The organism is Pseudomonas sp. TWI923 (genome assembly GCF_039673365.1).
GTDB classification, from domain to species: domain Bacteria; phylum Pseudomonadota; class Gammaproteobacteria; order Pseudomonadales; family Pseudomonadaceae; genus Aquipseudomonas; species Aquipseudomonas sichuanensis.
This window is the reverse complement of record NZ_JBDJLM010000036.1, coordinates 1-51,301: the sequence shown is the minus strand read 5'-3', so window position 1 is coordinate 51,301 and position 51,301 is coordinate 1. Positions and strand designations below refer to the sequence as shown.

The window sequence follows — 51,301 nt, the reverse complement described above, 5'->3', positions numbered from 1 at the left end:
GCTCCGCGGGGCAAGCCGGCTCCCACGCCAGATGGAGATCGGCGTGGGAGGGGGCTGGCCCCGCGATTGGGCTGTTAACGCGCCAGGTAAACGGTCAGCGTTTGCCCTGGCTTGAGCGCATGGCCGCTGCGCGGGTTCCAGCGCTTGAGGTGCTGCATCTCGACATTGAAACGCTTGGCCACCAGGTAGTACGAGTCGCCCTTGCGCACCTTGTACTGGGTGGAACGCTGCTTCGAGTCGGCGACCCGGTTGGCGGCGGCGCTCGGTGCGCTGCCACCACGCAGGGCCAGTACCTGGCCGACCTTGAGGCTGTTGCCGCGCAGCTTGTTCCAGCCCTGCAGCTGCTTGACCGACACCCGGTTGGCCTTGGCGATGCTGGCCAGGTTATCGCCGCGCTTGACCCGGTAGCTGCGCGCCGCCGGCGCCTTGGCCTCGGCCAGGGCAGCATTGAACACGGCCTTGTTCGGCTGCAGGCTGACCAGCTCCTCGGGCTTGAGGTTGGACATGCGATCGGTCAGCAACTGCGCTTTGGCGGTGGGCACCAGCAGTTGCTTGGGGCCGTCCACGGTCATGCGCTTCTTGAACGCCGGGTTGAGCTGGATCAGCTCGTCCTCGTCGATGTCGGCGAAGGCGGCGACCCGCGACAGGTCGAGGCGTTCGTTGATGGCGACGGCTTCGAAGTAGGGCTCGTTGGCGATCGGGTTGAGGTTGACGCCATAGGCTTGCGGGGTGTTGACCACCTGCGACAGGGCCAGCAGCTTGGGCACGTAGTCGCGGGTTTCCTGCGGCAGCGGCAGGTTCCAGTAGTCGGTGGGCAGGCCAAGGCGTTCGTTGCGCTCGATGGCGCGGCTGACGGTGCCTTCGCCGGCGTTGTAGGCAGCCAGGGCCAGCAGCCAGTCGCCGTTGAACATGTCGTGCAGGCGGTTCAGGTAATCCAGCGCGGCGTTGGTCGATGCGGTGATGTCGCGGCGGCCATCGTAGAAGTTGGTCTGGCGCAGGTTGAAGTGGCGCCCGGTGGACGGGATGAACTGCCACATGCCGGCGGCGTGCGCGCGGGAGTAGGCCATTGGGTTGTAGGCGCTCTCGATGGCCGGCAGCAGGGCCAGCTCCAGCGGCATGTCACGCTCTTCCAGGCGCTCGACGATGTAGTGCAGGTAGAGGCTGCCACGCTCGCCGGCGTTCTCGAGGAACGACGGGTTGCTGGCGAACCACAGGCGCTGCTGCTCGATGCGCGGGTTGACGTCGACGTTGTCCTGCAGGGCGAAGCCCTGGCGCATGCGCTCCCACACGTCCTGCGGGGCCTGCTCCTTTGGTTTGACCAGCAGCGGGGCGGGCTTGTGCTTGATCCGCGCCTGGTAATTGTGCGCGCGAACGCTGTCGGATTCGTCGAGCTGACGGGTGCTCTGGCAGCCGACCAGGGTGGCGGCCAGCGCCAGTGCACTGATCTGGGCCAGTCGCGTCAAGGCGACCGAATGAGAGGTTCTGCGGCTAGTGGAAGGCATCGGCTGGGACAGTTATCCGGGCAAAAAATTTCGGCGATTCTAGAAACCGGTCCCGGCCGGGTCAACCTTTGTCCCTGTGTCGCGATATATCTTAGGGTTATCAGAACACGTCCTTCCAAGACCTCAAGGCAGCAAAAACAGTGGCTTGGGTGGGGTTTGAAAGACCCTTCCATTCGTCTGCTTTTTCTTTAACGTATGTTTCAGCAGTGCGCAAAAAAGGGTTGGTCTGACGTTCCAGGCCGATGGTCGAGGGCAAGCTGATGCGATTTTCGGCGCGCAGCCGGGTAACGTCTTCGAACCGCTGCAGAACGTGCGGGTTGTGCGGCTCTACGGCGCGGGCGAAGCGCAGGTTGCTCAGGGTGTATTCGTGGGTGCAGTACACCTGGGTTGCAGCGGGCAGGGCGGCCAGGCGCTGCAATGAATGGTGCATCTGCTCGGGTGTACCTTCGAACAGGCGGCCACAACCGGCGGCGAACAGGGTGTCGCCACAGAACAGTAGCGGCGTGGCCGGTTGCGCAGTGTAATAGGCGATGTGCCCAAGGGTGTGGCCGGGCATGGCCAGCACCTCGAAGTCGAGCCCCAGCACCTGCACGCGGGCGTTGTCTTCCAAGGCCAGGTCGCGGGCCGGGATGCGTTCGTGGGCAGGGCCGCAGACGCGGGCGCCGGTGGCCTTCTTCAGCGCTTCGACGCCGCCGACGTGGTCGTGATGGTGGTGGGTGACGAGGATATCCGTCAGTGCCCAGCCTGGGTGGGCGTCGAGCCAGGCCTGCACCGGCCCGGCATCACCGGGGTCGACCACCGCGCAGCGGCGATTGGCAGTATCCTGTAACAACCAGATGTAGTTGTCGGAGAAAGCGGGTAGGGCATCGATCTGTATCATGGTGCGGATCCGTATCGCCAAGCCGGGACATTGAAGGCATCTTAGCCGCGATGGCGCGGCCGGAGAACCTTCGAGGGAGAACGCAATGACCGACCAAGCCTTCGCCCAGGCCGACCCCGAGTGGGTTGAACTGATCAGCCTGGCCCGCGAGTGGTTCAACGGGCCGCTCGGGCAATTGATGCTCGAGGAAGAACAGAAACTGCTCGAACAAGAGCTCGGCCGCTTCTTCGGCGGCTATCTGGTGCATTACGGCCCCGGTGCCGACGCCCCGCCCAATGCCCCGCAGGTGCAGCGCAACGTGCGCCTGGGCGCGCCGCTGCCGGGGGTCGAGATCGTCTGCGAGGAGCAGGCCTGGCCGCTGTCAGAGCACGCCGCCGACGTGGTGGTGTTGCAACATGGCCTGGACTTCAGCCTGTCGCCCCATGGCCTGCTGCGCGAAGCGGCCAGTGCGGTGCGCCCAGGTGGCCATCTGCTTATCGTCGGTATCAACCCCTGGAGCAGCTGGGGCATGCGCCATTTCTTCAGCCACGGCGCCTTGCGCAAGGCGCGCTGCATCCCGCCGTCGCGGGTTGGCGACTGGCTCAACCTGCTGGGCTTCGCGCTGGAGAAACGCCGTTTCGGGTGCTATCGTCCGCCGCTTGCCTCGGCGGCCTGGCAGCAACGCCTGGCCGGCTGGGAGCGCATTGCCGGTGGCTGGCAGACGGCCGGTGGCGGTGTCTACCTGCTGGTGGCACGCAAGATCATGGTCGGCCTGCGGCCACTTCGTCAGGAGCGCCGCGAGCCCATGGGCAAGCTTTTGCCGCTGCCGCTGGCCAAGGTCAACCGCAACGCCAGCAACCCCGATATCGAAAAGCATTGAAGATGAGTGGTACATGAGCGAAAGCGAAATCGTCGAGATCTACACCGATGGTGCCTGCAAAGGCAACCCTGGCCCGGGCGGCTGGGGCGTGCTGATGGTGTTCAAGGGCGTCGAGAAGGAGTTGTGGGGCGGCGAGCGCGAAACCACCAACAACCGCATGGAGCTGATGGCCGCGATCGAAGGGTTGAAGGCGCTCAAGCGTGAATGCGCGGTGGTGCTGACCACCGACTCGCAATACGTGATGAAGGGCATCAACGAGTGGATGGTCAACTGGAAGAAGCGTGGTTGGAAGACTGCCGCGAAGGAACCGGTGAAGAACGCCGACCTGTGGATGGCCCTCGATGAGCAGGTCAACCGCCACAAGGTGACCTGGAAGTGGGTGCGCGGGCACATTGGCCACCCGGGCAACGAACGGGCTGATCAGTTGGCCAACCGCGGTGTCGAAGAGCTTCGCGCCAAGCGTTGATATCCATATGGGGCTGCTGCGCAGCCCTTCGCGGCTGAAGCCGCTCCCACAGGTTCCATGCGCTCCAGTGTGGGAGCGGCTTTAGCCGCGAAGGGCCGCAAAGCGGCCCCGAGTCCGGTATACTCCCGCCCTGAATTCAAGCACCGCATGTTGGAGTCCCCGCGTGGAGCAGCAGCAAGACAAACGGTTCATCATCCTCGACACCGAAACCACGGGTATGCCAGTGGCCGACGGCCACCGCATCATCGAGATCGGTTGTGTCGAGGTTGTGGGCCGACGCCTGACCGGGCGGCACTTCCACGTCTACCTGCAGCCCGACCGCGAGAGTGACGAGGGCGCGATCAACGTCCACGGCATCACCGATGCCTTCCTGGTCGGCAAGCCGCGTTTCGGCGATGTGGCCGAGGAGTTCTTCGAATTCATCCAGGGCGCCACCCTGGTCATCCACAACGCGGCGTTCGACGTTGGCTTCATCAACAACGAATTCGCCCTGCTGGGCCAGCACGACCGCGCCGATATCTCCCAGCACTGCCCGATCCTCGACACCCTGATGATGGCGCGCTCGCGCCACCCGGGGCAGCGCAACAGCCTCGATGCCCTGTGCAAACGCTACGGCATCGACAACTCCGGCCGTGATCTGCACGGCGCACTGCTCGACTCGGAACTGCTGGCTGACGTCTATCTGGCGATGACCGGTGGGCAGACCAGCCTGTCGCTGGCCGGTGACGCTGCGGGCGATGATGAGGGGCAAGGCAGTACTGGCAGCGAGATCCGCCGTATCGCCGGCCGTGCGCCGGGGCGGGTGATCATGGCCAGCGAGGAAGAGCTGCAAGCCCATGCCGAGCGCCTGGCGGCCATCGCCAAATCCGCAGGTGGGCCGGCCATGTGGCAGGCGCTGACCGAGCCGGCTGCCAACTGATTCGAAGGCCGGCTGGCCCCCATCGCTGGCAAGCCAGCTCCCACATAGACCGCATGCTGCGCCGCACCCTGTGGGAGCCGGCTTGCCGGCGATCAGGCCGGTACTGATAACACCACACTCGACTACCCTGAGGGAAAAAAGCCCCCGCAGAGGTAGCCGCCTGATGTACAAGGACCTCAAGTTCCCCATCCTCATCGTCCACCGGGCAATCAAGGCCGACAGCGTTGCCGGCGAACGGGTGCGTGGCATCGCCGCCGAGCTGGCCCAGGACGGTTTCAGCATCCTCGCCGCCGCCGACTACACCGAAGCGCGTCTGGTCGCTACCACCCACCACGGGCTGGCCTGCATGCTGATCGGCGCCGAAGGGGCCGGTGACAACAACCACCTGCTGCAACACATGGCCGAGCTGATCCGCCTGGCCCGCCTGCGTGCGCCGCACCTGCCGATCTTCGCCCTGGGCGAGCAGGTCACCCTGGAAAACGCCCCCGCCGAGGCCATGAGCGAGCTCAACCAGCTGCGCGGCATCCTCTACCTGTTCGAAGACACCGTGCCCTTTCTCGCTCGCCAGGTGGCACGGGCTGCGCACAACTACCTCGATGGCCTGCTGCCGCCGTTCTTCAAGGCACTGGTGCAGCACACCGCGCAATCGAACTATTCCTGGCATACACCGGGCCACGGCGGTGGCGTGGCGTACCGCAAGAGTCCGGTGGGGCAGGCATTCCACCAGTTCTTCGGCGAGAACACCCTGCGTTCGGACCTGTCGGTCTCGGTGCCCGAACTCGGCTCGCTGCTCGACCACACCGGCCCCCTGGCCGAAGCCGAGGCCCGCGCGGCGCGCAACTTCGGCGCCGACCACACTTTTTTCGTGATCAACGGCACCTCCACCGCCAACAAGATCGTCTGGCATGCCATGGTCGGGCGCGATGACCTGGTGCTGGTGGACCGCAACTGCCACAAGTCGGTGGTGCACGCGATCATCATGACCGGCGCCATCCCCATCTACCTGTGCCCGGAGCGCAACGAGCAGGGCATCATCGGGCCGATCCCGCTCAGTGAGTTCAGCACCGAATCGATCCAGGCGAAGATCCAGGCCCATCCGCTGGCCCAGGGCCGGGCGGCAAAGATCAAGCTGGCGGTGGTGACCAACTCTACCTACGACGGGCTGTGCTACCACGCGGGGTTGATCAAGCAGGCCCTCGGCGCCAGTGTCGAAGTGCTGCATTTCGACGAGGCCTGGTTCGCCTACGCCGCCTTCCACGATTTCTTCACCGGCCGCTACGCCATGGGCACGCCCAAGGCCGACGATGGCCCGCTGCTCTTCAGCACCCATTCAACCCACAAGCTGCTGGCCGCCTTCAGCCAGGCGTCGATGATCCATGTGCAGGATGGCGCCACACGTGCGCTTGACCGCGACCGCTTCAACGAAGCGTTCATGATGCATATCTCCACCTCACCGCAGTACAGCATCCTGGCCTCGCTGGACGTGGCCTCGGCGATGATGGAAGGCCCGGCCGGGCGTTCGCTTTTGCAGGAGATGTTCGACGAGGCGCTGAGCTTTCGCCGGGCCCTGGCCAACCTGCGCGAGCACATCGCCGCCGACGACTGGTGGTTCGGCATCTGGCAGCCGCCGGCGGCCGAGGGTACCCAGCGCCTGGCGGCAGCGGACTGGCTGTTGCAGCCGGGGGCCGAGTGGCATGGCTTTGGCGAGGTGGCGGACGACTACGTGCTGCTCGACCCGCTCAAGGTCACCCTGGTCATGCCCGGGCTCAATGCCGGTGGTGTGCTGGCCGAGCACGGCATACCGGCGGCAGTGGTCAGCAAGTTTCTCTGGGAGCGCGGGCTGGTGGTGGAGAAGACCGGGTTGTACAGCTTCCTGGTGCTGTTCTCGATGGGGATCACCAAGGGCAAGTGGAGCACCCTGCTTACCGAGCTGCTGGAGTTCAAGCGCCATTACGATGGCAATACGCCGTTGCTGCAATGCCTGCCGAGTGTGGTTGGCGAACAGCCTGCGCGCTACCAGGGGCTGGGCCTGCGTGAGTTGTGCCAACAGTTGCACGACTGCTACCGCGCCAACGCCACCGCCAAGCAGCTGAAACGGCTGTTCACCAAACTGCCGGAGGTGGCCATGAGCCCGGCCCAGGCCTATGACCGGATGGTGAAGGAAGAGGTGGAGGCGGTGCCGATCGAACAGCTGCTGGGGCGGGTTGCGGCGGTGATGCTGGTGCCGTACCCGCCGGGTATCCCGCTGATCATGCCGGGCGAGCGGTTCACCGAGGCGACCCGCTCGATCCTCGATTACCTGGCGTTCGCCCGGGCCTTTGACCAGGGCTTCCCCGGCTTCGTCGCCGATGTGCATGGCCTGCAGCACGAGCACGGCGCGTACACGGTCGACTGCATCAAGGAATGCGAATGATCTCGACGCCGGTCTGGGCCAGTTCGAAACGGTCCTCGCCCAGGTAGTTGACCCGGTCGCCAATGGCCAGGCGATAGGTGGTGATCGGTGCACCGAGGGTGCTGCCGTCGGCCTGGAGCGTCGACTCCTGGAATTCGTGCACGGGATAGATACGGCCTTCGGCGTCGCGGGCGTGGAACTGGCCGACCATTACTGCTGCCATTTTGGGTGAAACCCTCTGAAACGTTGGGGAAATGTCTGCAGCCATAGACCAGCGAAACGCCTGGGAGTTTTTGCCCGGGCGGAAAAAAATCCAGGGTCCGAGGAACGGTCATCTATAACTAGTACGTCCCATTTCCCACGCAGAGGATGCAAACGCCATGAGCCAGGTTTATTCGGTAGCGGTCGTTGTCGGCAGCTTGCGCAAGGACTCCTACAACCGCAAGGTCGCCCGCGCGCTGTCTGAGCTGGCGCCGTCCAGCCTTGCCCTGAGGATCGTCGAAATCGGCGATTTGCCGTTGTACAACGAGGATGTCGAGGCTGAGGCGCCGCCTGAGGCGTGGAAGCGTTTTCGTGACGAGATCCGGCGTAGCGACGCGGTGCTGTTCGTTACCCCCGAGTACAACCGTTCCGTGCCCGGAGGCTTGAAGAACGCCATCGACGTGGGTTCGCGCCCCTATGGGCAGAGCGCCTGGAGCGGCAAGCCGGCGGCGGTGGTCAGTGTGTCGCCAGGGGCCATCGGTGGCTTTGGCGCCAACCACGCTGTGCGCCAGTCGCTGGTGTTTCTCGACATGCCCTGCATGCAGATGCCCGAGGCTTACCTCGGCGGTGCGGCGACGCTGTTCGAGGACAGCGGCAAATTGAGCGACAAGACCCGGCCGTTCCTGCAGGGCTTCATCGACAAGTTCGCCTCGTGGGTGAAGCTCAACCGTGCAGTTTGATGGTTTTTGGTTGCCTGCGCTGACGCCTACGCGTTTGAACCCGCTCCCCCAGAGATATCACTGCCTTTGAAGTCTGTGATGTTCCTGTGGGAGCGGGTTCACCCGCGAAGAATGCGACACCGATCTGTCAGAACGCCTGCGGCATCTCGCCCTTGGCCAGCCGCCGGTTGATATCGGCAATTACCTCTGGCAACTCATTGATGGTGTCGATCAGGTAGTGCGGGCGCGAGCTGGCAAACAGCTGGTGAATTCGCTTGCGCTCGCTCTCCAGCTTATCCGCGCTCAGCGCCTGGTAGCCTTCCCAGGTCAAGCCCAGGGCATTGCCGGAGCACACCAGCGCCACGGTCCACATCCCGGCGCGGCGGCCTTCGAGGATGCCCGGCACGGTGTCGTCGACCTTCACGCACGCCGCCACATCGTCGATGCCCAAGGCAATCACGTTGGCCAGGGCCTGGGCCGGCCATGGGCGGCCGTTCGGGGTTTCGTCGGTGGCCACCACGTGGTCGGCGACATAGCCGTTCTGCGCGGCCAGCTCGACCACCTTGTCCATCACCACCTTCGGGTAGCCCGAGCACGAACCGATCTTCAGCCCGCCCTTGCGCAGGCCGGTCAAGGTGTCCAGCGCACCGGGGATCAGCGCCGAGTGCACGGCGATCTTTTCGATCTGCAGGGGCATGAAGCGTTCATAGATGGCGGTGACGTCATCGTCGGTGGGCGTGCGGCCAAACACCTTGCGGTAGCGCTCGGCGATTTCCGGCACGTCGCACAGGGTGCGGATATGGTCCCACTTGCCCATGCCCATCGGGCCGCGAGCCTCTTCGATGGACACTTGCACGTCGAACTCGGCGAAGGCCTCGACGAAGATCTGGGTGGGGGCGAAGGAGCCGAAGTCGACCACGGTGCCGGCCCAGTCGAGGATGGCGGCTTGCAGCTGGGTAGGGTTGCTGTAGTTCATGTGCGCGGTTTCCTGAAGTTGGGTAGGCAGAGGGTCAGATGTCCAGTACTTCCATTTCCCGCAGCACCTCGGCCACGGCGTTGACGGCGGCCTGCATGCCGTCAGGGCCGACCACGCCGATGCAGCCGACGCGGAAGGTTTCAACCTGGGTCAGCTTGCCCGGGTAGAGGATGAAACCCTTGGCCTTGACCCGCTCGTAGAAGTCCTTGAACTGGTATCGAGCATCGCTGGGGGCGTGGAAAGTGACGATGATCGGCGCCTGGATCTCGGCGGGGAGGAAGCTTTGCAAGCCGATCTTCGCCATGCCGTCGAGCAGGGTCTTGCAGTTGTCGGCATAGCGCTGGTGCCGTGCCGGCAGGCCGCCTTCCTCGGCGTACTGCTGCAGTGCTTCGTGCAGCGCGGCGACCACGTGGGTCGGCGGGGTGAAGCGCCATTGGCCGGTCTTGGCCATGTAGGCGTGTTGGTCGTGCAGGTCCATGGCCAGCGAGTGGGCATTGCCTTCGGCGGCGGCCAGGGCGGTTTTCTCGGCGAACACGAAGCCCATCCCCGGTACGCCCTCAAGGCATTTGCCAGACGCTGCGATCAGCGCCTCGAACGGAATTTCGCGGGCGTCGATGGGCAGTGCGCCGAACGAGCTCATGGCGTCGATGATCAGGCGTTTGCCGTGGCGCTTGATCACTTGGGCGATCTCGGCCAGCGGGTTGAGGATGCCGGTGCTGGTCTCGCAGTGGATCAGGGCCACATGGGTAACGCTTGGGTCGGCGGCGAGCAGGCGGTCGACGTCTGCGGCGGTGGTCGGCTGGTCTTCGGCGGTTTCGAAGGTGCTGTATTGGCGGCCCAGTACCTTGCAGATCTTCGCCAGGCGCTGGCCATAAGCGCCGTTGATCAGCACCAGCACCTTGCCGTCACGCGGCACCAGGGTGCCGATGGCCGCTTCCACGGCGAAGGTGCCGCTGCCTTGCAGGGGCACGCAGTGGTGGCTGGCGGCACCGTCGATGATCGCCAGCAGCTGCTCGCATACGCTGGCGGTCAGCTGGTTGAAGTCACGGTCCCAGGAGCCCCAGTCCACCAGCATGGCTTGGCGGGTGCGGATCGAGGTGGTCAGGGGGCCGGGGGTCAGCAGGATCGGGGCGTTGCTCATTCCGTGGTTCCTCACATGCGGTGGGCTGGAAACTTATGGGGGCTAGGTTGCAATTCGCTGGTCCATCATTCAAATTGTTTGTCGTTATGCCAGCCATAAGTCAGGCCGATAGATATGAACCTGTTCCAGCTCCGCGCCTTCGATGCCGTGGCCCGTGAGGGCAGCTTCACCCGCGCCGCCGAGCGCCTGTTCATCAGCCAGCCGGCAGTCACCGGGCACGTCAAGGCGCTGGAGGAGCACTACCAGATCACCTTGCTGCGGCGCACCGCGCGGCGGGTCGAACTGACCGAGGAGGGCACTCGGCTGGCGGCCATCACCCGGGCCATGTTCGGCCTTGCCGAGGAAGCCCAGGCGATGCTCGAGGCAAACCGCCAGTTGCTGACCGGGCGCCTTGAGGTGGCGGCCGACGGGCCGCATCGGGTAATGCCGATGCTGGCGCTGCTGCGCGAGCGCTACCCCGGCATCACCGTCAACCTGCGCCTGGGCAATGCCCAGGAGACGCTGGCCGCATTGTTGTCCGAACATGCCGATGTCGCGGTGCTGACCGAGATCGAACCGCGCAAGGGCCTGCACCTGCAGAGCCTGTGCGAGTCGCGCCTGTGCGCGCTGTTGCCGGCGGGGCATGCCTGGGCCAAGGCTGACGGCGACCTGCCGCTGTCCGAGCTGGACAAGCAGATCATGGTATTGCGCGAGCCAAGCTCAACCACCCGGCGCACGTTCGACAAGGCCTGTGCCGAGGGCCGTGTACTGCCACGGGTGCTGCTGGAGCTGGACAGCCGTGAGGCGGTCACCGAGGCAGTGGCGGCCGAGTTGGGGATCGGCGTGGTGTCGTCCACCGAGGTCGCCCATGACCCAAGGGTGGTGGCGCGCCCCTTGAGCGGCGCGGGGCTGGTCAACCAACACATGATCGGCTGCCTGGAGCGACGCCGCGAACTGCGCCTGATCCAGGCGTTCCTTGGTCTGGCTGCGAGCGTCTGACAAGCCTTAAGATGGCGGCCACAGAGCACAATGGATCGTCGATGAGCGAGAAAGACACCATCTCCATGCAACTGGTGCGCGAAGCGCTGTTGCAGAGCTGTCCGGCGGGCGAGCCGGACGCGGCGTTGCTGGCCGGCGCCGGGATCGATGCGCAGCACCTCGACCTGCCCCAGGCACGGGTGAGCGCCGACGCTTATGCCCGGCTCTGGCGTCTGCTGGCGCGGCGCTGCAACGACGAGTTCTTCGCCATGGACCCGCGCGGCCTGCGCAGCGGCAGCCTGGCGTTCCTGTGCCGCGCGGCAATGATGCAACCGACCCTGGCCGACGGCCTGCGCACTGCCCTGGACTTCCTCGGGCTGATGCTCGAAGACCTGCAGCCGGGCCTGGTGCGTCAGCAAAGCCTGGCCGAGATCGTCATCAACGAACCGCGCGATGAGCCGCGCCGGGCCTTCACCTATTTCACCTTCTGGATGATCGTGCACGGCGTGGCCTGCTGGCTGGCGGGCCGGCGCATCCCGATCCTGGCCATCGATCTGCGCTGCGCCGAACCGCCGTTCTGTGACGACTACCGGGTGATGTTCTCCGAAAATCTGCAATTCGAGCGCCCGCGCACGCGCATGATCATCGCCGCCGACTGCCTCGATCTGCCGCTCAAGCGCACGCCGGAGGAGCTGCAGCGTTTCCTCGCCGAGGCGCCGGGCAACATCCTGGTCAAATACCGCGACCCGGCCAGCCTGGCCCGGCGCATTCGCCACGACTTGCTGCAACTGGCGCCAGCACAATGGCCCGATGCCGAAAGCCTGGCCCGGCGTTTATGCCTGTCGCCGTCGACCTTCAGACGTCGCCTGGCGGACGAAGGGCAAAGTTACCAAGGCCTGAAGGACAGCGTGCGACGTGAATTGGCCGTGACCTGGCTGGGCGAGGTCGAGCCCGCCATGGGCGATATCGCCGAACGCCTGGGCTTTGCCGACAGCAGCTCGTTCTACAAGGCGTTTCGCAAGTGGTTCGGCTGCAATCCGGGGCACTACCGGCAATTGGTCATGCAGGGGTAGCGCTCGAACAGGTGACGGCGTTTCCCGCTGTGATCGAGCGTTGAGGCTGTAGAGGGTGGACGTCCCTTAATCATGCAGGTCGTCCAACCCATGGCAGTTACAACTCCAACCCCCACTCCCTTGACTCCCGAGCAGTTGACCGATGGCTTCATCGCGGCGAAGTTGCCGGCCTGGCTGCGCACAGGCTCGGCCGAGCAGGTCCGCACGCTGTCCTCGCGACTCAAGGCGCATGCCGACAGTGGCAAGGCACTGGCGGCACTCGAGCGGTCGCTGATGTCGCCGCAACGCTTCGCCGAGCAGGCATTCGAACCCTTGATCAGCGAACTGCTGCCCGCTGGCCCCGCGCTCGCCAAGCTTGACTGGCTGGAGGTAAGGCGCCGGTTTCGAGTGCCCTTGGGTGGCGGTCTGCCTGAGGACCAGATCCACTACTTGCGCTATCCGGCATTGCTGCGGCTGATGCAAGGGTTCGCCGCCGGTGCTTCGTTCTACAAGGGCAGCGGGCTGACCGCCAGTGCAGGTGAAACGCTGCTGTTCGAGGACCTGGACACGCTGGTCACGCGGGTCAGGGCGCTCGAGGTGGGGAAACGCTACCAGCAGCTTTTGCATCAGGCTTTTACCCGCGAAGCCCGCGCGTTGCTTGCGGCGCACCACCGCACGGGCTTCGCCCTGAGTTGCGAGCTGGGGCTCATGCAGGGCTGGATCAGCGCCGAGGAGCGGGCTGCCCTGGGCAGCCTGCTGTCTTCGGCAGCGCATGACTCTTCGGCGTCGCTGGTTGCCTACGCCGGTGAGTTGCAGTTGCTCGGCTGCAAGATCGCCAACGGCCTGAAGATCCAGCTGCGCAACGAGGTGGGAGAGGACAGTGGCGTGGTCCTGTACCTGCCCACTGACCGGCAATGTCCCCTGCGACGCTTCGATTCGCAGTTGCAGCTGCAAGCATTCCTGGCCATTGAACTGAGTCGGGCCGATGTGCGCCAACAGTTCTACCCGCTGGTCGGCCTCGACCGACGCGCGGAATTCTTCACTACCCTCACCACGCGCCTGCAGGACGATGTTCCTGATCTCGAGGTACAAGGGGCAGTGACGGTTGGCGATATCTTCGTGGCACTGGCGCAGTCCCAGGTCGAACGTTACGAGGCGGATGCGCGGGTACTGCTGGTTTCGAACGAGGCCGTCGACCACAAGGCCGCCGAGCAACGGCTGGAGCGTTGGAAGTCAGTCGGCTGGACGGCACTCGGCCTGGTCGGCCTGGCGGTGCCGGTTGTCGGTCTGGTGCTGTTCGGCAAGCTGGTCGTCGACCTGCTCGGTGAGGTTTATACCGGTATCGAGGACTGGTCCGAAGGCCATCAGCATGAGGCCAGGGAGCACATGCTGCATGTGGCGCAAACCGTGCTCGTCACCGGGGCGATGGTGGCCGGCGCCAGCGCAGTGGCGCGCAGTTTCCAGGGCAGCGCGTTTGTCGACGCGCTGGAGCCGGTACCGCTCTCGGCGGGGGGCGAACGCTTGTGGAACGACGACTTGAGTGTCTACGAGTCAGACCCGGGCCCGGCGACGCTTGGGCAGGACGGTCTGTACGCGGACGGGCAGAAGCGCTGGCTGCGCATCGGAACACGCTACTACGAAGTGTATCGGCCTGGGCCGACCCAGGCCTGGCGATTGCGCCATCCCGATGCAGAGGGCGCCTACGAGCCGCCTCTGGAACACAATGGCGAGCGGGGCTGGCGCTTGCGCCAGGAGCGACCGCTGGAGTGGGATGACAGCACCGACATGCTCAACCGGCTCTGGCCCCATGAACCTCCGTTCGATGCCGTGCAGGCCGATCGCATCCTGAGGACAGCGGGCATGGACAAGGATGAGCTGCGGGGGGTGTGGGTGGAAAACCGTCCCACGCCGGTCAACCTGCGTGACACCCTTCGGCGTTTCGAGGCCGACGCCAGGCTGGCGAAACTCTTCGTTGCCCTGCGCTTGCCTGACTCGAGCCTGGAAGATGAGCAGGTTCTGGCATGGTGCAAGAGCCGTGACGACATGCAAGGCCTGGACGATGCCGCCATTGCCAGGGAGCTTGCCGGACGGCAGGCCGAGTTGCAGGGGGCACTGCTTGAGCATCTGTCCACCCAGGCTGCGCCTTCGCAGGGCTTGGCGGCCCTTGTGCGGCGCGATTTCCCCGGGTTGCCGCAGGCGTATGTCGAGGAGGTCGCACGTGAGGTCGATCCTGAAGTGGAGGCACAGGCACTGGCCGAAGCGCGCCTGCCCTTCGCGTTGGGCAAGCGGGCCCGGGCCTTGCTCGAGCTGTCGCGCGCCAACCGCGCCGTGGAGGGCCTGTACCTGCGCAGTGCTTGTTCCAGTGCGACGGCCGAACTGGTCATCGCATTGCTCGGACGCCTGCCCGGCTGGCCCGAACGCCTCAACCTGGAGTTGCATGAAGGTTCCGAGAACGGTGCCACGCTGGCGATTCTCGATCCGCAAGGGCCGAGTGCCGAACGCATTGTGCTGTTCACCCGTAACGGCCGTTTCTGGCTCTACGACAGTGCAGGCCGTCCACGGGAGGAGGATGTGGCAGAGCCCGGCGGCCTGTTCGAGGCGCTTGCGGCCTTGCTCAAAGAGTCGGACCGCAGGGCCCTGAAATTCGACGCCAGCGACCTTGCCGAGCAGTTGCGCAATGCGCTGATCGAGCAGTTGCCGGCGACACGCAGCAATGTGCTGGCGCGCCTGGGTTGGCGCGTGTCCACGCCATGGTTCAACCCGGGCCGGCGCCTGGCCGATGGGCGTGTCGGTTACGAGCTCGGCGGGCGCTCCTCACGTCCGTCCACCGAGCGGTTGCGACAGCGAGTGCGCATGCTGTACCCCGCTTTTGATGCCGACGAAGTGGAAGGTTATGTTCAGGGATTGCAGCGTGACAATGAGCGGCCGTTCGAAGCGATCGCCCGGCAGGAGCGCAACTACAACGACCTTGACGAAGCACTACGGCGCTGGACCCACACCGATACGGAACCGCAGCTTCGTCGAGTGCGTGCGCAGTTCGCCAATCGCTTGCGCGCCATCTGGCGTTTCGAGGGAGAAGTTGCGCGTGGCGCGCAAAGGCGGGCTGACGGCATGCGTCTGGACATCAGCGGCTGGCGTATCGGCAGTCTGCCGGAGTTGCCGGCGGATATCGATCTGGGCCATGTCACCGAGTTGACGATGGTGCGCATGGGGCTGACGGCGGTGAATGGCAACTTCCTGCATGTCTTCGACTCCCTGAGCGTGCTGAACCTCAACAGCAATCGGATCGGCGCAATACCGCCTTCGCTTGCCCGGTTCACAGGCCTGCGCAGCCTGCTGCTGCTGTCGAACCAGATACGCATGACCGACAGTGACCAGCAGGTGCTGGCCGAGCTGGACAACTTGCAGGTTCTGGATCTGAGCTTCAATCCGATTCGCCGGTTGCCGTTGCGTTTCGACCGTCTGCCTGAGTTGACGACACTTCGGGCCAGAGGGTGCGAGTTGCTCGAAGTGCCTGACGGTATCGAGCACTGCGCGCTGCTGCGCACAGCTGACCTGAGCAACAACCGCATCCGCAGTGTGTCGGACGCACTGGCCGCTCAGCCATGGTCGTTCCGGCGACGCCTGAACCTTCTGGGCAATCCGCTGGACTACCAAGCGATGGAGCGTCTGTATCAGGTGGATCTGCAGCACGGATTTCTGCTGGACCAGGTGGATAACGAGGAAAAGACCCCCGAGCCAGGGGCGGTCATGCAGCGCTGGCTGGCGCTGGACAAGGACAGGCGCAATGACCAGGCCCGTATGCAGTTGTGGACACGGCTGGAAGCACTGCCCGGCAGTGCTGGCCTGTTCGAGTTGCTGCGCAACCTGACGGCGACCCCGGATTTCGTGCGAGCGCCGGGTTACATGTCCGAGCAACTCTGGCCGTTGCTTGAGAGCATGGATCAGGATGCGCAACTGCGTGAGGAGATCTTCCTGCACGCCGATGAGGTGCGCGGCTGTCATGACAGCCATGTGGAGCGCTTCAGCCGCTTGATGATCCACGAACTGGTGTACAAGGCCAACGTCCTGGGTGCCCAGGGCGTTGGTGGTGACGGGCTGCTAGTGCTGGGGAGGCAATTGTTCCGATTGGAAAAGCTGGACGAGATCGCCGCTGAGGACGTTCGTCAGCAGGACGCGGCGCTACGCGCTGACGATCCGCAGTCGGCAGGCGTCGATGCTCTGCAGGTTATCCTCGGCTATCGCACCTCGCTGGCCAGCGAGTTGAACTTGCCGAACCAGCCGCGCAACTTGCGCTTCGAGAGTCTTTCGCATATCGATGCGACGAGGAAGGCCAAGGCGTTGGCTGAAGTGAAGGCGGCAGAGGCGTCCCCGGCGCTGGCGCAAAGCATCAGTGGGCGTGATTTCTGGCGCTCCTACCTGGAAAAGCGCCATGGCGCTGCTTTTTCGGCATTGGCAGAGACGTTCTCGCGGTATGGCAGCGAGCTTGACGATGAAGCTTCGGCATTGGACAGCCAGGAATACAGAGAACGCTGGGATGCGCTGGTCGGTGGGCGTACTTCGGCAGAACAGACCTTGGCGCTGCGGCTGACCGAGGAGGCACTCGAGCGTGAGGCCAATGGCTCGCTCACCTAGCGTGCAATGCCCGACCGGGCGTATTTCCCGCTGATCCGCCGCACGTACAGCGGGCAGGGTTGTCGCTTTCATCCCTCAGGAAGCGACAACCATGTCCGGCACGCCCCTACCTTCCGCTACAGACGCGTTCATTGCGCAGCAACTGCCTGCATGGCTCAGATCCGCCAGTGTCGATCAGTTGCAAGCCCTGCGGGCGCGCTTCCAGGCACACCGAGCGACCCAGGACCGGCTTGCCGAGGCCTGGCGCCAGATCGAGTCGCCGATCGATTTCGCCCGGCCACTGTTCGAACGGATGCTGTCGCGCGGGCTGGGTATCGCGCAGCCCTTGGAGATACTGCGTTGGGAGGAGGCCTTCCAGGGCTTCAAGCGTGGTACTTCACCCTTCCTTCCCGAGTTATCCATGCCAGGCGGCACCATAAGCCGGGTTACGCTGCGAGAGCCGGCGTTGCAGCGATTGCTGCAGAACGTCGAGCAAGGCCAGGCGTTTTTCCCAGGCACCGGGCTTGCGCAAGGTGCCGCGCTGCAGGGGGAGGGCCCGGACCTGCCGTTGCCGGTGGCGCTGGACAAACTGGTGGAGCAGTGCCGTTCGCTGGATGTCGGCCAGCGCTACCAGGAACATCTGCAGGCCCGGCTCGATGCCGAACTACGGCGGCAGATAGCCGACGACGGGCGTCTGGGGCTGGGTGTCGCGGCTCAGATTGCAGCGATGAAGCAGGAAATAGACGAAGACGTATTGAGCCTGTTGCTCAAGGCCTGTGACGGGCAATTGATCACCCATCCGGACAGCGCGTTCATCAGCGTGCAGACACTGGACCTGCTGGATTGCCCGGTCGATGGGGCATTGCTGTTCGTCCTCAGCGATGACCTGGCGGGCACTGAGGTCAAGGGGGTGGTGTGTTATCTGCCTGGCGCCCCGCAGGCTGTGCTGAAAAGGTACGACTCCTGGGCGCACATGAATGCCGGCCTGGGTACTCTGGTCAAGGACCCGGCATTCCAGGGGTATCTGTTGCAGCGCGTGGCGCTTGGCCAGCGAGCGCGATTCATCACGACGCTACGCACCCGAGTGCAGGACAGTTCCCCAGACATGCAACCTCGCGGCAAGGTGAGCCGCCTCGACGTCTTCGCTGCCCTGGCCCAGCGACAGGTCGAGCGGATCCTGCAGGATGCGTGCTTGCTGGTGGTGCCCACTCGGCAGGTCGATGCCGCGGCGTCCAGGCGCCGACGCGAAGAGCTGGAAGAGGTGGGCCTGACGCTGCTCAATCTGGCAGCATTCTTCGTGCCGGGAGTGGGGGAGCTGTTACTGGCGAAGATGCTTCAGGAAACGCTGACGCAGGTATACGAAGGGGTTGCCGACTGGAGCAAGGGGCGGGATCACGAAGCCTTGGAGCACCTTCTCAATGTGGCGCAGACGGTGGTCGGCAACACCCTGGTGGCAGGCGGCGCCGTTGCGGCGCGACGCTTCGTCGGCAGCGCCTTCGTCGACGGCCTGAAGCCGGTCACGGTGATGCCGGGCAAGGAACGGTTATGGTCGGACGATCTGCAGCCCTATCGCACTGCGGGCCTGCCAGGCAGCGCCACACTCACCGAGCGTGGCCTGTACGGCGATGGGCAACGCCACTGGTGGCGAGATGCGGATGACTACTACGAAGTTCACCAGGCCCGCCCCGGTGCCAACTGGTCCCTGCGTCACCCCGGCAATGATGCCGCCTATGGCCCCGAGCTGGTCAGCAACGGTGAACGCGCCTGGCGTCTTGCTCATGATGAGCCTCAGGCGTGGAGCGGCAGCAGGCGCATGCTGGGGGTGCTGTGGCCAGGGGCGCAGGCCCGTTCGCCAGAGCGGGTCGCGCAGATCCTCAAAGTCGCCGGTATCGACGAGGACGGTCTGCGTGGATTGCTGGTGGAAAACCGCCCGTTGCCCGTCACCTTGCGCGACACCCTTGAACGGTTCGAGGTGAGTGAGGCCATCGACGCCTTTTTCACCGCACTGGGCAGGGGCAAGGAGTCGTCCGGACCCCGCGAGTACTTCGCGTGGTGCTTGCACCAGCCCGAGATCGTGGGGCTGCAGGAGGTCGAGCAGCGTGATGCGATACTGCTGCACGCCCGAGCCTTGCGTGGCAGGCTACTGGAGCACTTTGCGGTCCACTACGTACACCCAGACGCGTTGCTGGGCCTGGTCCAGCGTGACTTTCCAGGTTTGCCCGACGCCTATGCCGCCGCCGTGCTGCGCGAAGCCACTACGGCTCAGCGCCAGCGCATGACCGAGGCGCGGCGAGTGCCGCTGGCACTGGCGGAAAAGGCCCGTGAGCTGCTGCGTGAAGCGAAGCTGACCCGTGCGCTGGAAGGGTTCTATCTGCAGGACAGCCACTGCGACGAAACCTGCGCCCTGGTGCTTTCGCTGCTTTCGCGCCAGGCTGCATGGCCGCAAAGCATCAATCTGGAAGTACGCCAGGGCAGCGACAGCGGGCGCCGTCTGGGGCTCATCTTCCCTGAAGGACGGCCAGGGCTGCTGACCACCCTGGTGCGCAATGAAGGGCGCTACCGGTTGTACAACGACGGCCGTGCCTCGGAAGTCGAGGTCGACGAGCCCAGCGGCTGGGAGCAGGTGCTGCTGGCCATGCTGGCGCCGAGCGATCGGCAACGCCTGGGCTGGACCGGGGATGACGCCCCGGCCAAGGTTCGCCAGACGTTGCAACAATCGTTGCCTTCCTCGCGTCGAGACATTGCGCTATCCGCCGGCATTTCACCCGCCCGACCCTGGTTCAATCCTGGCAGGCGCATGCCTGATGGGCGCGTGGGCTATCCGCTCAGTGGGCGGGGTGACCCCAGGCAGGCAATGGAAAGCACTTTCCGCGCACGGGTACGCGCGCTGTACCCGGGCATCGAAGAGGCCGAACTTGAAGTATGGATGGCGGATTACCGGCAATCGCATCCGGCGGCATTCAGTCGTCTGCTGCGCCAGGAGCAGCAGTATCGCGATCTGGATGAGCACCTGCAGGCGTGGATGAGCGAACAGGCCGAACATCGAACGGCGCGCCAGCGAGTCGCCCAGCAGATCAGCCGCGCGTGGCAGATGTGCGCAGAGCGATTGGTCGACGTCCGGGGCACCGGTTTCGGCATGCGCCTGAGCCTGGTCGGGGTGCCCGCCCATAGCTTGCCCGACATACCTGCGGGCGTGAGTTTCCCCCATGTTACCGAACTGGTTCTGGTCCACCTGGAGCTTCAGTCGCTGCCGACACGCTTCTTGCAGTGCTTTCCCAATACCCGCTCGTGCAACCTCAGCAACAACCGCCTGAGCCGATTGCCAAACGGACTGGGCTTGATGACCCGCCTGCATGAGCTTCGGCTGAACAACAATCGTATTCGTCTGGACGAGCAGTCTTCGGCGGTGATCCAGTCCCTTGGGCAGTTGCGGCTGCTGGATGTGAGCGACAATCCGCTGGGGCCTGTCGACCTGCCGCTGGATGAACTGCGCCGCCTGCGAGAGTTGCATGCGCGAAACTGCCGGCTGCAGCGCTTGCCTGCGGACTTGTTGTGGGCCGGCTATCTGGAACTGGCGGATCTGCGAGACAACCAGATCGCCACGTTGCAACCGATCGTTTTCCAGACACCGTACAGCTTCCGGCGGGCCTTGCTGCTGGCTGGCAACCCCTTGCCCGCCAGCGCCCATGCTCGGCTGATGCATCCAGGCAGCGCCATGCTTGAACCGGTCAACGAGGGGGCCGCTGGCACCACGCAGGAGGTCACCGTGGAACAGGCCCGGCAGATCTGGGTGGGTAGTGAGGATGGGGTGCTGCGTGAGCGGCGCGAGCAGCAATGGGATTTGCTGGCCGCCGAGCCCGAGAGTGAAGCGCTGTTGCAGTTGTTCGCCGAGCTCACCGGCACCAGTGACTATCGTGAAGCCCGCGAAGACCTGGGCAACCGCTTGTGGGACATGATCGAGGCCGCGTCGGAGCAGAGCGCGTTGCGCGAGGAACTGTTCAACTGGGCCGGTTCGGGACGTACCTGCGCTGACAGTGTGATCGGCTGCTTCAGCGCCCTGGAGGTGCGTGTCCAGGTGGCGCAGATGTTGCGTCGCGCAGACGCCGGGCAGGCCGAGGGCCGGCGCCTGGAAATGGCGCGGCGGCTGTTCCGCCTGGAACAGGTCCAGGCCTACGCCCGCGCTGACCTGCCACGGGTGGAGCGTGCCTTGCGCAGGCAGTACCCGGACGAAAGTGTCGATGAGGTCGAAGTGGACCTGGCCTATCGGATCGGTCTTGCCGAGCGCCTGTCATTGCCGCGCCAACCCAGGACCATGCAGTTCAGATCCATGGCTCATGTCGGCGACGAGCAACTCGCGGATGCCGAGCGCAGCGTACGTGCCGCCGAGGCGAATGGTGAAGTACTGGCACGCTTCATCAGTCAGCGCGATTTCTGGCAGGCGTACCTGAAACAGCAGCATGCGACCAGCCTGGATGAGGTCCAGGAGCCTTTCTTCGCCGACCTGGAGCGGCTGGATGAGCGGCGCATAGCGGGTGAAATCAATGAAGGTGGATACCTTGCGCAGGCTGACGCCTTGCGTCAGGCGCTGCTGGAGGCCGAGCAGGCCTGGTACGTGCGCTTGACCCGGGAGGCCTTGGCCAGGGTGGCGCCCGGCGAGCGCTGAGGACGGTTTGATCGCCTCTGGCTGTTCAGCCTTGCGCAGCGGCCAAACCGGTCATCCAGATTGACGTCTTTGGCCATTGCTGCCGCCTGACAGCGGCGCGAACATCGTCGGACCGATGAAGCACTCCAACAATAACAATCCAGGAGTCCGACGATGCGCGATTACGCCGAGGCCGCCCGTTCCTTCGATCATGTCCAGGCCGTGGAAGCGGCCTTGCACGGCACCCTTGACGCTCTGAATGCCTGCGTCGAGTGCTGTGACCGGCATGTCGGGGACGACCGTGCCGCCCTGATCTGGGAGGATCGTGACGGCAACAGCGGGCGCTACACATTCGAGCAGTTGCAGGGTTTGGCGGCACGCTTCGCCAATGTGCTCAAGGCCCAAGGTGTCGGGGCCGGTGATCGGGTGGCCGGGCTCATGCCGCGCACGCCTGAATTGCTGGTGACCATCCTTGCCACCTGGCGAGTGGGCGCGGTCTATCAGCCGCTGTTCACCGCCTTCGGCCCAAAAGCCATCGAGCACCGCCTCGAACAGTCCCAGGCCCGGCTGGTGGTCACTGACCGCAACAACCGCGCCAAGCTCGATGACGTCGCGGACTGCCCGGTGCTCATCACGGTCGGTGCGCGCGCCGGCGAGCTGGACTTCCACCAGGCCCTCGACGCGGCGGACAGCCACTGCGAGCCAGTGATGCGTACCGGTGACGATGCCTTCCTGCTGATGTTCACCTCCGGCACCACCGGCCCGGCCAAGCCGCTGGAAGTACCGCTGCGCGCCATCGTCGCCTTCCAGGGCTACATGCGCGATGCCATCGACTTGCGTGCGGACGACCGGTTCTGGAACCTGGCCGATCCGGGCTGGGCCTACGGTCTCTACTACGCCGTCACCGGCCCGTTGTCCCTGGGCCATGCCACCACCTTCTACGACGGCCCGTTCAGTGTCGACAGCTGTGCGCGGATCATCGACAAGCTGGGCATCACCAACCTGGCCGGCTCACCCACCGCCTACCGTCTGCTGATCGCCGCCGGGGAGCAGTTCTCGGCACCGATCAAGGGCCGCCTGCGGGTGGTCAGCAGCGCGGGCGAGCCGCTCAATCCCGAGGTGATCCGCTGGTTCGCCGACGAACTGGGGGTGACCATTCACGATCACTACGGCCAGACCGAACTGGGCATGGTGCTGTGCAACCACCACGGCCTGGCGCATCCGGTGCACCTGGGCTCGGCCGGTTTCGCCATTCCCGGTCACCGCATCGTGGTGGTGGACGAACAGGGCTTCGAGCTGCCGGCCGGACAGCCAGGCATTCTTGCCGTAGACCGCGAACGCTCGCCGCTGTGCTGGTTCGGCGGCTATCGCGGCCTGCCGACCAAGGCGTTCGTCGGCCGCTACTACCTGTCCGGTGACACCGTCGAGCTCAACCAGGACGGCAGCATCAGTTTCGTCGGCCGTAGCGACGATGTGATCACCACCTCCGGCTACCGTGTCGGCCCGTTCGACGTGGAGAGCGCGCTGATCGAGCACCCGGCGGTGATCGAGGCTGCGGTGATCGGCAAGCCCGACCCGGAGCGTACCGAGCTGATCAAGGCGTTCGTGGTGCTGGCCAAGGGGTACGCGGGCAGCCCCGAACTTGAGGAAACCCTGCGCCAGCACGTGCGCCAGCGTCTGTACGCCCACGCCTATCCGCGTGAAATCGACTTCGTCGCCGAGCTGCCAAAGACCCCGAGCGGCAAGCTGCAACGCTTCATCCTGCGCAACCAGGAAATCGCCAAACAACAAGCTGCGCAGCCGATCGCTGCGGGCGCCTGAAGGAAACCCGACATGCATATCCAGAACAAGCACTTCATCGTCAGCGGCGCGGCCTCGGGCCTGGGCGCCGCCACCGCGCAAATGCTCATCGAAGCTGGCGCCAAGGTCATGCTGGTCGACCTGAACGCCGCCGCCGTCGAGGCCAAGGCCCGTGAGCTGGGTGACAACGCCCGCTTCGCGGTGGCCGACATCAGCGACGAGCAGGCCGCCAAGGCAGCGGTCGATGCCGCCGTCAGCGCCTTCGGTAGCCTGCACGGGCTGGTCAACTGCGCGGGCATCGTCGGTGCCGAGAAAGTGTTGGGCAAGAACGGCCCGCACGCCCTGGGCAGCTTCGCCAAGGTCATCAACGTCAACCTGATCGGCAGCTTCAACCTGCTGCGCCTGGCTGCCGCGGCCATGGCCGAGGGCCAGGGTGACGAAGGCGGTGAGCGTGGGGTGATCATCAACACCGCCTCCATTGCCGCCTACGACGGCCAGATCGGCCAGGCCGCCTATGCCGCGTCCAAGGGCGCGATCGCCAGCCTGACCCTGCCGGCCGCCCGCGAACTGGCGCGCTTCGGCATCCGCGTGATGACCATCGCCCCGGGCATCTTCGAGACCCCGATGATGGCCGGCATGACCGAGGAAGTGCGCGCGTCCCTGGCTGCCGGGGTGCCATTCCCGCCGCGCCTGGGCCGCCCGCAGGAATACGCCGCGCTCGCCCGCCACATCATCGAGAACAGCATGCTCAACGGCGAGGTGATCCGCCTCGACGGCGCGCTGCGCATGGCTGCCAAATAAGGAGCAATGAACATGACCCTCGCCAATGATCCGATCGTTATCGTCAGCGCCGTGCGCACGCCCATGGGCGGCCTGCAGGGCGACCTCAAGAGCCTGACCGCGCCACAACTGGGCAGCGCGGCGATTCGCGCCGCCGTGGAGCGCGCCGGCATCGATGCCGCCAGTGTCCAGGAGGTGTTGTTCGGCTGCGTGCTGCCCGCGGGGCAGGGCCAGGCCCCGGCACGCCAGGCCGCCCTGGGCGCCGGCCTGGACAAGCACACCACCTGCACCACCCTGAACAAGATGTGCGGCTCGGGCATGCAGGCGGCGATCCTGGCCCATGACCAACTGCTGGCCGGTAGCGCCGAGGTGATCGTCGCCGGTGGCATGGAGAGCATGACCAATGCGCCGTACCTGCTGGACAAGGCCCGTGGCGGCTACCGCATGGGCCACGGCAAGATCATCGACCATATGTTCATGGACGGCCTGGAAGACGCCTACGACAGGGGCCGGCTGATGGGCACCTTCGCCGAGGACTGCGCGCAGAACGGCGCATTCAGCCGTGAGGCCCAGGACAACTTCGCCATCGCCTCGCTGACCCGGGCGCAGGACGCTATCAAGAACGGCCGCTTCGCTGCCGAGATTGTTCCGGTGGAAGTCACCGAAGGCAGGGAAAAACGCGTTATCAAGGATGACGAACAGCCGCCGAAAGCGCGCCTGGACAAGATCCCGCAGCTCAAGCCGGCCTTCCGCGAAGGCGGCACCGTGACCGCGGCCAACTCAAGCTCGATCTCCGACGGCGCCGCGGCACTGGTGCTGATGCGTCGCTCCGAGGCCCAGAAGCGCGGCCTCAAGCCGCTGGCGGTGATCCACGGTCACGCGGCTTTCGCCGACACCCCGGCGCTGTTCCCCACCGCCCCCATCGGCGCCATCGACAAGCTGATGAAACGCACCGGCTGGGACCTGGCAGAGGTCGACCTGTTCGAGATCAACGAGGCCTTCGCCGTGGTCACCCTGGCGGCCATGAAGCACCTCGACCTGCCCCACGACAAGGTCAACATCCATGGCGGCGCCTGCGCCCTGGGCCACCCGATCGGCGCCTCGGGCGCACGCATCCTGGTGACCCTGCTGTCGGCGTTGCGCCAGAACAACCTGCGCCGTGGCGTGGCGGCCATCTGCATTGGCGGTGGCGAGGCCACGGCCATGGCCGTCGAATGCCTGTACTGAGGTGAGCCATGCTGGTAACTGACGAGCAACAACAGATCGCCGACGCCGTGCGGGCTTTTGCCCAGGAGCGCTTGAAGCCGTTCGCCGAGCAATGGGACAAGGAGCACCGCTTCCCCAAAGAGGCCATCGAGGAAATGGCCGAACTTGGCCTGTTCGGCATGCTGGTGCCGGAGCAGTACGGTGGGAGCGATACGGGCTATGTGGCCTACGCCATGGCCCTGGAAGAAATCGCCGCGGGTGACGGTGCCTGCTCGACCATCATGAGCGTGCACAACTCGGTGGGCTGCGTGCCGATCCTCAAGTTCGGCAGCGAGGCGCAAAAGCAGCAGTTCCTCACGCCGCTGGCCACGGGTGCGATGCTTGGCGCGTTTGCCCTGACCGAACCCCAGGCCGGCTCCGACGCCAGCAGCCTGAAGACTCGCGCGCGCCTGGACGGTGACCATTACGTGCTCAACGGCAGCAAGCAGTTCATCACCTCTGGGCAGAACGCCGGGGTGGTGATCGTCTTTGCCGTCACCGATCCGGACGCCGGCAAGCGTGGCATCAGCGCTTTCATCGTGCCGACCGACGCCCCCGGCTACCAGGTGGCACGGGTCGAGGACAAACTCGGCCAGCACGCCTCCGACACCTGCCAGATCGTCTTCGACAATGTGCGGGTGCCGGTGGCCAACCGCCTGGGCGAAGAAGGGCAGGGCTACAAGATTGCCCTGGCCAATCTCGAAGGCGGGCGCATCGGCATCGCCTCGCAGGCGGTGGGCATGGCCCGCGCCGCCTTCGAGGTGGCCCGCGACTACGCCAACGAGCGCCAGAGCTTCGGCAAGGCGCTGATCGAGCACCAGGCCGTGGCCTTCCGCCTGGCCGACATGGCAACCAGGATTGCCGTGGCCCGGCAGATGGTGCTGCATGCCGCTGCCCTGCGCGATGCCGGGCGACCGGCGCTGGTGGAAGCTTCGATGGCCAAGCTTTTCGCCTCGGAAATGGCCGAAAAGGTCTGTTCGGATGCCTTGCAGACGCTCGGTGGTTATGGCTATCTGAGCGACTTCCCGCTGGAGCGCATCTACCGCGATGTGCGGGTCTGCCAGATCTACGAAGGCACCAGCGACATTCAGCGCATGGTCATTGCGCGCAATCTTTGAAGGAGCAGTCTGCATGGCATTCGAAACCATCCTGTTGGACATCCACGGCAAGGTCGGCCTGATCACCCTCAACCGCCCGCAGGCGCTCAACGCCCTGAACGCGCAGATCGTCGGCGAGATCAACCAGGCCCTGGATCAGCTCGAGCGTGACCCGAACATCGGCTGCGTGGTGCTCACAGGCTCCGCCAAGGCCTTCGCCGCTGGCGCCGACATCAAGGAAATGGCCGACCTGAAGTACCCGCAGATCTACGTCGAAGACCTGTTCAGCGACGCCGACCGCGTCGCCAACCGGCGCAAGCCAATCATCGCCGCGGTGTCCGGCTTCGCCCTGGGCGGTGGCTGCGAACTGGCGATGATGTGTGATTTCATCCTGGCCGCCGACAACGCCAAGTTCGGCCAGCCGGAAATCAACCTCGGCGTGCTGCCGGGCATGGGCGGCACCCAGCGCCTGACCCGCGCGGTGGGCAAGGCCAAGGCCATGGAACTGTGCCTGACCGGCCGCCTGATGGGGGCCGAGGAAGCCGAACGGGCTGGCCTGGTGGCGCGCGTCGTGCCGCAGGCCGAGTTGCTGGAGGAGGCGCTGAAGGTGGCCGCGACCATTGCCAGCAAGTCGATCCCGGTGAGCATGATGGTCAAGGAGAGCGTCAACCGCGCCTTCGAAGTGACCCTGAGCGAGGGCGTGCGTTTCGAGCGCCGGGTGTTCCATGCGGCGTTCGCCACCGAGGACCAGAAGGAAGGCATGGCGGCGTTCATCGCCAAGCGCGAGGCACAGTTCAAGGATCGCTGAGCACGGGAACGGGCGCCGCGGCCGGCGCCCGTCGCATCAGAGGCTGAAGAAGAATCGAGTCGCCGCGGCCAGGGTGATGGGCGAGCGGTAGACCTCGACCGGCCGACCCGTGGCGACGTCCACGGCAGTCTGGCCCTTGAGATGGCGTTGGTCGGCTGTTTTCAGGTGACCGGCGAGGAACTGGGGTTTGGCTGTGTCCTGCGCGGGGTAGTGGAAGTGCGCGTACCACAGGTCGCGGCCCTGATGGCGAATGACGTATTCGTCCAGGTAGTCGGCGGGCCGCCCCTTGACCTTTGCCAGCCGCGTGCGAGCCCCCAGGGCATGCACGGTCACTTCATGATTGTCGATGAGGTTCTGCAGCTCACCCATGCGCGGCTTCTGGCTCAGGGCAGCCTGGATGCGCAAGGCCTTGGCCTGGCTCTCCAGGATCATGGCCAGGTCACTCAGCGCTTTGCCGACCCGCGCTGCATCCTGGCCGCCGCTGGCCTCGTCACTGGCGTTGTCGGCAGTCAGCCTTCGTTCGATGGCATCGGCACGTTCCGTCAACCGTTGCCCATGCAGCATGAGTTCATCGTGGATCTCCACGGGCAGGTAGCGCTCACTGGGGCTGCCCTGCAGGTGATGGAGGGTTGCACGGGCGTTGTCCATGAGTGCCTGGCTACCCTTGAGCAGGCGCTTCAGGCTGTCATTGGCTCTCGCTCGTGCAACCGGGGCTGGCGGGACTTCGACCCAGTTGCCGTGGTCTTGGCGGTAGGTACGTGTGCGGCCCTCCGGCCCCGGCGCCTCGATGTCGACGGTCGTCTCATCGCCTGCACGCGGGACGCCCAGCAGCACCCCGTGTTCCTCGGTCTCGATCAGCCCGGGTGTCTGCTCGCGCAAGCGCGAGAGTGTCGTGGTGGGTGGGTAGTCCGGGTACTCGGCCAGTTCGCTGCTGACTGTCGCCTGGATGTACGCCAGGTCCTGTTCGATAGGGGCCAGCAAGGCCGTCGACGCCGTGTCCGTGGACAGTGTCTTGAAGTTGCCCAGTTGTCGGTCTGCCTGGGCAAGCCACTCTTTGGCGCTTTTTAGCAGGCGCGTGGCCAGTTCGTCGCTTGGCTTGGCCAGGGCCGCCAGTTGTCGGCGCTGGGCAATGACCAGGCTGATGTTGTCGTTGGCCAGCTTGAGCCAGAAACCGCCGTTCCTGGGCTCGCTGGCTTTGAGCGGGTGGAAGGCGAACAGCCGGTTGAAGTGGTTTTCCAGGCGTATGTAGCGGCAGGTGATCGGGCGCTCGGCGCTGGGCCATCCGCGCTCGAGGCTGTCGAACATTGCCTGGATGCGGTCCTGGCCACGATTGGTCAGTTTCTTCAACTGGGCATGAATGTCGTGCATGGCATCGGCATTGATCACCAGCTCGTCGAGCAGGGGCGAGATTTCGGCCAGGCGTCGGCTGTAGATGACCAGGTCCGCAGGGCTCATGCGGGTTTCGTTCTCACTGATGAAACGCATGAGCTGCGTGCGCTTGGGCGTATACAACTGATGCAGTGTGGCGTAGATCATCTGCTCGCTGAAAGCGCGCTGGGTGAGTGCGTTGGCACGCTCCAGCTTGAAGCCGTCGCGGACCTCCAGCGCGTTGCGCTGGTTGAGGCGCTCCAGATAGGCCTTCCAGTGCAGCGAGGCGGCCTGGCAGGTGTGCAGGTGCTTGCGCAGGTCATCCTCGGGCATGTCGTCGTTGAAGCTCGACGCGTCTATGCGCATGCGCCGCAACTGTTCCAGCCCTTGCTCGAGATCTTGCGCAAGGGTGCGGTCGAGTTCGACCAATGCCTGTCTGTTCGCCTCGCGCAGCCGGGCAATGCGCGAGGTCATGGGCATGCCGCCCCGCAGGCGCAGGTCGATGCCCCATCGGTTTGCTTCGTCACGTCGCAGCCAGGGGCCGGGGAGCTGCTCCGGCGAATCGCCGACGATCCTGGGCTGGCCGCTGGGTTCGTCCAGCAGCACGCTATAGGCCTTGCCTTCGAGCAGCACGTAGAGGTTGTTGTCATGCAGGTGCAGTCCGGCCAGGGCGCCGTGGGGAATAGGCTCGCCAAGGCTTTGCGGCAGCGTACGGGAAGACAGGGCATTGAGTGCCTGTCGTTGCGCCTTGCTGAGCTTGCCGGCCGGCTGCGCCCAACTGAAGTCGAGCTCGCTGTCAGGCACCGTGGTTTCTACCTGCGGGAGGGCAGGGGGCAGGGGGGATGGCAACGGTGGGGGCGCAAGGTGGTCCTCCGCGCCTTCCTCCAGTTGCAGCTGTGCCGGCGAACCCGACAGCAGCAACAGGGCAAGGTTGAGCAACAAGTTGACCCAGGCGATGCGGTGTTCGGTTGGCGAGAGACTGTCGTCGGTATCGATGACCTGAGCCAGGGCGGTCTCAATCTGGGCCAGCCAGGCAAGCCTGCCAGCCAGGCGTCCGGCGAACGGCAGCACGCTGTTGAACAGCAGCCAGCCGAACGTTATCCGGCTCTTCCAGGTGGCTTCGTGGGTGGTCACAGCGTGTGCCTGGAAGTGCTGGATGGTTTCCTCGATGCTGGCCTGGTAGATGGCCTTGCCGATGTCATCGACAGCGGGCTCGGTGCTGAGCGTCACAGGGGCGGGGGTGCCGAAGGGGACGGCGAAGCTGTCGTCCAGCGGGTGGAACAGGTGGGGTTCCTGGAATCCGCCGTGGGCGTAGACCTTGCGGTCCGGCGCAGGCAGGCGCTGCAGCAGATCGTCCTGCAGCGCTCCGGGCGTGCCGATGGCGACCAGCAGGGCCAGGCGGTCGTCATACTCCAGCAAGGGTTGCTCGTGCTGCGGGCGGTACAGCAGGCAGACGCCACTCGTGGGGTTGGCCGCTTCGATCAGCCAGGTGTTGAGCGGGTGATCGGGTTCGGCGTCCGCTCGCCGGAGCAGCCCCAATGGACGCATCACCCAGTGCGTCCGATCATCAGGGGTACGGGTGAAGATCTGCGCGATGCGCAGCGCACTGGCTTCGCTGATCCCCTCGCCGCGCAGGTGCAACTCCATGGCCTGCGCGGGCAGCTGACTGCGCAGTTGGGCATCAAGCAGCCGTTCGCGTGCGTGCCTCTGTTCTGGGTCATCGAGCAGCTTTGTGCGTAGCAGGCGTGGGTAGGAGGCGCCGATGTCCAGTTCGCTGACCAGGGTCTTCACATAGCCTTCGTTCAACCATGCGGGCAGCGGCTGGCCAGTGGACGAGGCCAGCGCCACCTTGCCGGGCTTGAGCAGTACGAGGTTGCCGATGGCCAGCTCGGCGAGGCTGAATGTGACGGTGTGGATCTCGCCACTGGTGAACGCCGTGTCCCCGATGGCGGTGCTGGAGGTGGTGATCTGGTAATTCAGAACCAGCACTTCTTCCGGCGCCAGGCTTTCGCCGGGATGGTCGACGGCCAGCCGGGCACGCAGTTGCTGATTGGCGAACGCCTCTGCGCTGACGATGCCGTCGAGCCAGAACTGGCCATTGGCATCTTCGTAGCTCTGTGCCACGTCCACCAGGTTGCGGGCATAGAGTGCCTGGGCGGTGTAGGGGGCGTGCCGCAGCCAGTCGGGAAGTTGTTCGGTCAGGCGCTGGCGCTGTGTGCGCTCGGCACGGTTGCACAGTTCCACCATCGATGTCGGATGGTCCGTGTTCCGACCCAGGGCCAGCGCCAGACCCTGGGTGTGATAGTTGTTCGCGACAGCTTGCACCACGTCGAGTTGCTGGCGAAGCAAGCCCAGGGCCTGTGCCGCGAATGGTTCCTCGGTCAGCGGCAGAATGCGCAGGACATGGGGCGCCGGGGTGGGCGTGACCGGCCACAGGCGCTCGAGGATATTGATCATCACCTGACGGGATGGAAACACCAGCAGCTTGCCGACCAGGGTAAACAGCAGCGTGACTGACGTGCCTGCAGTATCGCTGCTGTGCTCTATCAGCAAGGCGCTGCCCAGGTCGCGGTCGATCTTGCCGCTGGCGGACAGGTCGCTGGACAGCAGGCTGACTGAGGGCGAAGCGGTGGGCGTAACTGCAGTTTCGGGTATCACCAGCAGGCGGTTGGCGAGGTCGATCACCTGTGGTCGCAGGCGACTGGCCCGCTTGCCTGCGTCCAGTGCATTGATGAACTGTTGGCGAAGATGTTCGGTGTACCACTGCCAAGGGGTCTGGCCGGTGATGTCGAATCGGCTCCAGTAAGCCAGCAGTTCTTCCCGATAACGATCGAGCATGAACGGGCCGCAGTCGTTGATCAGCAACTCGACCGCGTGCAGGTCGATCGCCACGGCCCAGTCCGGGTTGTCTTCGGCGTGGGTGCTGATGAAGTCCTCGCCCTCGGTGAGGTTGAGGGTGACGCGGCGACAGAAACGCTCGATCAACAGTGTCGAGAGCGGGCGTATCCAGGCGCGGGCACCGGGCGGAGGGCGACTGATCAGGTAGAGGCTCAGCGGATCGTGCGAGTCGCCAAGGCGGCGTTGCCGCCACTGCTCGGCCAGCAGTCGGCCCGCCACCTCGGTCAGTACGGGACGATCCTGGAAGCGCCGGGCGACTGCGCAGTCCAGGTCACTGAGGGCGATGAGGCGTTGATGCAGGTCCATGGTCAAGCTCCGTTGATGAAAGGCGTCATCAAACGGTACTGAGCGCAATCGTCGGTGTTAGCTAACTGCCACCTGTGCCTGCAGGAGGGGCTGGCACTGGGGAGATGTGTTGCGGCATATTGCCCGCTGGCGCTTGGCAAGCGCGCCGGCGAGGGCTAACGCGGCACCAATGGGCGGATTCCTCGGTATTTCGGTCAAATCTGCCGTCATTTCTGTTGCCCCTTGCCGCTTGGCACCTTAGACTTCCGCCCCCTGTAAAAGAGTGCCGGTTGGCGCTTGAAGAATTTCGCTGCCGATGAGCCATCATCGGTGGCACTCGAATCGCCCAAATGCACATTTTTTCATAGAGAAATCGATGACCAAGGAACAGTTGCTGGCCATGTCGGCCGATGACTACATGAATGCCGACCAACTGGTGTTCTTTACCAAGCTGCTGCAAGCGATGAAAGTCGAGACGCATGAGCGCATCGAACTCAACCGCATTGCCATCGAAGGCCTGGATACCCCGTCGGATCCAGCCGACGTGGCCTCGGTCGAGGAAGAGCGCACTTGGCTGGTCAACGCCATCGACCGCGATCAGCGCCTGCTGCCGCAGCTGGAGATGGCCCTGGACCGTATCGGTGACGACAGCTTCGGCTGGTGCGACGACAGCGGCGAGCCAATTGGCCTCAAGCGCCTGCTGATCAGCCCGACCACCAAGTACTGCATCGAAGCCCAGGAGCGTCACGAGCAGCTCGACCGCCACCAGCGGCAGATCTGATACTCGGCGCACTGCGCGAGGCCCCACGGAGCGATCCCTGGGGCCTTTGTGTTTTCTTGCCTTGCATCAAGCGTGATCGTCATACATCCAAGGGACTATGGATAGTGGCGTTATGGTGGCGTTTAATGACGTCACAATAACGACACGCGGACGGACCACGAAGATGATGCGAGAAGGAACTCGGCTGGCTGTTGCCATCGCCTTGCTACAGGGTGGCATGCTGTGCGCGCTGCTGGCGGCCCAGGCTTATGCCGGGCTGGCGCTGTACCTGGCTCTGCCGTCGGCCCTGCTGGTGCTGTGGCTACCTCATCTGCGGCGCGCACCGGTAACGATGCCGGTGGAGACAGCTGCGCAGGACGATGACCTGATTGCGCAACTGGCCCGGGGCACCAGCCACAATGCGCTGTCGGCCGCGGCGGTGGCTTACGCGGTGCAGCAACTGGCTGCGCGGGTGCAGTCGCAGTTGGGCGCCGCCGAGGAGATCGTCGGCAGTGCCGAGATCATGATCGCCACTGAACAGGCCAGTGCCCAGCTCAGTCATCAGGCCCTGGAAGCCGCACGCTCGGCCCATGGCAGCAGTGTCGCCGGCAGTGCGGTGTTGGCCGAGTCGATCCAGTGCATGCACGACCTGAGCCAGCGTGCCACCGCCAGCCGTGAGCTGATCGAGGCGCTGCACCTGCGCAGCGAGGACATTGCCCGGGTGACCCTGGTGATCCAGGCCATTGCCAGCCAGACCAACCTGTTGGCGCTCAACGCCGCCATCGAGGCGGCGCGGGCGGGTGAGCACGGCCGCGGTTTTGCCGTGGTCGCCGACGAAGTGCGCGGCTTGGCCGGGCGTACCGCCACCGCTACCCAGGAAGTGGGTCAGATGGTGGCCGATATCCAGGAACGTACCGCCCAGGTGGTCACGCAGATCCGCGCGTTGGCCGATGACCTGGGCAGCGGCGTGGCGCAGGTGGAGCAGACCGGCGGGCAACTGGCGCAGATCGCCTGCCTGGCCGCCAGCGTTGAAGGGCAGGTCGGCGCAATCGCCGCGGGCACCCAGACCAATCGTACTCAGCTTGATACCCTGTTCCAGGCGGTGGCGCAGGTGCGCAGCGACCTGGCGGTGAGCGAGCAGCAAACAAGGCGCCTGGCCCAGGCCGCGGTGCAGATGGAAGGGCAGGTCGAGCACCTCAGCGAGCGGCTGGCCGAGGTCGGGCTGGACGCCTATCACCAGCGGGTGTTCGAGCTGGCGCAGGGTGGGGCACGGCGTATTGCCGAACGTTTCGAGGCCGATATCGAGCAGGGGCGGGTGGCGCTGGAGGATCTGTTCGACCGCCAGTACCGGCCGATTGCCGGCATGCAGCCGCCACGTTTCACCACGCGCTTCGACCATTACACCGACACGGTGTTGCCGCAGATCCAGGAGCCACTGCTGCAACATGAGGGTTTGGTCTACGCCATCGCCTGTACCCAGCAGGGCTATGTGCCAACCCACAACAACGCCTTCAATCAGCCACTGACCGGCGACCAGGTACAGGATACGGCGCATAACCGCAGCAAGCGTACCTTCGACGACCGCACCGGCATCCGTTGCGGCAGCCATCAGCAGCGGGTATTGCTGCAGACCTACACCCGCGATACCGGTGAGCTGATGCATGACCTGTCGGTGCCGATCTACGTCAAGGGGCGCCACTGGGGTGGCCTGCGCCTGGGCTACCGCCCCGAACCCGGGCTTGATTGAGGCGATTTGTTGCCTCAGGTGCAATACAGCTCTACCTGCCTGGGCTTTTTCCTGAAGCGTGCAGCACGTATCATAGCCATATCGTTAGGTTGCTAATTAAATTCCGGAGGGAATGATGAATAGCCAAGTCGATGTGGCAGTGATGATTGGCACGGGTGTTCCTGCCTCTTTGCAGGCGTTGGGCAAGCGGGCGTGCTGGGTGGTGCTGGTCAATGGCGAACGGCGTGGCACCGCCTTTGCCAGCCGTGGCGAAGCGCTGGAGTGCCAGGCCGCCTGGTTGGCGCAGTTGGCGCGGGGCGAGGTGGCCTGAGGGCGTCAAGCTTCCAGCTGGCGGGCTAGCTCGCAGGCGTCCTGGTGGCGTTGGCGAAAGCCCCTGACCCTGCCTGTGGTGCGTTCGGTGATATGAAAGAACGCGACACCGGCAGGTACGACGATGAAGCGCGCTTGGCTTGGAGGGGCGAACTTGAAGGAAATGTGTTGCGCCTCTCGACGGATTTCAGTGTTTTCGGGCATATTCGTTCTCCTGTAATGCGCGACCGAAGGCCAGGCCTGTTCTTTGAGGGACCTGTTGCTGGCTGTCGCATCTTTTCTGGCAGTTTTGATGTCGGACATTACGGTTCCTTTTATGGAATCACGCCGAAGCCTACCCCGCGCGCCCGAACGATAGTTGAGTGAAGCATTTCCCCGTTATCGCTCGGCTTATCTCGCGGGGATACTCCGCGGCGTGATTGCGAAGTCCTGTGGACGTTGACTTGAAAAGGCTGGCACCTGGCGCGATACCGCGGCCGGGTGATGGCCTGTAGTAATTGATGTGAGGAGCTCTTCATTGGCAGTCAGTACTCTGGATACCCATGCGTTGTTTGCCCTGGGCGATTTGCGCGCCAAGCTGGTCAAGTTGTTCAACGGGCGGTTCATCTACGTTACCGAGCAAAACCCCGAAGGCCTGTACATGGCCGAGATCGACCCCGAGGGTGCCATGGTGGTCGACGACAAACAGCGCCTGGAGCTGAAAGTGGGCGACCACTTCCGCGCGGCGGTGCTGCCCAGCCGTGAAGGCGGAAAGCTGGAACTGCGCTTTCGCGAGATCAAGTTGAATGTCTACGGGCAAGGCGACTATGCCTTTGTCCGTGTGCCCGAGGGCGAGGGCATCGTGTTTCGCGAGGGGCAGGGCGTGATGTTGGTGTTTGCCGCAGAACAACAGGTACAGGAAGGCCTGGGCAAGCTGCTCAAGGCAGTGACCGGCAAGGTTGCCAAATGGCGCAAGGGCGAGCTGACCACCTTCAAGGCCAGCGAATGAGTGACCCGGCGGCGCCGGGCTCGCGTGCCGACTTCCACCGCCGTCACCAGGCCCAGGCCATTGCCCAGGCCGAGCAGTTGCTGGCGCGCCGTGAAGCGCTGCAGGGCGCCTGGCTGGCCTGGGTAGCCAGCGAGCTCTACCAGCTCAGCCCACCGCCTTATGCGGCGATGGTGCGGCGTGAGCTGCAGCGCCTGGCGGGCGGCTGAGCCCGCGATAGTTTCAGTTGCCCCGGTCGCGCCCGCTGCTGACCTCTTCCGGAACATCTTCGCCCGAGGTGCGCTTGCGAAACAGCGCCGCCCGGGCCAGCAACAGGGTGGTGACCGGCACGGTGATCGACAGCAGGATCGGGATCAGCCAGGCATGCAGCACCGGGCTTTGCTTGAGTTCTGAAAAGTACAGGATCGACGCCAGTGCCACGCACCAGGCACCGATGGTCGAGGCCAGCGCGGGCGGGTGCATGCGTTGGAAGTAATCTTTCAGCCGCACCAAGCCGATCGCGCCGATCAGGGCGAACAGGCTGCCGACAAGCAGCAGCGCCGAAACGGTGAGCTCCAGCCAGAACGGCAACACCAGGGTTTCGCTCATTCGATCACCTCGCCTCGCAGCAGGAATTTGGCCAGGGCGAACGAGCCGACGAAGCCGAACAGGGCAATCAGCAGGGCGCCTTCGAAGTAGGTGTCGCTGGCGTAGCGGATGCCCAGCACCAGCATCATCAGCATGGCCAGGATGTACAGGTAGTCCAGCGCCAGCACCCGGTCCTGGGCGGAGGGGCCGCGGAACAGTCGGATCAGTGCCAGGCCCATGGCCAAGGCAAAGATGAACAGGCTGGCGAGGACGGCGTTGGCAAGCAGGCCGCTCATTCGAAAATCTCCATCAGCGGGCGTTCGTAGGTGCGCTTGAAGTGCTCGATGAACGCCGCTTCGTCGTCCAGATCAAACACGTGCAGCAACAGTACGCTGCGGTCCAGGGCCAGCTCCGACCAGACCGTGCCCGGTACCACCGTGGTGATCATCGACAGTGCCGCCAGGCCGTGGGCATCGCGCAGCGCCAGCGGGATATGGACGAAGGCCGAGCGTGGCGGGGTGCTGCCGGCACGCAGCACGCCACGGGCCACCAGCAGGTTGGAGACGATCACATCGATGCCCACCCGGCCGATCAGCCGTGCGACCACCAACGGCCGGCGAATGTGGGCATGCTGCGGACGCAGGGGCGCCATCAGGATCGGTGCAAGGATGCCCAGCGCGGCCCCCAGCAGCAGGTTGCCCGGGCTGACCGACAGGTTCAGCAGCAGCCACAGGACAAACAGCGAAAGCGAAAGCAGCGGTGCAGGGAACAGTCGGTTCATGGCTGCACCTGCGCATTCAGGGTGGTTGGGCCAGGCACTGGCCGGGTGGCCATGACGGCCTGGATGTAGGCGTCGGGGGCCTGCAGGCTGGCTGCGGTGTCCTGGGTGTAGCGCAGCAGCGGTTCTGCCTTGAAGCTGAGGAAAATGCTCAGGCCCAGCAGGATGACGATGGGCAGGCATTCATAGCGGCGCAGCAAGGGTGACTGGCGCTCCTCGGGCTTCCAGAAACGCTGAATGCCGACCCGGCCAAAGGCGATCAGTGAAGCCATGCCGGACAGAATCAACAGGGTGACCAGCGTCCAGCCGGCGGTGCCCAACGGCTGCCCCGGTGCGACACCCAGCCCTTGCGGGTTGAACAGCGCGCTGATCAGGTTGAGTTTGCCGATGAACCCCGACAGCGGCGGCATGCCGATGATCAGCAGGGCGCAGGCGATGAAGCACAGGCCAAGGAAGGCCATGGTCCAGGGGATGATCTGGCCGATCACCGCCTTCTGTTCATCGTCCAGGTTGATGCCCTTGGGCGGGTGCAGCGACTCCAGCGGCGAAGGCATCGCATCCTCCTCTTCGTCCAGCGGCGCCTCGTTGGCCGAACGCGAGCGCTCGACCAGTTCGGCCAGCAGGAACAGCGTGCACAGGGCCAGGGTGGAGCTGACCAGGTAGAACAGCGCGGCGCCGGTCAGTACCGGTTGACCGAAGCCGATGGCGGCCATCAGTGTGCCGGCCGACACCAGGATGCTCAGCGCCGCCAGCCGCTCCAGGCGCTGGGCGGCAAGGATCGACGCTGCAGCCACTGCCAGCGTCGCCAGGCCGCCATACACCAGCCACTCGCCGCCGAAGTTCGCCGAGGCGCCGGCCTGCCCGGAGAACAGCAGGCTCCACAGGCGCAGCACGGCATACAGCCCGACCTTGGTCATGATCGCGAACAGCGCCGCCACGGGGGCGCTGGCCGAGGAGTAGGCCGGTACCAGCCAGAAGTTCAACGGCCAGATCCCGGCCTTGGCCAGGAAGGCCATGGCGAGAATGGCAGCGCCCGCATGCAGCAGGCCGCGATCAGCTTCTGGCACCAGCGGCACCTTGAGCGCCAGGTCGGCCATGTTCAGGGTGCCGGTGACGCCATAAAGCATGGCGGCGCCAACCAGGAACAGCGACGAGGCAAACAGGTTGATGGCGATGTAATGCAGCCCGGCCCGCACTCGCGCGCGCCCCGAACCATGCAGCAGCAGGCCGTAGGAGGCCGCCAGCAGCACCTCGAAGAACACGAACAGGTTGAACAGGTCGGCGGTCAGGAAGGCGCCGTACAGGCCCATCAGCTGGATCTGGAACAGGGCGTGGAAGCTGGCCCCGGCGCTGTCCCAGCGGGCCCGGGCGAACAACAGCGCGCTGCTGCCGACGATACCGGTCAATACCAGCAGCAGCGCCGACAGGTGGTCCACCACCAGGGCGATGCCGAACGGCGCCGGCCAGTTGCCCGGCAGGTACACGCCAATGGACTCGGCCTGGCCCTGGGTGCGCACCCACATCAGCAGGCTGACGGCGATGGCAAGGCCTGTGAAGGTCGACAGCAGGTTCAGCCGCGCCTTCAGCCAGCGGTGCTTCTCGCCGATCAGCAGCATCAGCGCCGCGGTCACCAGCGGCAGCAGGATCGGCGCGATGATCAATTGGTTCATCCCACTCATTCGTCACGCTCCCGACCGTCCACATGGTCGGTGCCGGTCAGACCACGCGAGGCCAGCAGTACCACGAGGAACAGTGCGGTCATGGCGAAGCTGATGACGATGGCGGTGAGCACCAGCGCCTGGGGCAGCGGGTCGGTGTAGTGCAACAGGTCCTGGGTGACGCCGTCCTTGATGATCGGCTCCTTGCCGATGAACAGGCTGCCCATGCTGAAGATGAACAGGTTGACCCCGTAGGACAGCAGGCACAGGCCCATGATCACCTGGTAGGTGCGCGGGCGCAGGATCAACCACACCCCCGAGGCGGCCAGCACGCCGATGGCGACTGCAATGACTTCTTCCATCAGGCGGCTCCTGCTTGGCTGGTTTTGCCGGGATTGCCCGGGCGATAGGCACGCACCGACTGGTGCGCCAGCGCGGTGAGGATGAGCAGTGTCGAGCCGACCACCACGGTGAATACGCCGATGTCGAAGAACAACGCGCTGGCCACGTGCACGTCACCCAGCAGCGGCAGGTGCAGATGGGCGGTGTGGGTGGTCAGGAACGGGTAGCCCAGGCCGATGGCGCCCGCCCCGGTGAGGGTGGCGCAAAGCAGGCCGGTGCCCATCCAGCGCAGCGGACGCAGGCTCATCTGCGCCTCCACCCATTGAGTGCCGGCGACCATGTACTGCAGGATGAACGCCACGGACATGACCAGGCCGGCGACAAAACCGCCGCCCGGCTGGTTGTGGCCACGCATGAACAGGTACATCGACACCAGCAGTGCGATCGGCAGCAGCAGACGCACCAGGGCGGCCGGCACCATCATGAAGCCCAGCGCGGTGTCGGTGGCGTGACGCGGGTTGACCAGGTCGGTGACCACGTCCGGCGCCAGCTGGCGCTGCTGGGCAGGCAGCTGCATGCTCTCCTTGGGCGGGCGGAAGCGGCGCAGCAGGGCGAACACGGTGAGTGCCACGGCCACCAGCACGGTGATCTCGCCGAGGGTGTCGAAGCCGCGGAAGTCCACCAGCATCACGTTGACCACATTGGTGCCACCGCCTTGCGGCAGGGCCCGGCTGAGGTAGAACGAGGAGATGTCGTTGGGCGTGGGGCGGGTGAGCATGGCGTACGACAACAGCGCCATGCCGCCACCGACCAGCACCGCCAGCACCAGGTCGCGCAGGCGACGCAGGCGTGCGCGGTCCTGGCTGCCGGGCAGTGGCGATACGCCTTCGATACGCCGGGGCAGCCAGCGCAGGCCGAGCAGCAGCAGGACGGTGGTCACCACCTCGACCGCCAATTGCGTGAGTGCAAGGTCGGGGGCGGAGAACCAGACGAAAGTGATGCAGGTCATCAGGCCGCAGACGCTGACCATGATCAGCGCCGCGAGGCGGTGGTACTTGGCCTGGTAGGCGGCGCCGATGGCGCAGGCGATGGCGATCAGCCACAGTGCGACGAACACCCCTGAACCGGGGATTTTCGGCCGGTCGCCCCAGCTCAGGCCGTTGTACAGCAAGGGCATGAGGCCAGCGATGAAGGCCGCCAGCACCAGCATGAACAGTTGGGTCTGCAGGCGGCGGGTGGTCAGCAACCGCTCGATGTGCCGGGCCAGCAACATCAGGTGCACCAGGCCCTGCTCGAACAGGCGCTTGCCGTTGAAACGGCCGATCAGCGGTGGCTTGGCGAAGCGGCCACGTTGTAATTGCTTGCGCAGCAGCAGGTAGAGGAGGATGCCGCCGCACATGGCGATCAGGCTCATCATCAGCGGTGCGTTCCAGCCGTGCCAGACGGCCAGGCTGTACTCCGGCAGGGTGCCACCGACCACTGGCAGGGCGGCGGCGGCCAGCAGCGGGCCGACCGATTGCGCCGGGAAGATGCCGACCACCAGGCAGGTGAGCACCAGCAGCTCGACCGGTGCGCGCATCCAGCGCGGTGGCTCGTGGGGCGTGTGCGGCAGGTCCTCTGCCTTAGGCCCGAAGAACACGTCGACGGTGAAGCGCAGCGCATAGGCCACGCTGAAGGTGCCGGCCAGGGTGGCGATCACCGGCAGGGCGGCCTCGACCCAAGCGGTTGAACTGATGAACACGGTCTCGGCGAAGAACATTTCCTTGGACAGGAAGCCGTTCATCAACGGCACGCCGGCCATCGAGGCGCTGGCGACCATCGCCAGGGTGGCGGTGAACGGCACCATGCGGAACAGGCCGCTCAAGCGGCGGATGTCACGGGTGCCGCTTTCGTGGTCGATGATCCCGGCGGCCATGAACAGCGAGGCTTTGAAGGTGGCGTGGTTGAGAATGTGGAACACCGCGGCCACTGCGGCCAGCGGGCTGTTCAGGCCCAGCAGCAGGGTGATCAGGCCCAGGTGGCTGATGGTCGAGTAGGCCAGCAGGCCCTTGAGGTCGTTCTGGAACATCGCGGCGAAGGCGCCGAGCAACAGGGTGGCGGCGCCGGCACCGCCGACGATCCAGAACCATTCTTCGCTGCCCGACAGCACCGGCCATAGCCGGGCCAACAGAAACACCCCGGCCTTGACCATGGTCGCCGAGTGCAGGTAAGCCGAGACCGGGGTGGGCGCCGCCATGGCGTGGGGCAGCCAGAACTGGAAGGGAAATTGCGCGCTCTTGCTCAGGGCGCCGATCAGGATCAGGGGCAGCAGCACCGGGTACAGCGCATGCTGGCGGATGGTGTCGCCGGCAGCCAGGACCTTGTCCAGGTCGTAGCTGCCGACCACATGGCCGAGCAGCAGGGCCCCGACCAGCAGGCACAAGCCGCCGGCACCGGTGACCATCAGCGCCATGTAGGCGCCGCGGCGGGCGTCGGCGCGGTGGTGCCAGTAGCCGATCAGCAGGAAGGAGAACAGGCTGGTGAGTTCCCAGAAGAACACCAGCTGGATCAGGTTGCCGGAAATCACCAGGCCGAGCATGGCGCCCATGAACGCCAGGAAGAAGGCGAAGAAGCGCGGCACCGGGTCCTGGGGCGACATGTAGTAGCGCGCGTAGAGCGACACCAGGGTGCCGATGCCCAGCACCAGCAAGCTGAACAGCCAGGCGAAGCCGTCCATGCGCAGCACCAGGTTCATGCCCAGGCTGGGCAGCCACAGCAGATCCTCGCGAATGACGCCGCCGTCGGCGATCTGGGGGTACAGCAACGCCACCTGGACGGTGCCGACCAGGGCGACGAGCCCGGCGAGAATGGACTCTGCGTTGCGTGCGTTGTGCGGCAGGACAGCCGCCAGGCAACTGCCAACGAAGGGCAGAAGCAATAGCACAATCAATGACATAGCGTTCTGTTCTGAGAAGTTTGCCAAGGATCATACGTGCCGGGGTGTGTATCACCAACACGCAAGCGGTTGCAGGATCCTACAAATGTGCTGTGACAAGCTGTTTTTTTATAACAGTTCTTTACAAAGCATAGCGGGTGTTGGCCGCATCACAGCCCGGCTTCACGTTGACGCTCGTCATCGTCCTGCAATGCGGTGGCCTCGTCGCTGCGCCGGATCTTCAGCTCGCTTACCACCACCGCCAGCACGATCAGCAGCCCGCCGATCAGCGCTACCCCCGGCAGGCGCTCGCCGGCAATGCGCCCGACAACGCCGGCCCACACCGGCTCGCCGGCATAGATCAAGGTGGCGCGGGTGGGCGAAACCGACTGCTGCGCCCAGTTCATCGCCACCTGGATCACCGCGCTCATGGCACCCAGGCCTACGGCGCTGACCAGCAGCAACCAGGAGAAGTCGGGGAGCGGCTCCTGGGTCGGCACGATCATCAGGAATGCCAGCGCCGAGGCAGTCGCCAGTTGCACCACGGTGACCCGGCGCACATCGACCTTGCCGGCATAACGGCTGATCAGGATGATCTCGCCGGCAATCGCCACGGCGCTGACCAGCGTCACCAGCTCGCCTTCGCTGAAGTGCAAGCTGCCGCCTTCGGGGCCGGCCAGCAGCATCAGGCCGGCGAAGGCCAGGCAGATGCCCAGGCTCGGCATCAGCCCTGGGCGGCGCCCCAGCACCAGCCATTGCAGCAGTGGCACGAAGGGCACGTACAGCGCGGTGATGAACGCCGACTGGCTGCTGCTGATGGTCTGCAGGCCCATGGTCTGCAAGCCGTAGCCGAGCATGATCGACACGCCGATGAGCATGCCGGCCTTGAGTTCGGTGAAGGTCAGCCCAGGCAGCGAACGCGCCGACACCAGGCCGACGAACAACGCGGCGGCGGCGAAGCGCAGGCCGACGAAGAACATCGGCCCGCTGACGCTCATGACCGTATGCACGATCAGGAAGGTGCCACCCCAGAGCATGGTGATGAATACCAGCACCAACTCGGCCTTGCTCAGGCGGAAGGAGGCGGCGGGCTTGCTGTAGGTGGCTTGGTTCATGGGCTTGCGTGCTCGGCAGGGGCGGCGCACAATCCGCCGCAAAGTGGGCAGTATACTGCGCAACCCCTGTTAGTGAGCAATATAGTGCACAAAGAAACCGAACACCGTGCCTCGGTGTTGCAGCATGTCAGCCAGAATGTTCGCCGCCTGCGGGGCGACGCCGGCCTCAGCCAGGCGGCCCTGGCCGAGCGTTCCGGGGTCAGCCGGCGAATGCTGGTGGCCATCGAGGCCGGCGAGAAGAATGTCAGCCTGACCACCCTCGACCTGATTGCCGAGGCGTTGGGTGTGGCTTTCAGCACGCTGATCCAGGCGCCCGACCAACGCGACCCGAGCCGCATCGACGAGTTGGCCTGGGCCGGTGAACACCCCGGTAGCCGGGCGGTGCTGCTGGGCAGCAGCCCGGCCCGGCGCGAGGCAGAGCTGTGGGAGTGGACCCTGGCGCCCGGCGAGTGCTACACCAGCGAGGCCGACGCGGCGGGTTGGAGCGAACAGATCTACGTCGCCGAAGGGCAGCTGACGCTGGTCATTGAAGGCGTCGAGCACCACCTGATGACCGGCCAGTTCCATGTGTTCCCCAGCAACTGCCGCTATGCCTATCGCAACGATGGCCAACTGGCCGTGCGCTTCGTGCGCAATGTGGTGATCTGAGCGGTCAACCCTTGAGCAGTTCGTCGGTGCTGACCACCTTGGCGTAGGCGAAGGCCAGTGCGGCCATCGCCGAGGCGTGCACCTCGGCGGCTGGCACCTGCTTGCCGTCGAAGGCCAGTGGCAGGGTGGCGCAGGCGTCATGGGCCACGGTGACGTCATAGCCGTAGTCTGCGGCCGCCCGGGTGGCGGCATCGACACACATATGGCTCATGCTGCCGGCGATGGTCAGCGCCTTGACATCGTGTTGGTCGAGCAGCGCCTTCAGGTTGGTGTCGCGGAAGCTGTTGACCTTGTGCTTGAGCACCACGGCCTCGTTGTTGGCAGGTTCGACCTTGTGATGAATCCGTGCGCCGGCCGAGCCTGGGGTGAAGAAGGGGGCGTCGCTGCTGTCGAACTCGTGACGCACGTGAACCACCAGGTCGCCCCGTTTACGCGCAGCGTCAAGCAGCCGGGCGGCGTTGTCGGCGGCAGCCTCGGCGCCGTCGAGGGTCCATTTACCACCCGGGAAGTAGTCGTTCTGGATGTCGATGATGATCAGTGCCTGCTTGCTCATGGTGCCTCCTTCGGCAGTAGTGATGAACTGCTGATAGTTATAGGCTTGAACGATCGGATCGAGGATTGGCGCGAGCGACACAATGACGGCAAAAACTGACAGCCTGGAAATTGGCGTGCTGCTGTACCCAGGTGCCCAGAGTGCGGCGGTGCATGGTTTGACCGACCTGTTCACGGTGGCCAACCGGGTGGCGGCCGAACTGGGTGAACACCAGTTGCCGCTGCTGCGTGTCAGCCACTGGCAGCTCGATGCCGCTGGGCAACTGCAGGTCATTCACGACAGCCTGCCGCAGGCCGGGCATGCACCACGGGCTATGTTGATTCCCCCCAGCCTTGCTGCGACGCCTTCCGGCGAACTGCTGGCCGCTCATCGCCCCGCACTCTGCGACTTGCATGGCCAGGGGACGGTGCTGGCCTCGGTGTGCATCGGGGTGTTCCTGATAGCGGGCAGCGGCCTGCTCGACGGGCGTTCGGCCTGCACCCACTGGAACTACGCCCAGGCCCTGAGCGAGCGCTTCCCCAAAGTGCGTGTGGCGACCAGCCAGCCACTGCTGGACGATGGCGATATCGTCACGTCCGCTGGTCTGATGGCCTGGACCGACCTGGGGCTGCACCTGATCGAGCGCTTCCTTGGCCACACCCTGGCCCGTGAGACCGCACGCTACCTGGCGGTGGAGCCGGCACCGGCGCCTGTGCCGGGGGCGCTGTTCACCCCGCGGCTGGAACATGGCGACGAGGCGGTGCTGCGGGTGCAGCATTGGTTGCAGGGCGAGCAGGCTCGCGTCGCCGGCCTGGCCGACATGGCCCGCTGTGCCGGGCTTGAACCGCGCACTTTCCTGCGACGCTTTCGCGCCGCCACCGGCCTGCGGCCCACCGAGTATGCCCAGCAAGTGCGGGTTGGCCGCGCCTGTCGGCTGCTGGAGTTCACCCGGCGCAGTGTCGACCAGATCGCCTGGGGCGTCGGCTATCAGGACCCCGGCGCCTTTCGCAAGGTGTTCCAGCGCCTCACCGGTATGACCCCCAGTGATTACCGGCGGCGGTTTTCGGTTGGCAGTGAGTGAGGATCAGCCGACCCTGCTTGTTGCGCGGTGGCACGCCGTTCCGGGGAGGGCGCCTTAAACGAGAAAGTCCTTGACCTTGAGTTAACTGGAGGTTTTAACCTGCGCGCCAATAGGCTGCTAGTGGCCCAAGCAAGGAGACAGTCCATGGTGCTAAATGCCCATTCCCTGTGGTTCACCCAGATGATCGAATACGACGTCCCGCCCGGGCATCAGCAGCCGCTGGCCCAGGCCCTGGTTGTGCGCAGCGAGCAATTGGCGCAACGCTGTGACGGTTTGCAGGGCGTCAGCATCCAGGCCAGTGATGACGGCTGTCGGGTGCTCCAATACCTGCAATGGCAGTCGCGGGTTGCATGGGCGGCCGCCGCTAGCAGCTTCGTCGAGGAGCCGTTCCTCGAGCTGTTGCGTCAGCACCAGGCCCGCAGCGTTAACTTCGCGGCCTACCAGACCTTGCGCAGCCTGGTGCGCGGTGCGGATGGCGGCCTTCACTGCCAGGTCGGCGAGGCTCAGGCGTACCAGGGCGCGTAATGTGGGTAGCGGTCCAGGCGCGCGCCGATGACCATCTCGCTGACCCATGCGCTCAGCATCGCGCTGTAGGCTTTCTGGCTCTCTTCGCTCGATAGCGCGTGATCGGCGCCATCGACGGTGCGGTGAGTCAGCGAATGTGCGCTGACGAACGCCGAGCGGTAGCTCATCAGGGTGCTGTGCGGTACATAGTCGTCCTGTTCGGACTCCACCAGCAGCACATCGCCGGCGAATTCCGCGCAGGCGGCAAGGGCGCTGTTGTCGGCCGGGCTCAAGGCGCGCAGGCGATAGGCGTTGAGGCGTTGACGGTCCAGTGCCTGCTTGGGGCTGTTCCATTCATCGTCCCAGTACAGTGCCGGCACCCTCAGCGCCAACCATTTCACCGCTCGGTGGCGGGTGAGCAGGGTAGCCAGGTAGCCGCCATAACTGCTGCCGATGACGGCCATGGCGGCGGGGTCGACGGCGGGGTGGTTGGCGAGGCGGTCGTAGGCGGCCAGCAGGTCGGCGAGGTTCTGCTCGCGGGTGACGGTCAGGCGCTGGCTTTGCGTCTTCTCGTGGCCGCGCAGGTCGAAGGTCATGCACACGCAACCCAGCCCGGTAATCTGTCGGGCCCGCGCCAGGTCGCGCTGCTGGCTGCCACCCCAGCCGTGGACGAAGAGGATGCCCGGCATCTTGCTGCCGGGGCTGACCAAGGTGCCGGCGATGCATTCACCTTCGACGGCCAGTTCGATGGTTTCACTTTCGATGGTCATGGTCGCGGATCCGTGCATATTTGCTGAGTTGTCCCAGTTCACTGTCATGCCCCTGATAGAAGAGCGTGGCGTCGGCCGGAAGTTGGGCTTCGCCGAACACTTCGTGGGTTGATGCGCGCACTTGTTGCAGGGCCGGGTCGTCGGCGAAGGCCTGCAACGCGAGAATCTCCGCGCTGCTGGCCCCGCCTGGGCGCCACGATTGCTCCAGCACGCCGCTGCGCAGGTGGCCGTGCGGGTCGGTGCCGCGGGCGATGTCGTAGTTGCGTCGCGAGGCGATGAAGCCAGGGAAGTGGCGTTCGGCAGCCTGCTCGTAGGCCATGGCCTGGTTGATGGCCAGCCGCAGATGGTCTTCCAGCGGCAACTGCAGCAGTTGCTGGTAGTCGCCGCGCACTACGTGCAGGTCGGAGCCACCGTACACCTCGGTGCCGGCGTGGTCGTGGGTGAGCTGCTGTGTGCCGTGGTAGCTCAGGGTGAGCCCGGCCACACGAACCTGGCCGACGCTGAAGGTCTCGACGTCGCTCAGGTCTTCTTCCAGCACCAGGCCCCATACGGCGAGCTGTTGCTCGTCCATCGGCTGCAGCAGTGTTTCCAATGCTTCAAGCCGGGTGATGACCTGTTGGCCACGACCGGCGCAGGCCAGCACTGGCTTGATGCGAATTCGGCCTTCGGCAAGTAGCAAGTCGGCGGCACGGCGCGCGTCGTTCTTGCTGAAGACTGTGTAGCCCCGCAGCAAGGCGTTGCTGGCATCCTGGGCGAACGCATTGGTCCAGCCCGGCGGGAAGCTTGCCCCGGCGGGCAGGGGATGGGAGATGGCCTTGGTGGCCATGTAGGGGTGGCTGACCAAACCGCCGAACAAGTCGCGTTCGCTGTGGATGCCCAGTGGTGCGTAGCGTGCCGGGTCGATCAGGGTGTCGGTGGCCAGGTAATAGTAGTGGGCATGCTCGGTTGGTGGCTGGTCGAGTTGGGCTCGCGGCAGGTTCAGCAACTGTGCAAGGCAGTCGGCCAGCTTGAGCTGGACGGCGTGTTCGTGGTCCGAAGTGTGCTCGCGGGTGTCGAGCAGTGCGACAGCGGTTTTCGGCTCGCGGGAGTGGGGCATGGGGGCCTCGCGTGCACTGAAGTGTGTATGGGCTGTGAAGGCATCTGCGGGGTAAAGTTCAGCGGGATTGATCGGCGGTTTGCACGGCGCATGGGGCAATCCTGGCCCTGTTCCGGTCTTGAAGATTGCGGGCGGTGGCCGCCTGTTCCATTATCGATGGCCTGGATCAGTCGAGATGTGTCCGCAGGAGTGCGCATGAACAGTCAGTCCCCCCTTCAGGAATCCGTACCGGCGCGTCTGGCCCGAGTGCGTCAGGTCATGGCCCGCGAGGGGGTCGATGCCCTTTTGGTACCTTCCGCCGACCCGCATTTGTCCGAATACCTGCCGGGCCATTGGCAGGGGCGGCAATGGTTGTCCGGTTTCTACGGTTCGGTGGGCACGCTGGTGGTGACTGCGGACTTCGCCGGGGTGTGGGCTGACAGCCGTTATTGGGAGCAGGCGGATAAAGAGCTGGCGGGTAGCGGTATCGAACTGATGAAGCTGCGGCCCGGGCAGCCGGGGGCGCTTGAGTGGTTGGGCGAGCATGTTCAGGGCACGGTTGCCGTGGACGGCGCGGTGATGGCTTTGGCTTCGGCGCGTCAACTGAACGAGCGCTTGCAGGCCCGAGGTGTGAGCCTGCGAACCGATCTTGATTTGTTTGAGCTGGTCTGGACTGACCGGCCGCCCTTGCCGGGTAATCCGGTGTACCAGCACTTGGCGCCGCACGCCACGGTCAATCGTGCGCAAAAGCTTGCCGAGCTGCGTCGCACGCTGCAGGACAAGGGCGCTGATTGGCATTTTATTGCCACGCTCGATGACATTGCCTGGCTGTTCAACCTGCGTGGCAGCGATGTTTCCTACAATCCGGTGTTTGTCTCATTTGCATTGATCGGTCAGGACAATGCCTACCTGTTCGTAGGCAAGGACAAGGTCGATGAGCATCTGAGCCAGGTACTGAAGGCCGACCACATCGAAGTGTGCGACTACACCGAGGTGCGCAGCGCGCTGGCGGCAATCCCCGCTGAAAGCAGTTTGATGGTGGACCCGGCGCGTGTCACCTGTGGTTTGCTGGACCATCTTGCGAACGAGGTGAGGCTGATTGAAGCCATCAATCCCACGACCTTGAGCAAGTCGCGCAAGGGGGAGGGGGATCTTGTTCACATTCGCAAGGCCATGGAGCAGGACGGCGCGGCGCTGTGCGAATTCTTTGCCTGGTTCGAAGCCCATCAGGGGCAGCAGGAGATTACCGAGCTGACCATCGACGAGAAACTGAGCGAGGCGCGTGCCCGGCGGCCTGGCTTCGTATCGTTGAGCTTCTCGACCATTGCGGCCTACAACGCCAACGGTGCAATGCCCCATTACCATGCCACTCATCAATCGCATGCGATTGTTGAGGGGAATGGCCTGCTGTTGATCGATTCCGGTGGCCAGTACCTGGGTGGCACCACAGACATCACGCGGATGGTGCCCATCGGTGAGCCCAACCATGAACAGAAGGCCGATTGCACGCGGGTGCTCAAGGGCATGATCGCGCTGTCGCGGGCGAAGTTCCCGCGCGGCATTCTTTCACCTTTGCTCGACGCCATCGCGCGGGCGCCGATCTGGGCCGACCAAGTCGATTATGGGCATGGCACCGGCCATGGTGTGGGCTACTTCATGAATGTGCACGAAGGGCCGCAGGTGATTGCCTACCAGGCGGCGGCCATGCCACAGACGGCGATGCAGCCGGGGATGATCAGCTCGATCGAGCCTGGCACTTATCGACCGGGACAGTGGGGGGTGCGGATCGAGAACCTGGTGGTCAATCGCGAGGCAGGCAGCAGTGCGTTCGGTGATTTCCTCGAATTCGAAACCTTGACCTTGTGCCCGATCGATACTCGCTGCCTGTTGCGCGAAGGGCTGAGCAGCGAGGATATCGCCTGGCTCGATCGCTATCACGAGACCGTGCGGGAGCGGCTATCGCCGCTGCTCCAGGGTGATGCGCTGGAGTGGCTGAAGCAGCGCACCTCACCGATCTGACAGCAACGAAAAGGGCAGCCCGGAGGCTGCCCTTTTCATATCTACTTGCAGATCACGATCATGCTGCGGCTGGTATAGCCGGCGGGGTTGATGCCGAAGATATAGTCGCCGGGCTCTTCATCGCTGTCGCCAGAGCGGGCGATGACTTTGTAGCCTTTGCTGCTACAGGCGCTAGCGGCTTTGCTGTAGCACTTGTCCCACGACGAAGAGAGCCCCGAGCAGTTGATGTGCATGCCCTTTTTCCCCCGCTTCACCTCGGTCTTGGCAGTCGCGGCACATCCAGCAATGGCCAAGATGGCCAGGATGAGAAAAATACGTTTCATTCCTGTCCTTATGCGGGCCCGGTTACATACCTGGGCCTGTCGTCAGCGCTTCGAGTCTTCCCTGAGATTCCCCTGCGTCCTTTTGCAGCCAAGTAGATAGCGTCTTGATTATGATTTTGTGACAGCTTAATCAGCCGACGAGAGCGGTACAAGGCCAGGCATGTTTTAAATGCAAATATTTCTCAAATCAGTCGGCGGCCACGGCGGGTGCTGTTTCTCGTCTCATCGACAGTGTTGCACCGACCGATGCGGTGATGATGGCGAGGATCGCCAGCCATTGCCAGGTGGTGAGTTTCTCGCCCAGGAACAGCAAGCCTGACAGGGCACCGAATGCCGGTTCAATGCTCATCAAGGTGCCGAATGTACGTGCGGGCATGCGGGTCAGAGCGACCATTTCCAGGCTATAGGGGAGCGCTGTCGACAAAATCGCGACGCCCAGTGCCACAGGTAGCAAAGCCGGTGTGAGCAGTGCGCTGCCGGCATGGACGATGCCGATGGGGGCAACGAACAGCGCGGCGATGACCACCCCCAGTGCGGCAGTCTGGATGCCATTTTCGGCGCCCGCGCGCTGGCCATATAGAATGTAGAGCGCCCAACATACGCCTGCCCCCAGTGCATAGCCGGCACCCAACAGGTCGATGCTGGCGCCGGACTGGCCGACGGGGATCAGCAACAGCAGGCCAACTACCGCCAGGCCAATCCAGACAAAGTCCAGCGCCCGGCGCGAGGCCCATAGTGCTACGGCCAGTGGGCCGGTGAATTCGAGCGCCACGGCGATCCCCAAGGGCACGCTGCGCAGTGACATATAGAAGAGGAAATTCATTCCGCCCAAGGCCATGCCATAGATGATCACGCTGCGCAGAGTGCTGGCGTCCAATCGTGCTCGCCAGGGGCGCAGCAGCAATAGCATGATGATGCTGGCGAAGATCAGGCGCAGGGTGGTGGTACCTTGTGCGCCTACGACAGGGAACATGCTTTTGGCCAGCGAGGCGCCGGATTGGATGGAAGCCATGGCGATCAGCAGCAGGCCGATGGGGAACAGGGTGGCGGCCAGGCTGCGTTGGGGGGTGTTCATTGTAGGGGGAGGGTCCATGGTTGTACGGCGGGGTGAGCAATATAGTGCGCATTTTGCGGTGGGATGTGCAAGGGAAGGTTATCTCTTGTGCGAGCAGGGGCGTTGCGGGCTTGGTGTTACCTCTTTATTTCAGTTTCATGAAATTAAAGGTTGACGGGGTTTCAGATCCTCTTATAATGCGCCCCACTTCCAGCGACAACGGAACGAAAAACTCCTTGAAATTCAATGAGTTAAGCGAATCGAAAGCTACGGAAGCGTTTCGGTCTCACGATCGGCAGCGGTGAAAAAAGGTGGTTGACAGCAGGTTGTAACGCTGTATGATTCGCCTCCCGCTACGAGAGATCGCAGCGAGTTAAGCGGTTGAAGCTAAACGAGTTTCTCGGAAAGAACTTCAAAATAAACGCTTGACAGCAAATGAGGAAAGCGTAGAATGCGCGCCTCGGTTGAGACGAAAAGCTCTTAACCAAACGCTCTTTAACAAATTGAATCAAGCAATTC

General features: G+C 64.7%; 42 protein-coding genes. 23 read left to right on the top strand and 19 right to left on the bottom strand.

Features of this window, described 5'->3' with window-relative positions:
- Window positions 1-74 precede the first annotated feature (74 nt).
- Both ABE459_RS15365 and gloB read right to left on the bottom strand, forming a co-directional pair.
- Window positions 75-1,502, bottom strand: a complete 1,428-nt coding sequence (locus tag ABE459_RS15365; RefSeq protein ID WP_125464848.1) for a lytic transglycosylase domain-containing protein — start codon at window positions 1,500-1,502, stop codon at window positions 75-77.
- Between the two features lie 100 nt (window positions 1,503-1,602).
- Window positions 1,603-2,382, bottom strand: coding sequence for a hydroxyacylglutathione hydrolase (gloB, locus tag ABE459_RS15360; RefSeq protein WP_323831904.1), 780 nt, complete (start codon window positions 2,380-2,382; stop codon window positions 1,603-1,605).
- An 85-nt stretch (window positions 2,383-2,467) separates the two neighbouring features.
- Here gloB and ABE459_RS15355 point away from each other — a divergent pair, with 85 nt between their 5' ends.
- From ABE459_RS15355 to ABE459_RS15340, 4 genes are all read left to right on the top strand, one after another.
- Window positions 2,468-3,241: a methyltransferase domain-containing protein gene (locus ABE459_RS15355; RefSeq protein WP_125464846.1), complete on the top strand. Its 774-nt coding sequence runs from the start codon at window positions 2,468-2,470 to the stop codon at window positions 3,239-3,241.
- Between the two features lie 13 nt (window positions 3,242-3,254).
- Complete coding sequence (gene rnhA / locus ABE459_RS15350) at window positions 3,255-3,707, top strand: ribonuclease HI (protein WP_125464845.1); 453 nt, start codon at window positions 3,255-3,257, stop codon at window positions 3,705-3,707.
- Window positions 3,708-3,870: 163 nt separating this feature from the next.
- The gene (gene dnaQ, locus ABE459_RS15345) at window positions 3,871-4,626 is read left to right on the top strand and encodes a DNA polymerase III subunit epsilon (RefSeq protein ID WP_323831906.1); all 756 of its coding nucleotides are present in this window, start codon (window positions 3,871-3,873) and stop codon (window positions 4,624-4,626) included.
- 163 nt (window positions 4,627-4,789) lie between these two features.
- Window positions 4,790-7,039 carry an Orn/Lys/Arg decarboxylase N-terminal domain-containing protein gene (locus ABE459_RS15340; protein WP_323831908.1) on the top strand — a complete coding sequence of 750 codons (2,250 nt, stop codon included), beginning with the start codon at window positions 4,790-4,792 and terminating at the stop codon, window positions 7,037-7,039.
- Here the strand turns inward: ABE459_RS15340 and ABE459_RS15335 are convergent.
- Window positions 7,023-7,241 (bottom strand): hypothetical protein, encoded by a 219-nt coding sequence (locus tag ABE459_RS15335; protein WP_110994558.1) that lies wholly within the window; start codon window positions 7,239-7,241, stop codon window positions 7,023-7,025. The two genes, ABE459_RS15340 and ABE459_RS15335, sit on opposite strands and share 17 nt — an antisense overlap.
- Window positions 7,242-7,398: 157 nt before the next feature.
- On the opposite strand from ABE459_RS15335, the gene chrR reads away from it, so the two are divergent.
- Window positions 7,399-7,959, top strand: a complete 561-nt coding sequence (gene chrR, locus ABE459_RS15330) for a class I chromate reductase ChrR (protein WP_110994559.1) — start codon at window positions 7,399-7,401, stop codon at window positions 7,957-7,959.
- A gap of 127 nt (window positions 7,960-8,086) precedes the next feature.
- Here the strand turns inward: chrR and phnX are convergent, their stop codons facing one another.
- Together phnX and ABE459_RS15320 are read right to left on the bottom strand one after the other, a co-directional pair.
- Window positions 8,087-8,914: a phosphonoacetaldehyde hydrolase gene (gene phnX, locus ABE459_RS15325; protein ID WP_125859430.1), complete on the bottom strand. Its 828-nt coding sequence runs from the start codon at window positions 8,912-8,914 to the stop codon at window positions 8,087-8,089.
- A gap of 34 nt (window positions 8,915-8,948) precedes the next feature.
- A complete protein-coding gene (locus ABE459_RS15320; protein WP_125464841.1) occupies window positions 8,949-10,055 on the bottom strand; it encodes a 2-aminoethylphosphonate--pyruvate transaminase in 1,107 nt (368 codons plus the stop codon).
- A 114-nt stretch (window positions 10,056-10,169) separates the two neighbouring features.
- On the opposite strand from ABE459_RS15320, the gene ABE459_RS15315 reads away from it, so the two are divergent.
- From ABE459_RS15315 to ABE459_RS15275, 9 genes are all read left to right on the top strand, one after another.
- Entirely contained in the window at window positions 10,170-11,033 is an 864-nt protein-coding gene (locus ABE459_RS15315; protein ID WP_125464840.1) for a LysR substrate-binding domain-containing protein, read from the top strand.
- 41 nt (window positions 11,034-11,074) lie between these two features.
- Window positions 11,075-12,085: an AraC family transcriptional regulator gene (locus ABE459_RS15310; protein WP_125464839.1), complete on the top strand. Its 1,011-nt coding sequence runs from the start codon at window positions 11,075-11,077 to the stop codon at window positions 12,083-12,085.
- Between the two features lie 90 nt (window positions 12,086-12,175).
- On the top strand, window positions 12,176-16,699 hold the full coding sequence (locus ABE459_RS15305; RefSeq protein ID WP_323831911.1) for an NEL-type E3 ubiquitin ligase domain-containing protein: 4,524 nt from the start codon (window positions 12,176-12,178) through the stop codon (window positions 16,697-16,699).
- Between the two features lie 91 nt (window positions 16,700-16,790).
- Window positions 16,791-21,341: an NEL-type E3 ubiquitin ligase domain-containing protein gene (locus ABE459_RS15300; RefSeq protein WP_346648056.1), complete on the top strand. Its 4,551-nt coding sequence runs from the start codon at window positions 16,791-16,793 to the stop codon at window positions 21,339-21,341.
- Window positions 21,342-21,494: 153 nt separating this feature from the next.
- The gene (locus tag ABE459_RS15295) at window positions 21,495-23,141 is read left to right on the top strand and encodes an AMP-binding protein (RefSeq protein WP_323831915.1); all 1,647 of its coding nucleotides are present in this window, start codon (window positions 21,495-21,497) and stop codon (window positions 23,139-23,141) included.
- Window positions 23,142-23,153: 12 nt separating this feature from the next.
- On the top strand, window positions 23,154-23,921 hold the full coding sequence (locus tag ABE459_RS15290; protein ID WP_323831917.1) for an SDR family NAD(P)-dependent oxidoreductase: 768 nt from the start codon (window positions 23,154-23,156) through the stop codon (window positions 23,919-23,921).
- A 12-nt stretch (window positions 23,922-23,933) separates the two neighbouring features.
- Window positions 23,934-25,127 (top strand): acetyl-CoA C-acyltransferase, encoded by a 1,194-nt coding sequence (locus tag ABE459_RS15285; RefSeq protein ID WP_323831919.1) that lies wholly within the window; start codon window positions 23,934-23,936, stop codon window positions 25,125-25,127.
- 8 nt (window positions 25,128-25,135) lie between these two features.
- Window positions 25,136-26,263 (top strand): acyl-CoA dehydrogenase, encoded by a 1,128-nt coding sequence (locus ABE459_RS15280; RefSeq protein ID WP_125464833.1) that lies wholly within the window; start codon window positions 25,136-25,138, stop codon window positions 26,261-26,263.
- A 13-nt stretch (window positions 26,264-26,276) separates the two neighbouring features.
- On the top strand, window positions 26,277-27,050 hold the full coding sequence (locus ABE459_RS15275) for an enoyl-CoA hydratase (RefSeq protein ID WP_125464832.1): 774 nt from the start codon (window positions 26,277-26,279) through the stop codon (window positions 27,048-27,050).
- A 36-nt stretch (window positions 27,051-27,086) separates the two neighbouring features.
- Here ABE459_RS15275 and ABE459_RS15270 read toward each other — a convergent pair whose 3' ends face one another.
- Window positions 27,087-31,622: a hypothetical protein gene (locus ABE459_RS15270; protein ID WP_346648055.1), complete on the bottom strand. Its 4,536-nt coding sequence runs from the start codon at window positions 31,620-31,622 to the stop codon at window positions 27,087-27,089.
- Window positions 31,623-31,977: 355 nt separating this feature from the next.
- Between ABE459_RS15270 and ABE459_RS15265 the strand changes: the two genes are divergently transcribed.
- From ABE459_RS15265 to ABE459_RS15255, 3 genes are all read left to right on the top strand, one after another.
- The gene (locus tag ABE459_RS15265) at window positions 31,978-32,382 is read left to right on the top strand and encodes a TraR/DksA C4-type zinc finger protein (RefSeq protein ID WP_125464829.1); all 405 of its coding nucleotides are present in this window, start codon (window positions 31,978-31,980) and stop codon (window positions 32,380-32,382) included.
- A 163-nt stretch (window positions 32,383-32,545) separates the two neighbouring features.
- Window positions 32,546-34,108, top strand: coding sequence for a methyl-accepting chemotaxis protein (locus ABE459_RS15260; protein WP_323831923.1), 1,563 nt, complete (start codon window positions 32,546-32,548; stop codon window positions 34,106-34,108).
- 115 nt (window positions 34,109-34,223) lie between these two features.
- Window positions 34,224-34,418, top strand: coding sequence for a hypothetical protein (locus ABE459_RS15255; RefSeq protein WP_125464827.1), 195 nt, complete (start codon window positions 34,224-34,226; stop codon window positions 34,416-34,418).
- A 5-nt stretch (window positions 34,419-34,423) separates the two neighbouring features.
- Here ABE459_RS15255 and ABE459_RS15250 read toward each other — a convergent pair whose 3' ends face one another.
- Window positions 34,424-34,720: a hypothetical protein gene (locus ABE459_RS15250; protein ID WP_125464826.1), complete on the bottom strand. Its 297-nt coding sequence runs from the start codon at window positions 34,718-34,720 to the stop codon at window positions 34,424-34,426.
- A 214-nt stretch (window positions 34,721-34,934) separates the two neighbouring features.
- Here ABE459_RS15250 and ABE459_RS15245 point away from each other — a divergent pair, with 214 nt between their 5' ends.
- Complete coding sequence (locus ABE459_RS15245; RefSeq protein ID WP_125464825.1) at window positions 34,935-35,405, top strand: hypothetical protein; 471 nt, start codon at window positions 34,935-34,937, stop codon at window positions 35,403-35,405.
- Window positions 35,402-35,611 (top strand): hypothetical protein, encoded by a 210-nt coding sequence (locus tag ABE459_RS15240; RefSeq protein WP_323831926.1) that lies wholly within the window; start codon window positions 35,402-35,404, stop codon window positions 35,609-35,611. Before ABE459_RS15245 ends, ABE459_RS15240 begins: the two co-directional genes overlap by 4 nt.
- A 13-nt stretch (window positions 35,612-35,624) precedes the next feature.
- Here ABE459_RS15240 and ABE459_RS15235 read toward each other — a convergent pair whose 3' ends face one another.
- From ABE459_RS15235 to ABE459_RS15205, 7 genes are all read right to left on the bottom strand, one after another.
- Window positions 35,625-35,990: a Na+/H+ antiporter subunit G gene (locus ABE459_RS15235; RefSeq protein ID WP_125464823.1), complete on the bottom strand. Its 366-nt coding sequence runs from the start codon at window positions 35,988-35,990 to the stop codon at window positions 35,625-35,627.
- Window positions 35,987-36,265, bottom strand: a complete 279-nt coding sequence (locus ABE459_RS15230) for a K+/H+ antiporter subunit F (RefSeq protein ID WP_110994579.1) — start codon at window positions 36,263-36,265, stop codon at window positions 35,987-35,989. Before ABE459_RS15230 ends, ABE459_RS15235 begins: the two co-directional genes overlap by 4 nt.
- Window positions 36,262-36,750 (bottom strand): Na+/H+ antiporter subunit E, encoded by a 489-nt coding sequence (locus ABE459_RS15225; RefSeq protein WP_125464822.1) that lies wholly within the window; start codon window positions 36,748-36,750, stop codon window positions 36,262-36,264. Before ABE459_RS15225 ends, ABE459_RS15230 begins: the two co-directional genes overlap by 4 nt.
- Complete coding sequence (locus ABE459_RS15220) at window positions 36,747-38,426, bottom strand: monovalent cation/H+ antiporter subunit D (protein ID WP_323831928.1); 1,680 nt, start codon at window positions 38,424-38,426, stop codon at window positions 36,747-36,749. Before ABE459_RS15220 ends, ABE459_RS15225 begins: the two co-directional genes overlap by 4 nt.
- Window positions 38,423-38,767 carry a Na+/H+ antiporter subunit C gene (locus ABE459_RS15215; RefSeq protein ID WP_003250128.1) on the bottom strand — a complete coding sequence of 115 codons (345 nt, stop codon included), beginning with the start codon at window positions 38,765-38,767 and terminating at the stop codon, window positions 38,423-38,425. Before ABE459_RS15215 ends, ABE459_RS15220 begins: the two co-directional genes overlap by 4 nt.
- Window positions 38,767-41,682, bottom strand: a complete 2,916-nt coding sequence (locus ABE459_RS15210) for a monovalent cation/H+ antiporter subunit A (RefSeq protein WP_323831947.1) — start codon at window positions 41,680-41,682, stop codon at window positions 38,767-38,769. The genes ABE459_RS15215 and ABE459_RS15210 overlap by 1 nt, the downstream gene beginning before the upstream one ends.
- Window positions 41,683-41,831: 149 nt before the next feature.
- Entirely contained in the window at window positions 41,832-42,776 is a 945-nt protein-coding gene (locus tag ABE459_RS15205) for a DMT family transporter (protein ID WP_323831949.1), read from the bottom strand.
- A gap of 84 nt (window positions 42,777-42,860) precedes the next feature.
- Between ABE459_RS15205 and ABE459_RS15200 the strand changes: the two genes are divergently transcribed.
- The gene (locus ABE459_RS15200) at window positions 42,861-43,424 is read left to right on the top strand and encodes an XRE family transcriptional regulator (RefSeq protein ID WP_125464818.1); all 564 of its coding nucleotides are present in this window, start codon (window positions 42,861-42,863) and stop codon (window positions 43,422-43,424) included.
- Between the two features lie 4 nt (window positions 43,425-43,428).
- Here ABE459_RS15200 and ABE459_RS15195 read toward each other — a convergent pair whose 3' ends face one another.
- A complete protein-coding gene (locus ABE459_RS15195) occupies window positions 43,429-43,977 on the bottom strand; it encodes a cysteine hydrolase family protein (RefSeq protein WP_323831951.1) in 549 nt (182 codons plus the stop codon).
- Between the two features lie 82 nt (window positions 43,978-44,059).
- On the opposite strand from ABE459_RS15195, the gene ABE459_RS15190 reads away from it, so the two are divergent.
- Window positions 44,060-45,037 carry a helix-turn-helix domain-containing protein gene (locus tag ABE459_RS15190; protein ID WP_323831953.1) on the top strand — a complete coding sequence of 326 codons (978 nt, stop codon included), beginning with the start codon at window positions 44,060-44,062 and terminating at the stop codon, window positions 45,035-45,037.
- 144 nt (window positions 45,038-45,181) lie between these two features.
- Window positions 45,182-45,562 (top strand): antibiotic biosynthesis monooxygenase, encoded by a 381-nt coding sequence (locus tag ABE459_RS15185; RefSeq protein WP_323831955.1) that lies wholly within the window; start codon window positions 45,182-45,184, stop codon window positions 45,560-45,562.
- Here the strand turns inward: ABE459_RS15185 and ABE459_RS15180 are convergent.
- Window positions 45,541-46,311: an alpha/beta fold hydrolase gene (locus ABE459_RS15180; protein ID WP_125464814.1), complete on the bottom strand. Its 771-nt coding sequence runs from the start codon at window positions 46,309-46,311 to the stop codon at window positions 45,541-45,543. The two genes, ABE459_RS15185 and ABE459_RS15180, sit on opposite strands and share 22 nt — an antisense overlap.
- On the bottom strand, window positions 46,295-47,407 hold the full coding sequence (locus ABE459_RS15175) for a DUF3182 family protein (RefSeq protein ID WP_323831957.1): 1,113 nt from the start codon (window positions 47,405-47,407) through the stop codon (window positions 46,295-46,297). Before ABE459_RS15175 ends, ABE459_RS15180 begins: the two co-directional genes overlap by 17 nt.
- Before the next feature lie 195 nt (window positions 47,408-47,602).
- On the opposite strand from ABE459_RS15175, the gene ABE459_RS15170 reads away from it, so the two are divergent.
- Complete coding sequence (locus ABE459_RS15170) at window positions 47,603-49,405, top strand: aminopeptidase P family protein (RefSeq protein WP_323831959.1); 1,803 nt, start codon at window positions 47,603-47,605, stop codon at window positions 49,403-49,405.
- A gap of 41 nt (window positions 49,406-49,446) precedes the next feature.
- Here ABE459_RS15170 and ABE459_RS15165 read toward each other — a convergent pair whose 3' ends face one another.
- Window positions 49,447-49,728, bottom strand: a complete 282-nt coding sequence (locus tag ABE459_RS15165; protein WP_125464811.1) for a hypothetical protein — start codon at window positions 49,726-49,728, stop codon at window positions 49,447-49,449.
- Window positions 49,729-49,915: 187 nt separating this feature from the next.
- Complete coding sequence (rhtA, locus tag ABE459_RS15160; RefSeq protein WP_125464810.1) at window positions 49,916-50,803, bottom strand: threonine/homoserine exporter RhtA; 888 nt, start codon at window positions 50,801-50,803, stop codon at window positions 49,916-49,918.
- Window positions 50,804-51,301 lie beyond the last annotated feature (498 nt).

What these genes read in the sequence shown, in the direction of transcription:
- ABE459_RS15295 (WP_323831915.1), top strand. Translation starts at nt 21,495, where the DNA reads ATGCGCGATTACGCCGAGGCCGCCCGTTCCTTCGATCATGTCCAGGCC.
- ABE459_RS15220 (WP_323831928.1), bottom strand. Translation starts at nt 38,426, where the DNA reads ATGAGTGGGATGAACCAATTGATCATCGCGCCGATCCTGCTGCCGCTG.
- ABE459_RS15195 (WP_323831951.1), bottom strand. Translation starts at nt 43,977, where the DNA reads ATGAGCAAGCAGGCACTGATCATCATCGACATCCAGAACGACTACTTC.
- ABE459_RS15285 (WP_323831919.1), top strand. Translation starts at nt 23,934, where the DNA reads ATGACCCTCGCCAATGATCCGATCGTTATCGTCAGCGCCGTGCGCACG.
- ABE459_RS15170 (WP_323831959.1), top strand. Translation starts at nt 47,603, where the DNA reads ATGAACAGTCAGTCCCCCCTTCAGGAATCCGTACCGGCGCGTCTGGCC.
- ABE459_RS15180 (WP_125464814.1), bottom strand. Translation starts at nt 46,311, where the DNA reads ATGACCATCGAAAGTGAAACCATCGAACTGGCCGTCGAAGGTGAATGC.
- ABE459_RS15355 (WP_125464846.1), top strand. Translation starts at nt 2,468, where the DNA reads ATGACCGACCAAGCCTTCGCCCAGGCCGACCCCGAGTGGGTTGAACTG.
- ABE459_RS15340 (WP_323831908.1), top strand. Translation starts at nt 4,790, where the DNA reads ATGTACAAGGACCTCAAGTTCCCCATCCTCATCGTCCACCGGGCAATC.
- ABE459_RS15225 (WP_125464822.1), bottom strand. Translation starts at nt 36,750, where the DNA reads ATGAACCGACTGTTCCCTGCACCGCTGCTTTCGCTTTCGCTGTTTGTC.
- ABE459_RS15305 (WP_323831911.1), top strand. Translation starts at nt 12,176, where the DNA reads ATGGCAGTTACAACTCCAACCCCCACTCCCTTGACTCCCGAGCAGTTG.
- ABE459_RS15185 (WP_323831955.1), top strand. Translation starts at nt 45,182, where the DNA reads ATGGTGCTAAATGCCCATTCCCTGTGGTTCACCCAGATGATCGAATAC.
- ABE459_RS15190 (WP_323831953.1), top strand. Translation starts at nt 44,060, where the DNA reads ATGACGGCAAAAACTGACAGCCTGGAAATTGGCGTGCTGCTGTACCCA.
- ABE459_RS15250 (WP_125464826.1), bottom strand. Translation starts at nt 34,720, where the DNA reads ATGTCCGACATCAAAACTGCCAGAAAAGATGCGACAGCCAGCAACAGG.
- ABE459_RS15175 (WP_323831957.1), bottom strand. Translation starts at nt 47,407, where the DNA reads ATGCCCCACTCCCGCGAGCCGAAAACCGCTGTCGCACTGCTCGACACC.
- ABE459_RS15205 (WP_323831949.1), bottom strand. Translation starts at nt 42,776, where the DNA reads ATGAACCAAGCCACCTACAGCAAGCCCGCCGCCTCCTTCCGCCTGAGC.
- ABE459_RS15215 (WP_003250128.1), bottom strand. Translation starts at nt 38,767, where the DNA reads ATGGAAGAAGTCATTGCAGTCGCCATCGGCGTGCTGGCCGCCTCGGGG.
- ABE459_RS15270 (WP_346648055.1), bottom strand. Translation starts at nt 31,622, where the DNA reads ATGGACCTGCATCAACGCCTCATCGCCCTCAGTGACCTGGACTGCGCA.
- ABE459_RS15310 (WP_125464839.1), top strand. Translation starts at nt 11,075, where the DNA reads ATGAGCGAGAAAGACACCATCTCCATGCAACTGGTGCGCGAAGCGCTG.
- ABE459_RS15300 (WP_346648056.1), top strand. Translation starts at nt 16,791, where the DNA reads ATGTCCGGCACGCCCCTACCTTCCGCTACAGACGCGTTCATTGCGCAG.
- ABE459_RS15260 (WP_323831923.1), top strand. Translation starts at nt 32,546, where the DNA reads ATGATGCGAGAAGGAACTCGGCTGGCTGTTGCCATCGCCTTGCTACAG.
- gloB (WP_323831904.1), bottom strand. Translation starts at nt 2,382, where the DNA reads ATGATACAGATCGATGCCCTACCCGCTTTCTCCGACAACTACATCTGG.
- ABE459_RS15315 (WP_125464840.1), top strand. Translation starts at nt 10,170, where the DNA reads ATGAACCTGTTCCAGCTCCGCGCCTTCGATGCCGTGGCCCGTGAGGGC.
- phnX (WP_125859430.1), bottom strand. Translation starts at nt 8,914, where the DNA reads ATGAACTACAGCAACCCTACCCAGCTGCAAGCCGCCATCCTCGACTGG.
- ABE459_RS15290 (WP_323831917.1), top strand. Translation starts at nt 23,154, where the DNA reads ATGCATATCCAGAACAAGCACTTCATCGTCAGCGGCGCGGCCTCGGGC.
- ABE459_RS15365 (WP_125464848.1), bottom strand. Translation starts at nt 1,502, where the DNA reads ATGCCTTCCACTAGCCGCAGAACCTCTCATTCGGTCGCCTTGACGCGA.
- rhtA (WP_125464810.1), bottom strand. Translation starts at nt 50,803, where the DNA reads ATGAACACCCCCCAACGCAGCCTGGCCGCCACCCTGTTCCCCATCGGC.
- ABE459_RS15335 (WP_110994558.1), bottom strand. Translation starts at nt 7,241, where the DNA reads ATGGCAGCAGTAATGGTCGGCCAGTTCCACGCCCGCGACGCCGAAGGC.
- ABE459_RS15165 (WP_125464811.1), bottom strand. Translation starts at nt 49,728, where the DNA reads ATGAAACGTATTTTTCTCATCCTGGCCATCTTGGCCATTGCTGGATGT.
- ABE459_RS15230 (WP_110994579.1), bottom strand. Translation starts at nt 36,265, where the DNA reads ATGAGCGGCCTGCTTGCCAACGCCGTCCTCGCCAGCCTGTTCATCTTT.
- ABE459_RS15275 (WP_125464832.1), top strand. Translation starts at nt 26,277, where the DNA reads ATGGCATTCGAAACCATCCTGTTGGACATCCACGGCAAGGTCGGCCTG.
- ABE459_RS15235 (WP_125464823.1), bottom strand. Translation starts at nt 35,990, where the DNA reads ATGAGCGAAACCCTGGTGTTGCCGTTCTGGCTGGAGCTCACCGTTTCG.
- ABE459_RS15255 (WP_125464827.1), top strand. Translation starts at nt 34,224, where the DNA reads ATGAATAGCCAAGTCGATGTGGCAGTGATGATTGGCACGGGTGTTCCT.
- ABE459_RS15265 (WP_125464829.1), top strand. Translation starts at nt 31,978, where the DNA reads ATGACCAAGGAACAGTTGCTGGCCATGTCGGCCGATGACTACATGAAT.
- chrR (WP_110994559.1), top strand. Translation starts at nt 7,399, where the DNA reads ATGAGCCAGGTTTATTCGGTAGCGGTCGTTGTCGGCAGCTTGCGCAAG.
- ABE459_RS15320 (WP_125464841.1), bottom strand. Translation starts at nt 10,055, where the DNA reads ATGAGCAACGCCCCGATCCTGCTGACCCCCGGCCCCCTGACCACCTCG.
- ABE459_RS15280 (WP_125464833.1), top strand. Translation starts at nt 25,136, where the DNA reads ATGCTGGTAACTGACGAGCAACAACAGATCGCCGACGCCGTGCGGGCT.
- ABE459_RS15210 (WP_323831947.1), bottom strand. Translation starts at nt 41,682, where the DNA reads ATGTCATTGATTGTGCTATTGCTTCTGCCCTTCGTTGGCAGTTGCCTG.
- ABE459_RS15240 (WP_323831926.1), top strand. Translation starts at nt 35,402, where the DNA reads ATGAGTGACCCGGCGGCGCCGGGCTCGCGTGCCGACTTCCACCGCCGT.
- rnhA (WP_125464845.1), top strand. Translation starts at nt 3,255, where the DNA reads ATGAGCGAAAGCGAAATCGTCGAGATCTACACCGATGGTGCCTGCAAA.